The following is a 56,211-nucleotide window of genomic DNA, read 5'->3' as shown; positions in this document are numbered from 1 at the left end:
TACAACTGGGCCACCTTCTATTACCAGGACGGCTCTGTCATTGAAGGTGCGGGCTCTGCCAAGGGCCGCAGCCTGATTGCCAAGACCCTGCAAACCCAAGCCGTCTACGCACGCCTGGACCAGGCCGATGCGCAGGTGCAGGCCTGGATGCGCGCGTCGCAACCCAACTTCTTTCTGCCGTTTGACCGCACCGGTATCAACCCGTTCACCGATCGCTTTCCGGTCACTTTGCGTCTGGAGGGCACCGTGCGCGGCACCGGTGGGCTGCGGCTTACGGGTGCGGACTGCGCCAGCTCGGCTCCGGGTTTGTATGCGGCGGGCGATGCGGCCACGCGGGAACTGATCTGCGGTGCCTTCACGGGTGGCGGCAGCCACAACGCCGCATGGGCGCTGTCGTCCGGCTTCTGGGCCGGTGCGGGGGCTGCCAGTTTTGCGCGCCAACACCGCGTGGCCGACCACCACCTGCTGCTGCAAGCCGGTGGCGTGGGCCTGCGGTCGGCCAAGGGCGTGCGCACCGATGCAGATGCGCTGATCCAGGCCGTGCAGGCCGAGGTGTTCCCGTATGCCCGCAACTGGTTCCGCCATGGCGATGGGCTGCAGGATTCGCTGACGCGCCTGGACACCCTGTGGCAGCAACTGCGCACTGCCGCCCCGGCGGACAAACCACAGGCCGTGCGCACGCGCGAAGCGGCAGCCCTGTTGGTCAATGCGCGCTGGATGTACCGCAGCGCCCTGGCTCGCACCGAGACCCGTGGCATGCACCGCCGTGAAGACCAGCCACAGGCCGACCCCACGCAACGCCACCGCTTGGTGAGCGCGGGCTTGGACGAGGTGGTGGTGCGCCAGGAGCAGGTCGCATGATCGAGTGGATCAGTGCCGAGCGCTGCACGGCCTGCAATATCTGCGTGACCGCCTGCCCCACCAATGTGTTTGACCTGGTGCCTGGGGGCCCACCGCGCATCGCCCGCCAGAACGATTGCCAGACCTGCTTTATGTGTGAGTTGTACTGCCCGGAGGATGCGCTGTTTGTCGCACCCCAGGCCGACGTGTCCATCGCCGTGGATGGCGCGGCCCTGGCGCACTCACCCTTGCTGGGCAGTTACCGCAAAGACGTGGGCTGGGGACGTGGACGGCAACCCACAGCGGCGCAGGACCACAGCTACCAACTGCTCCCCTCCTGATGCGGCTGGGGTGCTGAATTTGGTACAGAAGCTGCTGATAAATCAACATTGATTTGTTGATTTATCAGCTTCTACCAAACGTGCTTCGAAGTTGGGGGTTACTCAAAAACTCAATGAAATCAACGATTTAAAGAGTTTTATCCCATTGCCAGCAGCATGGCACAGGCATTGCAATAAGCAACCTGTCATAACCAGTTCGCAGTGCCATGCAAACCTCGCTCTCCAACGCTCCCGCAGGCCGCGCGGCCACCCTGCACCAGCGCATCCAGCACGAGCTGCGCGAGCGCATTGTGGCGGGCCACTATGCCCCGCAGGCGCAGATGCCGACCGAGAGTGCGCTGATGCGCCAGTACGGTGTGAGCCGCATCACTGTGCGCCATGCGCTGGGTGCACTGGAAAAAGACCAGCTGATTTTCAAGGTGCCGGGCAAGGGCTCATTTGTGACGCAACCCAAACCCTTCCAGCCGCTGGGCCGTTTGCAGGGTTTTGCCGAGGCGATGGGCGCGCAGGGCCACGAACCCTTCAACCGCCTGGTGTCGCTGCAGACCGTAGCCGCTACGCCACAAGTGGCTGTGCGCCTGAAGCTGCCAGAGGGGACGGCAGTGACCGAGATTCGCCGCGTGCGCTATCTGGACCGCCAGCCCGTGTCGCTGGACCTGACCTGGGTGCCGCTGGCCATTGGCACCCGCTTGGCCCAGGAAGACCTGGCCACGCGCGACATCTTTCTGATTCTGGAAAACGACTACGGCCTGCGCCTGGGCCATGCCGATCTTTCCATCGACGCCGTGGCGGCCGATGCGACGACAGCGGCGTTGCTCGATGTGGCAACCGGCAGCCCGCTGCTGCGCATGGACCGCCTGACCCACACCGACGACGGCCGCCCGCTGGACTACGAGCAGCTGTACTGCCGCAGTGACAACTTTCAGTACCGCCTGCGCATTGCGCGCCATGCGGCACACCAACCTGAGAACACTTAACCATGCAAACCATCGAACAATCCGTAGACGTGCTCGTCATCGGCGGCGGCACCGCCGGCCCCATGGCCGCCGTCAAGGCCAAGCAGGCCAACCCCAAACTGAAAGTGCTGCTGCTGGAGAAAGCCAACGTCAAACGCAGCGGCGCCATCTCCATGGGCATGGACGGCCTGAACAACGCCGTCATCCCCGGCCACGCCACGCCCGAACAGTACGTGCGCGAAATCACCATCGCCAACGACGGCATCGTCAACCAGAAGGCGGTGATGGCCTATGCGGCCAACAGCTTCGGCATGATCGAGGAGCTGGACCGCTGGGGTGTGAAGTTCGAGCGCGACGAGACTGGCGACTACGCCGTCAAGAAGGTGCACCACATGGGCAGTTATGTGCTGCCCATGCCCGAGGGGCACGACATCAAGAAGGTGCTCTACAAGCAGCTCAAGCGCACGCGTGTGGAGATTGAGAATCGCCTGGTGGTCACGCGCCTGCTGACGGCCGACGACGGCAGCATTGCCGGCGCTATGGCGTTTGACTGCCGCACGGGCGACTTCCATGTGATCCGCGCCAAGTCCGTGGTGCTGAGCACGGGTGCTGCGGGCCGCCTGGGCCTGCCGGCTTCGGGTTACCTGTTTGGCACGTATGAAAACCCGACCAATGCGGGCGACGGCTACAGCCTGGCCTACCACGCGGGGGCAGAGCTGTCGGGCATCGAGTGCTTCCAGATCAACCCGCTGATCAAGGACTACAACGGCCCGGCCTGTGCCTATGTGACCGGCCCGTTTGGCGGCTACACCGCCAACAGCCAGGGCGAACGCTTCATCGAGTGTGACTACTGGAGCGGCCAGATGATGTGGGAGTTCTACCAGGAGCTGGAAGGTGGAAAGGGTCCGGTGTTCCTCAAGCTGGACCACCTGGCCGAGGAAACCATAACCAGCATCGAGACCATTCTGCACAGCAACGAGCGGCCCAGCCGCGGCCGCTTCCACGAAGGCCGCGGCACCAATTACCGCGAGAAGATGGTGGAGATGCACATCTCCGAAATCGGCCTGTGCAGTGGCCACTCGGCCTCGGGCGTCTGGGTCAACGAACACGCGCAGACCACGGTGCCCGGCCTGCATGCCGCCGGCGACCTGGCCTGCGTGCCGCACAACTACATGCTGGGCGCCTTTGTCTATGGCCGCCTGAGCGGCGAGAGTGCCGCGCACTACTGCGAAGGCCGCGAACTGCCGGCGGTGGATGCCGCACAGGTGGAGGCAGAGCGTGCCCGCGTGTGGGCCCCGCTGCTGCGTGAAAAAGGGCTGCCACCCAACCAGGTGGAGTACAAGCTGCGCCGCATGGTCAACGACTACCTGCAGCCACCCAAGGTGCCCCGCAAGATGGAGATTGGCCTGGAGCGCTTCGAAGGCATACGCCACGACCTGGACCAGCTCAAGGCCAGCAACCCGCACGAGCTCATGCGTGCGATGGAGGTGCACTTCATCCGCGACTGTGCCGAGATGGCTGCGCGTGCCTCGCTGTACCGCACCGAGAGCCGCTGGGGCCTATACCACGCGCGTGTGGACTACCCCGAGCGCAACGACGCCGACTGGTTTGTGCACGCCCAGCTGCAAAAGGACGCCAACGGCAATATGCGCAGCTTCAAGCGCGCCATCGAGCCCTACATCATCCCCATCCACGACGCAGAGAAAGCCGCCTACCAGCACCTGCGCATTGCCACCCCAGCGCCAGAAGCCCTGGCTGCCTGAAAGAGATTCCCATGAGTTACGCCCCCTTGGCCTTTATCCCCCACAGCGTTCCGGTGAGTGTGGACGCCGAAAAATGCATTGCCGACAAGGGCTGCACCGTGTGCGTGGACGTGTGCCCGCTCGACGTGCTGGCCATCGACCTCAGCAAGGGCACGGCCTACATGAAGTTTGACGAATGCTGGTACTGCATGCCCTGCGAAAAAGACTGCCCCACGGGCGCCGTCACTGTCGATATTCCTTACCTGCTGCGCTGAACCATGACCTCTTTTCTGGATATCGACATTCCCGCCGCCCTGGTGCAGCGCCTGCAGAGCGACGATGCGGGCATACGCCGCGTGGCCGTGATGGAGCTGGCCGACCATGAGGAAGAAGCCTGGTTGCCTGCGCTGATCCATGCGCTGCAGGATGTGGATGCCACCGTGCGACTGGAAGCCGCGCAACGCCTGGCCGGCTGGGACGTGGAGGCCGCGGTGCTGGCGCTTGCCGAGGCGCTACTGGATGACACTGAGCCCGTGCGCCTGGCCGCCGCCCAGTCACTCAGCGAGCTCAAAGAGCCCCAAGCCGGTGCGGCGCTGCTGCCCTGGGCCGAACATGCGGACACCTTTGCGCGCGCCGCGGCCTTGCGCGGCCTGCGTGAGCTGCGCTTGCCGCAGGCCGCACCCGCTGCGCTGGCGTCGCTGAAGCATGGCCAGGCCCTGGTGCGGCGCGAGGCCGTGGGCGTGTTGGGCTGGCTCAAGCACGCCGATGCCTTGGTGGTACTGGCCGCACTGGCACAGACCGACGCGGACGCCGAGGTGCGCCGCGCCGCAGTGGGCGCGTTGGGTTTTGCCAGCGGTGCCGCCGTGGCGCAGATCCAGCCCGCCCTGCTGACCACGCTGCGAGACAGCGCCTGGGCCGTGCGCGAAGAGGCCGCCACCACACTGGGCAAGCTGCGTGTGAACGCGGTGCCTGAACTGATCGCGGCGCTGGACGACAGCTACTGGCAGGTGCGCCTGCGTGCAGCGCGTGCCTTGGGGCTGTTGCGCCAGCCAGAGGCCGTGCCAGCCCTGGGCACCTTGATGGCCCATGAGGTGAGCAACCTGCGCAAAGAGGCTGTGATAGCGCTGGGCGACATTGGTGGTGACACCGCACGTGCCCTGCTGGATGCGGCCCTGGCCGACCCGGACCCCGAAGTGCGGAAGCTCGCCCGCTTGGGGCTGGCACGCCAAGGCCAGGCCGCATGAGCTTGTTTCCCAGCGCGGTGCACCTGTCGCCACAGGAGCTGGAGCTGCAATGGGCGGAAGGCCAGCACACGCTGCCTGCGGCCTATCTGCGCCAGCACTGCCACTGCACCCATTGCCGCCGTGAGGGCATCGCCGAGGCGCTGGCGCTCAGCAGCGCAGGCGTCACGCTGACGGACGCCACGCCCGTCGGCCAGTACGGGGTGCAGCTGCATTTCAGTGATGGCCACGACCGTGGCATCTACCCCTGGGTTTATTTGCGCAGCCTAGCCCAGAGTCCTTAAGCCAGGGTGATTTGAGTCTCGTTTTCCAGGAAACCATGCCGCTTGAGCAGCGTGCGCACCGCATTGCGGGTAATGCCCAGCAGCCGGGCCGTGTGCACCTGGTTGTGTCCGCTGCTGTTCCAGGCACTGCGCAGCAGCGCGCCTTCCACATCGTGCAGGGTTGAAGGGCTGCCCTGCGCCAGGTAGTCCGCCAGCGCCACGTCCAGCGCGCTGGTGCTGGGCTGGTGTGCTGAGGCCGGGGCTGCGCCATCGTTGCGGCGATGCAGTCCCTGCAAATCACTGGCGCGCACCGTGTCGGTGGGTGCGGTGATCAGCGCGTAGTGGATGACGTTTTCCAGTTCGCGGATATTGCCGGGCCAGTCATGCGCCAGCAGTGCGGTTTGCGCCTGAGGGCTGAGCTCGGCACCGCTGCGCCCAAGGCGCTGCGCGTACTGCGCCAGAAAATGCCGGGCCAGCGGCAGGATGTCGCCGGGCCGCGCGTGCAGTGGGCGCAAGGGCAGCGTGGCCACACTCAGGCGGTAGTACAGGTCAGCACGAAAGCGCTGTGCAGCCACGGCGGCGCGCAGGTCCACATTGGTGGCCACCACGAGGCGCACGTCCAGTGCAATCGGCGTGCGTGATCCCAGGCGCACCACCTGGCGCTCCTGCAGTACGCGCAGCAGCTTGACCTGCAGGTGCTGCGGCAGGTCGCCTATCTCGTCCAGAAACAGCGTGCCGTGGTTGGCCGCTTCAAACCAGCCTGCACGTGCCTGGTGGGCACCCGTGAAGGCGCCTGCCTCGTGGCCGAACAGCTCGGCGTCGATCATGCTTTCGCTGAACGCGCCGCAGTTCACCGCCACAAACGGACCACGCCGGCCACTGCCCTGGTGCACGCGGCGCGCCAGCAATTCCTTGCCGGTGCCGGTCTCGCCGGTGATGAGCACTGTGGCGTCGCTGGGGGCGATTTGCTCCACGCGCGCCAGCAGTGCCACCGACACCGGGTCTTCAAACACCAGTGCCTTGGCCCGCACCGACAAGGCGTGCGCCTGGGGCAGGGTCAGCAGCTGCGGTGTGCTCACGGGGGGGCAGAATCAGAACGAGGGGATGACCGCGCCCTTGAACTCGGAGAGCACGAACTTGCGCACTTCTTCCGACTGGTAGGCCTTGAGCAGTGTGGCCACCCAGGGCTTGTCCTTGTCCTGCTCACGCACGGCCAGCAGGTTCACATAAGGGCTCTTGGCGTTCTCTTGGGCAATGGCGTCTTTGCCGGGTTGCAGGCCAGCCTGCAGCGCAAAGTTGGTGTTGATGGACGCGGCATCCAGGTCGTCCAGCGAGCGGGCCAGTTGGGCCGCATCCAGCTCCACGAACTTCAGCTTCTTGGGGTTCTCCACCACGTCGAGCACGGTGGCCTTGAGGCCCACATCGGGCTTGAGCTTGATCAGGCCTTTGTCTTGCAGCACCAGCAGCACGCGGCCACCGTTGGTGGGGTCGTTGGGGATGCCGAACTTGGCGCCTTCTTTGAGTTCTCCCAGCGACTTGACCTTCTTGGAGTACAGGCCGATGGGGAAGTTGACGGTGTAGCCCACATTCACCAGCTTGTAGCCACGGTCCTTGATCTGTTGGTCCAGGAAGGGTTTGTTCTGGTAGCTGTTGATGTCCAGGTCACCGGCGGCCAGGGCGGCGTTGGGCTGGATGTAGTCGCTGAACTCCACGATTTGGATCTTCAGGCCGTCTTTCTCGGCGATCTTTTTGACCTGCTCAAAAATCTGGGCGTGCGGGCCAGCGGTGACGCCGACTTTGAGCGGCTTGTCCTGGGCCATGGCAGGCACCAGTGCGGCGGACAGCACCACGGCTGCGATGGATTGCAATGCGAAGCGCTTGTGCATGGAAAACTCCTTGTGTGTGAGAAAAAATAAGTGGTTGGATCAGCGGTGGCTCATGCCACGCACCAGCCGGTCGCCCAGGCTTTGCACCGACTGCACCAGCACGATGAGTACCAGCACCACGGCGGCCATGACCTCGGGCAGAAAGCGCTGGTAGCCATAGCGGATACCCAGGTCGCCCAGGCCACCGCCACCAATGGCGCCGGCCATGGCCGAATAGCCGGTCAGGCTGACGAAGGTGATGGTCAGGCCTGCCACGATGCCGGGCAGGGCCTCGGGGAGCAGCACCTTGAACACGATTTGCGAGGTGCTGGCCCCCAGGGCTTGCGCGGCTTCGATGAGCCCGCTGTCCACCTCGCGCAGCGCGGTCTCCACCAGGCGCGCCACAAACGGGCCCGCGGCCAGTGTGAGTGGCACCACGGCCGCAGCCGTGCCGATGGACGAACCCGTGATGAAGCGCGTGAACGGAATCACCGCCACCAGCAAGATGATGAAAGGTGTGGAGCGCACCGCGTTGATGAGCGTGCCCACGATGCGGTTGGCCGCCGGGTTGTGCAGAATGCCGCCCGTGTCGGTCAGCCGCAGGTACACGCCCAGCGGAATGCCTATGGCCGCACCCAGCGTGCCCGAGACACCGACCATGGCCAGCGTCTCCCAAAACGACTGGACAAACATCTCCAGCAAGGGGCCGGTGAACGTGTCAAACATGGGAAACCTCCTGCACCAGCACACCGGCATTGCGCAGGTGCGCCACGGTGGAGGCCAACTGCTCTTGCGCACCGCGCGCCAGCACGGCCAGCGTGCCAAACGGGCGGCCGCCCACCTCGTCAATCTGCCCGTGCAGCAGGTTCAGGTCCACGCCAAAGCGGCGCACCACCTCGGACAGCAGGGGCTTGTCGGAGTCTTCGCCGGCAAACACCAAGCGCAACAAACTTGCCTGGCTGGCGGGCACGCCACCCAGCAGGGCGCGCACCCGGTCCAGTACCACGGCGGGCAGCTGCTGCGGCACCACGTCGTCCAGCAGGCTGCGCGTGGTCGCGTGCTGCGGGCGGCTGAACACGTCCAGCGTGTCGCCCTGTTCCACAATGCGGCCCGCGTCGATCACGGCCACCTGGTTGGCGATTTGTTTGATCACCTGCATCTGGTGCGTGATCAGCACCACGGTCAGGCCCAGCTCGCGCTGCACCTCGCGCAACAGCGCAAGGATGGCGCGCGTGGTCTCGGGGTCTAGCGCCGAGGTGGCCTCGTCGGACAGCAGCACCTTGGGGCGGCTGGCCAGGGCGCGGGCAATGCCCACGCGTTGTTTTTGTCCACCGCTGATCTGTGCGGGGTAGCGGTCGCGCAGTGCGGCCAGACCCACCAGCTCCAGCAGCGGTTCCACGCGCGCGACGATCTCGGCGCGGCGCAGGCCTTCAGTTTCCAGTGGCAGTGCCACGTTGTCAAACACCGTGCGGGAGGACAGCAGGTTGAAGTGCTGAAACACCATGCCAATGTCGCGGCGTGCGGCGCGCAGCGCCGTGGGGTCGAGCGTGGTGAGTTCGCGCCCGTCTACCCGCACTGTGCCGGCCACGGGCCGGTTCAGCAGGTTGATGGTGCGCACCAGCGAGCTTTTGCCCGCACCGCTGCGGCCAATCACGCCAAAAATCTGCCCGCGTGGCACCGACAGGTTGATGCCGCGCAGCGCCTCCACCGGGCCTTGCGGCCCGGCGTAGGTTTGCACAATGCCTTGAAGTTCAATCACTCAGACACGCCCCAGGTTCAGAGCTTGGCGATGGACACTTCGGTGGACTTCACCAGTGCCACCACATCGGAGCCGACCTTGAGTTGCAGGTCGTCGACCGAGCGGGTGGTGATGACCGAAGTGACGATGCCCCAGGGGGTCTCAACGTCGATTTCGGAGACCACGTCACCGCGGAGGATTTCGCGCACTTTGCCTTTGAATTGGTTGCGTACGTTGATGGCTTGAATGGACATGGGTTACTCCTTGAAAGTCCGTTGGAAAAAAATGAATGAGAGGCCGCCGCGCCGGGCCGCCCCAAGCAAGGCACGGCCCCCTGTGGGGGGCAGCGCAGCACACGAAGTGGCAAGCGTGGGGGTCATATAGCCCAGCGCACGCCGTGGGCGGCGACACCGGCCCAGGTTGCGTCGATGGCGGGTTCCTCGGTCGCGGGCTGTTGCAGCACGCGGTCCAAGATGCGTTTTTCGAGCGCTGCAAACGCGGCGTCGCCACGGCTGCGCGGGCGCGCGAGCGGGATACGCTCGTCCAGCGCAATGTGGCCGTCTTCGATCAGCACCACGCGGTCAGCCAGGGCCACGGCCTCTTGCACGTCGTGGGTGACCAGCAGCGCGGTGAAACCATTGGCTTGCCACAGGCCCTCGATGAGGGCATGCATTTCGATGCGGGTCAGCGCATCCAGCGCGCCCAGGGGTTCGTCCAGCAGCAGCAGGCGGGGGTTGTGCACCAGCGCGCGGGCCAGGGCCACGCGCTGGCGCTGGCCGCCGGACAGGCGCGCAGGCCAGTCGTTCAGGCGGTCGCCCAGACCCACCTGGTTCAGCACCTTTTCCGCACGATGGCGTTCGCTCTTGGGCAGGCCCAGCGCCACGTTGTCCACCACGCGCTTCCAGGGCAGCAGGCGTGCGTCCTGGAACATGATGCGGGTGTCGTCACGCAGGCCGTTTTGTGCCTCGTTGCCAATCAGCAGCTGGCCTTCGCTGGCGCTTTCCAGGCCGGCCACCAGGCGCAAGAGTGTGCTCTTGCCGCAGCCACTGCGGCCCACGATGGCAACAAACTCGCCTGGTGCAATGTTCAGCTGCGCCTGCTTCAGCACCGTGCGTGCGCCGTAGCGCTTGCTCACGCCGCGTACGGCCAGGCCGACGCCGCCGGCGAGGTTGGGGGTGTGGTTAGTAGTCAAATGAGGCTCCAGCCCTTGTGAAATATGCGCGAGCAGCTATTAAATAAATAGCAATCAGCTTTGGTAGCCGGGATGCCAGCGCAGCCAGTAGTGCTCCAGGCCGCGGGCAAACCAGTCGGCCAGCTTGCCCAAGAGCGCGTACAGCAGGATGCCCACGAGCACGATGTCGGTCTGCAGAAATTCGCGCGCGTTCATGGTCAGGTAGCCAATGCCTTCTTGTGCCGAGATGGTCTCGGCCACGATCAGGATCACCCACATCAGCCCCAGCGAAAAGCGCAGGCCCACCAGAATGCTGGACAGCGCGCCAGGCAGGATCACCTGCACATACAGCTGCCAACTGTTCAGGCCGTAGGTGCGCGCCATCTCGATCAGGCCGGGGTCCACATTGCGGATGCCGTGGAAGGTGTTGAGGTAGATCGGGAAGAACACGGCCACCGCGATCAGGAACAGCTTGGCTGCTTCGTCAATGCCAAACCACAGGATGACCAAGGGGATGAGTGCCAGCGCAGGGATGTTGCGCACCATCTGGATGGTGGAGTCCAGCAGCGTCTCGAAAAAGCGCACCGAACCCGTCAGCAGACCCAACAGCAGACCCAGCCCGCCGCCAATGGCCAGGCCGCTGAGCGCGCGCCCGGCGCTGACCTTCACATGGATCCACAGATCACCCGACACGGCCAGCGTCCAGGCGGCCTTGGCCACGTCCACGGGCGCGGGCAACACGCGCACCGACAACCAGCCCAGCGCGACCGACGCCTGCCACAGGGCGATCAGCCCCACGGGCACCAGCCAGGGCAGCAGGCGCTGGCCCACGCCGCGCAGAAAGCGCTGGAGGGCTTCGGCCGGCAGCGGCAGGGCGGGAAACAGCGGCACGCTGCGCGCGCCGCTGGGCTCGATGGCCCCGGGCAGCGGGGTGACTTGCAATTCAGGCGTGGGGTGGCTCATGGAGGGCTCCCGAGATCAGCTCTGCGAGGCGCGCGGCGCGTAGTTGTTGGCAACCACCTCGCCAAACGGACCGGTGATGCGCGGGCCCGCCAGCTTTTCCTGCACCGCCAGCGGCAGCTTGGGGAACACCAGCTCGGCAAAGCGGTAGGCTTCTTCGAGGTGCGGGTAACCGGACAACACAAAGGTGTCCAGACCCAGCGCCGCGTATTCCTGGATGCGCGCGGCTACGTTCTCGGCAGAGCCCACCAGCGCCGTGCCGGCACCGCCGCGCACCAGACCCACACCAGCCCACAGGTTGGGGCTGATTTCCAGGTCGGCACGGGTGCGCTTGCTGCCACCGGCGTGCAGCGCGGCCATGCGGCGTTGGCCCTCGGAGTCCATGCGCTGGAAGGCGGCCTGGGCACGCACCACGGTCTCGTCGTCCAGGTGGCTGATCAGGTCTTCGGCGGCGGCCCACGCTTTCTCTTCGGTTTCGCGCACGATCACATGCAGGCGGATGCCGAACTTCACGGTGCGGCCCCGTTTGGCGGCGCGCTCGCGCACGTCTGCCACTTTCTTGGCCACTTCAGCGGGTGGCTCGCCCCAGGTCAGGTAGGTCTCTACCTGCTCGGCGGCCAGGTCGTGTGCCGCGGCGGAGGAGCCACCGAAGTACACGGCGGGATGTGGCTTCTGGATGGGCGGGTAGAGCAGCTTGGCGCCTTTGACGCTGAGGTGTTTGCCCTCGAAGTCGTAGGACTCGCCGTCGTGGCTGCGCGCCAAAATTTCGCGCCAGATGCGGATGAACTCGGCGCTTTGCTCGTAGCGCGATGCGTGGTCCAGGAACACGCCGTCGCCTTCGAGTTCGATCTGGTCACCACCGGTCACCAGGTTCACCAGCAGGCGCCCACCCGAGAGGCGGTCAAACGTGGCGGCCATGCGCGCAGCCAACGCGGGCTGGTGCAGGCCAGGGCGCACCGCCACCAGAAACTTCAGGCGTGTGGTGACGGACAGCAGGCTGGAGGCCACGACCCAGGGGTCTTCGCACGAGCGGCCGGTAGGAATCAGCACGCCCTCGTAACCCAGGCTGTCAGCGGCCTGCGCCACCTGCTTCAGGTAGTCGAGGTTGACTTGGCGCGCACCTTCGGAGGTGCCGAGATAACGGCTGTCGCCGTGGGTGGGGATAAACCAGAAAATATTCACAAAAAACTCCTACACAGTTCAGGGCTTGCCGGCTTGGGCCAGGCGGGTGCCGCCAGGCGGTGTCCACACGATGTCGGCCACGCGCACGGGCTTGGGGATCAGGCCCAGCTTGTGGAAGGCATCGGCCACACGCTGCTGGTCGGCGGCGATGCTGGCGCTGATGGGGCCCACGGGGGACTTGGGGCGGCGTTGCAAAAACAGGCTCACCACGCCGGCATCCAGTCCGCTGAAGGCCGAGATGAGCTTGATGGTTTCGGGCCGGTGCTCCTGGGCGAAGCGGTCGGCGCGGGTCAGCTCTTCAAACAGCGCCGCAATGGTGTGCGGGTACTGCGTGGCAAAGGGCTTGGAGGCCAGGTAGAACGAGTTGTTGCTCGACAGCGTGCGGCCAGTGGCCAGTGAGCGGGCTTGCAATGCCAGTTCGGTGGCGGAGTAGAACGGGTCCCAGATGGCCCAGGCGTCCACGCTCTTGCGCTCGAACGCGGCGCGCGCATCGGCCGGGGCCAGGTAGATGGGTTGGATGTCGCTCCACTGCAGGCCGGCTTTCTCCACCGCACGCACCAGCAGGTAGTGCGCGCTGGAGCCTTTTTGCAGCGCAATCTTCTTGCCCTTGAGGTCTTCCAGCTTTTGGAGCGGAGAGTCCTTGAGCACCAGGATGGCGGAGCTGTCGGGTTTGGGCGGCTCGGCACCGGCGTAGACCAGGTCCTTGTCGGCGGCTTGCGCAAACACCGGGGGCGAGTCACCGGTCAGGCCGAACTCCAGGCTGCCTACCGACAGCGCTTCGAGCAGCTGCGGGCCGGCGGGAAACTCGATCCACTGCACTTTGGTGCCGGGGAAGCGTTTTTCCAGCACGCCCTGCTGCTTCAAGATCACGAGGTTGACGGCAGACTTTTGGTAGCCGATGCGCAGCAACTCGGGCGCGCTGCCGCTGGGATTTGCTTGTGCCCAGGTGCTGCTGACAGGACCGCTCAGGCCCCAGATGCCGGCGGTGGTGGCCAGCAACTGCAGCAGGCTGCGGCGGCTGACGGGCGGTGTGATGTGGGCCATGGCGGGTCTCCTGCGGGCGGGCTTAGCCCAGGTTCACGGGCGCAGCGTGGCGCAGGTTCAGCGTGCGCGGGATGATCTTGAGTTCAAAGAACTTGTCGGCAATCTCTTGCTGCTCAGACAGGATGTCGCTGGTCACGGGCACGATGCCGTAAGGTGTGCGGCTCAGGTACAGCTCGGTGATGGTTTTGTCCAAGCCCAGCACCTTGGAGAGTTCCACAGCAGCATCGCCCTTGTTCTTGGACACCCACTTTTCGATGGTGTCCACTTCCTGTAGCGCGATCTTCAGCACGTCGGTGTTGTTGGTCGCGTAGTCGCGTGAGGTGAAGTAGTAGCCGCGGTTTTTCACCACGCCCGAGGCGTCGGCCAGGATGCGGGCATTGAGTTGTTTCTGTGCAGCGGCGAGGAACGGATCCCAGATCACCCAGGCGTCGATGGCGGCCTTCTCGAACGCGGCGCGGGCATCGGGCGGCGACAGGAAGGTGGCTTGCACGTCGGTGTATTTCAGGCCGTTCTTCTCCAGCAACTTGGCCAGGAAAAACTGCACGTTGGAGCCCTTGTTGAACGCCACGCGCTTGCCCTTGAGGTCGGCCACGGTCTTGATGGGCGAGTTGTCATGCACCAGCACCGCTTCCAGGTTCTGGCGGGGGTGGGTGGCGCCCACGTACACCAGGGGCGTACCGCCGGCCTGGGCAAAAATGGGCGGGGCTTCGCCCACGTCACCAAAGTCGATGGCGCCTACGTTCAGCGCTTCCAGTTGTACGGGGCCAGCGTTGAATTCGACCCAGCTCACCTTCACACCCAAAGGCGCGAGCTTTTGCTCCAGCGTGCCGCGGGCCTTGAGCAGGTTGAACCAGCCTTTTTGGTGGCCCACGCGCAGCACGCGCTGGCCGCTTTGGGCGAAGGCGCCGGTGCTGGCACCCAGGGCGGTGGCCGCAGCGGCGGAAGCCAGAATCTGGCGGCGGGTGAGAAGGGGCGTTCGTGTCATGGATGTCTCCGGTGTCGGGGGCGCAGGCAAGGCTTCTCCCTTGCCGCATGCGCGGGTTCAAAAAAGAAAAACAAAAAGAAGGCGGACCAAGCCGCCCGGGGTGGGGTGCTTTACACGCTACATCGCACTTGTGAAAACGCGACCGGCGCAAACCGGGTGGCAATCCCCAGGCCGGTTTGCAGCGTCTCGGTGATCAGGGTGTGCACGGCATCGTCCAGGCGCGCGCCAATGTCCGCGGTGACCTGGTAGCTGCCGCCTTCGGACAACGTGACCTGGGCGTCGGTGGCATAGATGCCGGGCAGGATGTGTTTGGCACCGAGTGACTGCAGCACCGGGCGCAGCGAGTAGTCCAGCGCCAGCATGTGGTGCGGGCTGCCGCCGGTGGCCAGGGGCAACACCACTTTGTTTTTAAAACCGTCTTGCGGCAGCAGGTCCAGAAACACCTTGAGCACGCCGCTGTACGCAGCCTTGTAGACCGGGGTGGCCACGACGATCACGTCCGCCCGGGCGACCTGGCCAGTGGCCTGGCTGATGGATGGGTGGCCGAAATCGGCGAGCAGCAGGGCTTGCGGGGACAGGTCCCGCACGCGCAACCGGTCCACCTGCACGCCACGCGCTTCCAACCGTTGGCCCGCTGCTTCCAGCAGGGCCGCGGTGCGCGAGCGCTCCGACGGGCTGCCTGCGATGAGTAGAACGGACATTCTTGTTTTCTCCCTGCCTTGATGTGCTATGAATTTGCTAGCTGTTCGCGCTTTGTTTACGGGGGCTAGGGCTTACTTTTTGGTATAGATCTGGTCGAAGCTGGCGCCATCGGCAAAGTGCGCTGCATCGGCCTTTTCCCAGCCGCCGAAGGCTTCTTCAATGGTGAAGAGCTTCAGGGGTTGGAACTGCTTGGCGTACTTGGCTTTTGCCTTTTCGGAGATCACGGGGCGGTAGAAGTTCTTGCCTGCAATGTCCTGGCCTTCTTCGGAGTACAGGTACTCCAGGTAGGCAGTGGCCACGGCACGGGTGCCCTTCTTGTCCACGTTCTTGTCGACCACGGCGACGGCAGGCTCGGCCAAGATGGACAGCGGGGGGGCGATCACGTCAAACTTGGCGCCGAATTCTTTTTCCAGCAGGTAGGCCTCGTTCTCCCAGGCAATCAGCACATCGCCCTGGGCGCGCTGCGCAAAGGTGATGGTGGAGCCGCGGGCGCCGGTGTCCAGGATTGGCACATTGGCGAACAGTTTGGCAATGAATTCCTTGGCCTTGTCGTCACTGCCGTACTTGCGCTTGGCGAATTCCCAGGCGGCCAGGTAGTTCCAGCGGGCGCCGCCAGAGGTCTTGGGGTTGGGGGTGATGACCTTCACATCGGGGCGAATCAGGTCGTCCCAGTCCTTGATCTTCTTGGGGTTGCCTTCACGCACGGCGAACACGATGGTGGACGCATAGGGCGTGGAGTTGTGGGGCAGGCGTTTTTGCCAGTCTTTGGCGATCCAGCCGCCGTTTTTCACGATGGCATCGGTGTCACCGGCCAGGGCCAAGGTGGCCACATCGGCGTCCAGACCATCAATGATGGAACGGGCTTGTTTGCCAGAGCCACCGTGGCTCTGTTTGATCGTCACGTCCTGGCCGGTCTTGGCCTTCCAGTACTTGGTGAACGCCGCGTTGAATTCGACATACAGCTCGCGTGTCGGGTCGTAGGACACGTTGAGCAAAGTGACCGCTTGCTGGGCCAGGGCGCCTGCGGCGGCGCTGACCAGGGCAACAGCCACGGCAAAGTTCAGGATGTGGCGACGGTGGGCCATGAAACAACTCCAGAGAAGCAACGCAACAGTGCGATGGGGTGGATTCTGGAATCGGGCCGTTAAAACGAGAACTACTGTTTTCTCAGTTCTTAATTACCTAAACATCTAAAAAGTGGTGGTTTTAGGCCGGTTTGGTCCTTGCAGAGCCCCCTCAGTCTCCCTGGCCGACCCCGATACGCCCCTGCAGGTTCAACCCAAACTTCGCCAAAATTTCGCCAAATCAATACGTTATCGCGTGTATATGGGAAAACCCTGACTACTTTTTGCACGCCAATACTGTCAATCGTTCCAAAAGTATCAACCCCCGGAAGGGGCGACTTCTACTATTCAGGCCTGTCGATGCATCGTTGGCATTGGCTGAACACCCGAACTTCCCTTAGGAGACAAAACATGAAACTCAAGGCATCTCTAGCCCTGGCATTTGGCTTGCTGGCCAGCGCCGCATACGCACAGACAGAACTCGTTGTGGCCACCGTGAACAACGGCCACATGATCGAAATGCAGAAGCTCAGCAAGAACTTCGAAACTGCCAACCCCGACATCAAGCTGAAGTGGGTGACGCTGGAAGAAGGCGTGCTGCGCCAACGCGTGACCACTGACATCGCCACCAAGGGCGGCCAGTTCGACGTCATGACCATCGGCATGTACGAAACCCCCATCTGGGGCAAAAAGGGTTGGCTGCAAGAACTCAAGACTGACGCCAAGTACGACGCAGACGACATCCTGCCCGCCATGCGCAACGGCCTGTCTGTAGACGGCAAAATGTTTGCTGTGCCCTTCTACGGTGAAAGCTCCATGCTGATGTACCGCAAGGACTTGGCTGACAAGGCTGGCATCAAGGTGGCTGACAAGCCGACTTGGACCGACATCAAGGCCCTGGCTGCCAAGATCCACGATCCCAAGAACGGCGTGTACGGCATCTGCCTGCGCGGCAAGCCAGGCTGGGGCGACAACATGGCATTCCTGACTACGCTGGTGAACACCAACGGCGGCCAATGGTTCGACATGAACTGGAAACCCCAACTGGAAAGCCAGCCCTGGAAGGATTCCATCAACTTCTACGTGGACCTGCTGAAGAACTATGGCCCTCCCGGTTCGTCGGCCAACAGCTTCAACGAAATCCTGGCTCTGTACAACGAAGGCAAGTGCGGCATGTGGATCGACGCCACCATCGCAGCGTCTTTCATCACCGACCCCAAGCAGTCCAAAGTGGCTGACAAGGTGGCGTTTGCACAGGCTCCTACGGCTGCAACCCCCAAGGGTGCCAACTGGTTGTGGGCATGGGCACTGGCCATTCCATCGGGCTCCAAGAAAGTGGACGCTGCCACGAAGTTTGTGACTTGGGCGACTTCCAAGGAATACATCGAGCTGGTGGCCAAGACCAATGGCTGGGCCCACGTGCCTACCGGTACCCGCAAGAGCACCTACGCCAACCCTGAGTTCCTGAAGGCCGCCAAGTTTGCCGCTGCTGAAAAAGCTGCGATCGACTCGGCCAACCCGAACGACAGCACCTTGCCCAAGAGCCCGTACGTTGGCGTGCAGTTCGCGGCCATCCCTGAGTTCCAGGCCATCGGCGCCACCGTGGGCCAGGAAATGAGCGCGGCACTGGCTGGCAAGAAGTCTGTAGACGATGCCCTCAAAGCCTCTCAAGCCGCGGCTGACCGCGAAATGAAGAAGGCGGGCTACTACAAGTAAACCCTCCTCTCCGGTTGGTGGACTTTCAGGCGCGCGGGGCTCTCCCGCGCGCCCTTTTTCCCGCGAGGTCGTTGTATGAGTCGCTTTATTCCCCGTGCCCTGATGGCACCGGCCGTTGTATCCCTGTTTCTGTGGATGATCGTGCCGCTGGTGATGACCCTGTATTTCTCGGTCATCCATTACAACCTGATGCAGCCCGACAAAGTGGGCTTCGTAGGTCTGGAAAACTACATCTACTTCATGACCGATCCGTCCTTTGGCACGGCCGTCATGAATACGCTGTTGTTGCTGGGCAGTGTGATCCTGATCACCGTGATTGGCGGCACCCTGGTGGCCCTGCTGATCGACGAACCGTTTCTGGGCCGTGGTCTGGTGCGCATCCTGCTGATTTCTCCGTTCTTCGTCATGCCCACGGTCAATGCGCTGCTGTGGAAGCACATGATGATGAACCCGATCTACGGCGTGCTGGCCCAGGTCTGGCATTTCTTTGGCGCCACGCCGGTGGACTGGCTGACCGACTTCCCGTTGTTCAGCGTCATCATCATCGTGTCCTGGCAGTGGTTACCGTTTGCCACGCTGATCTTCATCACCTCGCTGCAGAGCATGAACCGCGAGCAGTTAGAGGCCTCGCGCATGGACGGCGCCAACTACCTGCAACAGCTGCGCTACCTATACCTGCCGCACCTGGCCCGTTCGGTGGCCATCGTGGTGATGATTGAAATGATCTTCTTGCTCAGCGTCTTCGCCGAGATCTACACCACCACCGGTGGCGGCCCGGGCGACGCGAGTACCAACGTGGCCTTCCTGATCTTCAAGCAGGCGCTGCTGAACTTTGATGCCGGTGTGGCCTCTGCGGGCGCCATGTTCGCCGTGGTGCTGGCCAACATCGCTGCGGTCTTCCTGATCCGCATGGTCGGCAAAAACCTGGACAAGTGAGCACCCCCATGACACAACACAAAAGCTTTCCGTGGTTGCACTGGCTGCGCACCTTGAGTGCCTGGGCCGTGACCTTCGTGCTGTTCTTCCCGCTAGGCTGGCTGGTACTCACCGCCTTCAAGACCGAGTTGCAGGCCATCTCGGTGCCGCCCCTTGTGTTCTTCACGCCCACGTTGGAGAACTTCGAGATCGTGCAGGAGCGCAGCGACTACATGTTGTATGCGCAAAACTCCTTCATCACCAGTGTGGCCTCCACCATCCTGGGGCTGGCGCTCGCGTTTCCTGCGGCCTACGCCATGGCCTTCTTCAAGGGCAAGTACACCAAGGACATCCTGATGTGGATGCTCTCCACCAAGATGATGCCCGCCGTGGGTGCCCTGGTGCCTGTGTATGTGATGGCGCAGACCAGCGGCTTGCTGGATACGCGCACCGGCCTGGTCATCGTGTTCACGCTGTCCAACCTGCCCATCATGGTGTGGATGCTGTACTCCTACCTGAAGGAGATCCCGGCCGAGATTCTGGAAGCCTCGCGCATGGACGGTGCCACGCTGTGGCAAGAGTTTCGCCACGTGCTGTTGCCGCTCACCATGGGCGGCCTGGCCTCCACCGGCCTGCTCACGCTGGTGCTGAGCTGGAACGAAGCCTTCTGGTCGCTCAACCTGAGCGCCGCCAAGGCCGGCACGCTGGCCACGCTGATTGCCTCGTACTCCAGCCCCGAGGGCCTGTTCTGGGCCAAGCTGTCTGCCGCGTCCTTCATGGCCATCGGCCCCATCGTGGTGTTCGGCTGGTTCAGCCAAAAACAACTGGTGCAAGGCCTGACCTTCGGCGCCGTCAAGTAAACCAATAACCAAGCGGAGACCTCTCTCATGTCTTACCTCAAACTCAGCGGCGTTGAAAAACTGTTTGGCGAACACCGTGTTATCAAGGGCATCGACCTGGACATCCAGCCCGGCGAATTCGTGGTGTTTGTGGGCCCCTCGGGCTGCGGCAAGTCCACGCTGTTGCGCCTGATCGCGGGCCTGGAAGCCATCGACAGCGGCAGCCTGCACCTGGACGGCCGCGACATCACCCACCTGCCTTCCAGCAAACGCGACCTGGCCATGGTGTTCCAGAGCTACGCCCTCTACCCCCACATGAGCGTGTTCGAGAACATGAGCTTTGCGCTCAAGCTCGCCAATGTGGACCCCGCCATCATCAAGGAAAAGGTAGACCGCGCGGCCAAGATCCTGAACCTCACCGCCTACCTGGAGCGCACGCCCAAAGAGCTGTCCGGCGGCCAGCGCCAGCGTGTGGCCATTGGCCGTGCCATCGTGCGTGCGCCCAAGGTGTTTTTGTTCGACGAGCCACTCTCCAACCTGGACGCGGCACTGCGCGGCCAGACCCGCATTGAGATCGCCAAGCTGCACCGCGACCTGGGCGCCACCACCATCTATGTGACGCACGACCAGGTGGAAGCCATGACTCTGGCCGACCGTGTGGTGGTGCTGCGCGACGGCAACATCGAACAGGTCGGCACCCCGCTGGAGCTGTACGACCGCCCCGCCAACCAGTTTGTGGCGCAATTCATCGGCACCCCGCAGATGAACGTGATCGAGGCCGCCAAGCTGCCCCAAGTCGCCACGGTGGCCGGCTTCGCCGTGCCCGCCCTGGGCGCCATTGGCCTGCGTCCGGAGAACCTCACGTTGGTGGGTGTGGGCCAGGGCCAGGTGCAAGCCAAGGTAGAGCTCATTGAAGCCCTGGGCGCCGAGACCCTGATTTATGTGAGTACCGACAGCGGCGCCCAGTTGGTGTCCCGCCTGAACACGCGCACCGAGCTGCAAGTGGGCTCGGTCGTGGGCGTGCAGATCGACGGCGACTCGGCCCACTTGTTTGATGCCAATGGCCGCGTGGTGGCAGCTGGCAAGCACTGATCCGAACCCCACTGCTGAACGCCATGAACACCCCCACAACAACCCCTTTGCAAGGCCAGGTGGCCGCCGTGACCGGCGCCGCTTCTGGCATCGGTCTGGCCAGCGCGCGCGCGATGGTGGAGGCGGGTGCACGCGTCGTCTTGGTGGACCGCGACGAGGCCGCGCTGGCCAGGGCCTGCGCAGAGCTGGGGCCCCAAGCCCTGCCGCTGGTGCTGGACCTGCTGGACGCCAAGCAGTGCGCCACGCTGCTGGCGCGGGTACTGGCACTTGCCGGCCGGCTCGATGTCTTCCATGCCAACGCAGGTTTGTACGTGGGCGGTGATCTGGTGGATTCCGATCCCGACGCCATCGACCGCATGCTCAACCTGAACGTGAATGTGGTCATGAAGAACGTGCACAACGTGCTGCCCCACATGATTGAGCGCGGCGTGGGCGACATCATCGTCACCAGCTCGCTGGCGGCCCACTTTCCCACCCCGTGGGAGCCGGTGTACGCCTCGTCCAAATGGGCGATCAACTGCTTTGTGCAGACCGTGCGCCGCCAGGTGTTCAAGCATGGCATCCGCGTGGGCTCCATCTCGCCAGGGCCCGTCATCACCTCGCTGCTGGCGGACTGGCCTGCCGAAAAACTGGAAGAGGCCAAGGCCAAAGGCAGTTTGCTGGAGGCGTCTGAGGTGGCCAACGTGGTGCTGTTCATGCTGACGCGCCCCCGCGGCATGACCATCCGGGACGTCGTGATGATGCCCACCCAGTTTGACCTTTGAGTGATTTTGAGAGTTAACCTTTTCCACGCCTGACCATGTATACGATTCTTCACCTCGGACTGGGTTCGTTCCACCGCGCACACCAAGCGCTCTATGTCCACGAATTGCGCCAGCAGGGCGACACGCGCTGGGCCATCACCGGTGGCAACCTGCGTCCGGACATGGCGGACACCATGGCGGCCCTGCAAGCGCAGGGCGGTGCCTACACGCTGGAAACCGTGACGCCCCAGGGTGAGCGCAGCTACACCCGCATCGAGTCCATCCAGAAGGTCATCCCCTACCAGGACGATCTGGCCCCCTTGATTGCTGCCGGTGCCGACCCGGCCACACGCATCATCTCTTTCACGGTGACCGAAGCCGGCTATTACCTGGACGCCAAAAACCAGCTGGACTGGACGGCCTTTGCCGACCTGCGTGCGGACCTGGAAACGGTCAAGCAAGGCGGCGCCGGCCACACCATCTACGGTGGTCTGGTCAGCATCCTGCGCGCGCGCCTGCACAACGGTGCGGGCCCCGTGACGCTGATGAACTGTGACAACCTGCGCCACAACGGCGAGCGCTCGCGTGCGGGCCTGCTGCAGTTCATCGATGCACTGGGCGACGCTGAACTCAAAGCCTGGGTGGAGCAGCACACCAGCAGCCCCAATGCCATGGTGGACCGCATCACCCCGCGCCCCACGCCCGACGTGGCCGAGCGCGTCAAGGCCGCCACCGGCTGGGATGACCGGGCTGCCCTCATGGGCGAGAGCTTCATCCAATGGGTGATCGAAGAAAACTTCATTGCTGGCCGCCCGGAATGGGAGAAGGTGGGCGTGGAAATGGTGGCCTCGGTGGATGCGTTTGAAGAAGCCAAGATCCGCCTGCTCAACGCTACCCACAGCTGCATCGCCTGGGCCGGCACGCTGGTGGGCTACGAGTACATCCACGAAGGCACGCAAGACTCGGTGATCCGCCGCATCGCCTACGACTACGTGACCGACGACACCATCCCCGTGCTGGACACGCCTGAGAACCCCAGCCCGCTGGATCTGCGCAAATACCGCGATGTGGTGCTGGACCGTTTTAGCAACCCCGCCATTTGCGACACCAACCAACGCGTGGCCATGGACGGGTATTCCAAGATTCCTGGCTTCATCGTGCCCACCATCCGCGAACGTCTGGCACGTGGCGAATCCATTGCCAGCGTGGCCATGTTGCCCGCCCTGTTTTTGGCCTACTTGCAGCGCTGGCACAAGGGCGAAATTGCCTACACCTACCAGGACCAGGCCATGGACCCGGCAGCTGCTCACGCTATCTGCGCATCGGCCGACCCGGTGGCTGCGTTTGCCGCTGACCCGGTGCTGTGGGGCCCACTGGCCTCACGCCCGCAGCTGCTCGATGCGCTGCGGGTCGGCCATGCGCGGGTGCAGCTCTTTGTGAAAAACCATTTGGGCTGAATAAAGTCAAAAGCTGGTAATGTGAGATCTTGAATCCATTAGAGGGAAGTTGCCATGGTCGCTACCCATCCATCGCATGCGCAGCCAGGGAGCCAGGCCAATCGCCGCCGGGCCCCTGAGCTGGAGGCAGACTACAACCGCAATCCATCGCTAGGCTACGAGCCGACCGACGAGGTGGGCTTCATCCGTTGCCTGGACCATGGCTACCCCACGCCGTTGGCGCGCTGGCACTGCCACGACGAGTACGAACTGCACCTGATCACCGCCACCTCGGGCAAAGCCTTTGTGGGCGACTGGATCGGTCCCTTTGAGCCTGGCCATTTGGTGCTGTGCGGGCCCCGCCTGCCGCACAACTGGATCTCGCTGGATTTGCCCGACGAAGGCGTGCCCCAGCGCGACCTGGTCATCCAGTTCCGCCATGAGCCATTGGAACAAGCCTGCCACGCCATCCCCGAATTTTCTGAAGTGCTGCCGCTGCTGGAGCGCGCACGCCACGGTATCGAATTCTTTGGCATGGCCGAGACCGCCGCGTCGCACTGGCATGCCGTGAAGTCCTCGCGCGGGCTCAAGCGGGTGGCGGCTTTTTGCGACCTGGCCAGCGACCTGGCGCGCTGCACCGACTACCGCTTGCTCTCCAACGTGCAAATGCGTGGCGTGGAAAACGACGCCGAGCTGGACCAGATCAACACCATCGTGAACCGCATCACCGAGAACCCCTCGCACTCGCAAACCGCGGCTGAGGTGGCCTCCGAGTTGGCCATGAGCGAGAGCCGCTTCTCGCGCTTCTTCCGCCGTGCCACGGGCAACACCTACACCGACTTTGTGAACCGTGTGCGCATCAACCGCGCCTGCCAGCTGCTCATGAGCTCGGACCACTATGTAACGAATATTTGCTACGACGTGGGCTTCAACAACGTGGCCAACTTCAACCGCCGTTTTCTGGAGCTCAAGGGCATGACACCCTCCGAGTTTCGCAAGCAAGCCGAGAGCCGCTTTGGCGGCGCCCCGGCGCATGCAGCCGCTGCCTGACGCGTGAGCCTGGACCCTAGCTGATGGGGTAGGCCTGGCCGCCAGCGTCGGTGAATTGGATCTTGTTCTCCGGCCCTACCGAAAACTCTCCGGCAGCAAACTCCTTGTGCAGCGTGGTTTTGCGTTTGCCAAACGCCAGCTCCACCGCGCCCAGGGTGCCCTGCATCACCTGCACCTTGGCGTTGCGCGTGATGGCCAGCAGCGCATCCAGCTCGGTCTGCTCGACCAGGGACTTGGCCCAGGTTTGTGTGGCCTGCTGCCATGAGGCCTTGACCCGCGGCAGCATGGCCTTGGGGTCCCCCGTTTGGGTCAAGTGCGCCACCAGCTTGGACAGGTTGTCTTCGTTGGCCTTTTCCTTATCGATGCGCTCCTGCAGCGCCTGGTAGCGTTGCTCCAGCTCGGGATTGGCACCCACGTTCACGGTGGTGGTGCCGGACTTGGGTGAGCCCAACGTGGGCACGCGCACCAGCATCATGGCCGCGGTCTTGCCGCCGACCAGCTTGCCCTTCTGCGGTGTTTTCTCCCCAATCACGATGTGGCTGCCTGCCTGCAGTTCGGATTCCAGTGCCATGTCGTGCAGCACGATGGCCGTCTCGGCTTTTACCTTGGCGGACTGGGTAAACCGCGCGGTCACACCCCCACCGCTGACCACCTGGCCCTGCGCAATGATCCCGCCGCCCACCAGCACATTGCCGCCGCTCTCCACCGATCCGCCCTCCACGGTGCCGCCCACCGACACGTCGCCCGTGGCCTGCACCTTCATGCTGTGCATCACATCACCGTCTACCTGCACGCTGCCATCGAAGTAAATATTGCCGGTGGCCAGATTCACCTCCGCCACGCGCAGCACCGGCTCCACCTGCACGCCCTGCGCCACCAGCACGGGCTGCCCCTGAATCGTGGCGCACAGCAGGTAGGGGTCGTCGGGTGACACCGCGGCGCCTGTCAGTCCGTCGGCAAATGGCAGGTCTTTGCCGGGCACCGAGGGCAGAGGGGTGCCGGTGATGGTGTGCCCCTCGCTGCCCCAGCTGGCAGGTGTGCGCCGCATCAGGGGCGCGCCCTGCGTCACCAGGCAGATGCCGCTGAACTCCCGGTAGTCCACCAGGCCCTGCGCGTCGATCTTGGGTGCGCGCACGGACGCGTCCAGCGACAGCGCTTCAAAGATTGCGTCCACCCCATGGATCGGGGCAGTGCCGCGGGCCACCACCACCTGTGCTGCCTGCCCCTGGGTGCAGGCCGCGAGCACGGCGTCGTGGTCCAGCCCATAGCGAATGCCGGCCTCCGCCAGCGCGGCCATCACTTCTTCCAGGGTGGCGTTGCGGCCATCGGCGGAGGGGCTCAGGTCCAGGGCGGCGCTCATCGCGTCCGCAGCCAAATGCACCACGATCCGGGCCTTGTCATCGGCCTGGGTGGTTCCAACGGTGTCCACTGATGTTGTCTCCTCAGAGAGGCTGTGGTGCTCTTCTTAAGGCATTCTGGTTCAGAAGTGGGGAAATGCCAAACCAGCGGGTGCTAGCGCTGCACGGTCAGCGCGTCTTTGCGGTACTCGTCGGGCGTGGTGCCCATGAGTTTTTTGAACATGCTGATGAAGGCCGAAGCGCTGCCATAGCCCAAGTCCAGCGCAATCGTTTCCACGGTCTGGCCGGCTTCCAGCAAGGGCATGGCGCGCACCACGCGCAGCCGCTGGCGCCACTCCGCCAGCGACATGCCCAGGTCGCGCTGGCAGCGGCGCATCAGCGTGCGCTCGGTGGTGTGGGCGGCGTTTGCCAGTTCGGGCAACGAGCGGTTGTCCCCGGGGTTGGCCTCCAGCATGCGCAGCACCGCGCTCAGCAGCGGGTCTTCCGAGGTCGGCAGGTAACTGCCCGCGCGCGGCGCCTGCACCAGCTGGTCCAGCAGCACCTGCAGCAGGCGCGCCTGTTGCGCACTGACCGTAGGGCCGGGCAGCTGCTGGCGCAGGTGTTCCATGAGCGCACGCACCAGCGGGCTCACCGTCAGTGCGCAGGGCGTGGCAGGCAGCAGGTGGCACAGCGCGGGGCCGATATAGAGGGAGCAGTGGTGCGCCTCGTAGCGGTTCAGCCCCACATGCTTGAGGTTGGGCGGCAGCCACACGCCGTACTGCGGTGGTGCCAGGTAGTGGTGGTCGGCCACCTTCACCTCCATCACGCCACTGAACGAATACACAAACTCGCCCCAGGCGTGCTGGTGCAGCGGGTAAATGCCTTCGGCCGGCGCCACTGCGCTGCGAAACATGATGGGCGAGGGCAGGTTGGCGCTGGAAAGCGGAATCTCCAGTTTGGGCTTGAGGATGGGCATGGCGGCGGGGTCGTCGGCGTTTGTCGGCTTCGGCGTATGGCTTGTCTGGTTTTCACTATATCAATGAAAGCCGTCAATTCAATAATCAATGCATGGACACCCGCAAACCCCTCGATTCCCAAGCCATTGGCTGCATGCTGGTGCTGTGCGTGCTGTGGGCCCTCCAGCAAGTGGCCCTCAAAGCCACAGCCGGCGATATTGCCCCCATCTTCCTCATTGCGCTGCGTTCCGGTGCCGCCGCGGCGCTGGTGGCGCTGCTCATGCTGGCGCGCGGCGAGAACTGGGGCTTGCGCGATGGCAACTGGCGCCCAGGCCTGGTGGTGGGCTCGCTGTTTGCGCTGGAGTTTTTGCTGGTGGGCGAGGGCCTGCGCCACACCAGCGCCTCGCACATGGTGGTGTTCTTGTACACCGCACCCATCTTTGCCGCGCTGGGTCTGCACTGGCGCCTGCCGGCTGAGCGCCTGGGGGCTGTGCAGTGGCTGGGCATTGCGATGGCCTTTGGCGGGCTGTCGATTGCCTTCTTCGGCCGCAGCCAGCCGTCGGCGGCGGCACCCGGCAACATGCTGCTGGGCGATGTGCTGGGCCTGATGGGTGGCATGGCCTGGGGCGCCACCACCATGGTGGTGCGCTGCTCGCGCCTCTCCAGCGCGCCCGTCACGCAAACCCTGCTGTACCAACTGGTGTGCGCGTTTGTGCTGTTGCTGGTGGTGGCGCTGTCCACGGGCCAGGCCCACTTCAACCCCATCCCCCGCGTTTGGGCTGCCTTGGCGTTCCACACGCTGGTGGTGTCGTTTGCCAGCTTTCTGGTCTGGTTCTGGTTGCTGCGCCGCTACCTGGCGTCGCGCCTGGGCGTGTTCTCGTTCATGACGCCGCTGTTCGGCATCGTGCTGGGGGCCTGGCTGCTGGACGAACCCATTGAGGCCAGCTTTCTGGTTGGCGCGGTGCCGGTGCTGCTGGGCATCGTGTTGGTCAGTGGCACCAGAAAAGCCCCGCCTGCACCCCGCCTTGCACCAACTTGAAGCAAACGCTCCTCCACATCTCCGCGTAAACCCGTAGAAAACACGGGGTTTGCCGCGAATTTCCGCTGGCACGGTACGTGCTGCAAATGTGACGGAATCGGACAACGGCGTCCACTTCACATCTCCCCCAGGGAGTGCAGAAGTGGACGCCGTTTTTTTTTGCAACGTTGGATTTAAGGAAATCTCTCATGGCTTATTTAGTGCCTTCGGAATTTGTGACCAAGATGGTGGACGCGGGCGAGTCCAAGGTCTTCATGTCCACGCGTGACACGCTGGTGCGGGCCTACATGGCCGGCGCCATCCTGTGTCTGGCTGCCTGGTTTGCCGTCACCATCAACGTGAACACCGGCCAGCCGCTGGCCGGCGCCGTGCTGTTCCCTGTGGGCTTCTGCATCTTGTATTTGCTGGGCTTTGACCTGTTGACGGGTGTGTTCGTGCTGGCGCCCCTGGCGCTCATCGACAAGCGCCCCGGTGTGACCGTGGGCGGCGTGTTGCGCAACTGGGGCTTGGTGTTTGTCGGCAACTTCGGTGGCGCCTTCACTGTTGCCCTGGCCATGGCCATCGTCACCACCTTTGGCTTCTCGACCGAACCCAACGCGGTGGGCAAAGCCATTGGCGTCATCGGTGAGAACCGCACGCTGGGCTACGCACAGTACGGTGCCGCTGGCATGTTGACGCTGTTTGTGCGGGGCATGCTGTGCAACTGGATGGTCTCCACCGGCGTGGTCGGTGCCATGATCTCTACCACCGTCAGTGGCAAGGTCATCGCCATGTGGATGCCTATCATGGTGTTCTTCTACATGACCTTCGAGCACTCCATCGTCAACATGTTCCTATTCCCCTCCGGTCTGCTGCTGGGTGCACACTTCACACTCATGGACTACCTGCTCTGGAACGAAATCCCCACCGTGTTGGGCAACCTGGTGGGCGGCTTGTCGTTCACCGGCCTCACGCTGTACGCCACCCACCTGAAGACCGCCCCCAAGCGCGGTTAAGACGGACAGGTCTTGGCCCACGCACTCCAGATCTCGGCAGGGCAGTACTCGGACAAGGGCCGCAAGGACACCAACCAGGACTTCCATGGTCTGGTCGTTCCCAAGGAGCCCCACCTCAGCTCCAAGGGCATTGCCATGGCCCTGGCCGACGGCATCAGCAGCAGTGCAGTCAGCCAGGTGGCCAGCCAGGCGGCGGTCACCAGCTTTCTGGAGGACTACTACTGCACCTCCGAGGCCTGGTCGGTCAAGACGTCTGCGGAGCGCATCCTCAGCGCCACCAATGCATGGCTGCACGCGCAGACGCAGCAAAGCCCCTACCGCTACGAGCGCGACAAGGGCTACGTCTGCACGCTGAGCGCGCTGGTGCTCAAGTCCACCACGGCCCACCTGTTCCATGTGGGCGACTCCCGCATCTACCGCCTGCGCGCTGGCACGCTGGAGCAGCTCACACAAGACCACCGCGTGTGGGTGGCCAACGGGCAGAGTTACCTGGCCCGCGCTTTGGGCATGGGCGCGCAGCTGGAGCTGGACTACCAGGCCCTGCCGGTGGAAGTGGGCGATGTGTTTGTGCTGGCCACGGATGGCGTGTACGAACACCTGCCGACGCATGTGCTGACCGAGCTGCTGCAGACGCATGCCGCCGACCTGGACCATGCGGCCCACGCGCTGGCGGACGCGGCGCTGCAAAGAGGCAGCCCCGACAACCTCACGGTGCAGATCGTGCGGGTGGACGCGCTACCGCATCAGGCGGTGAACGAGATGGTGCGTGCCCTCTCGGGCCTTCCGTTCCCGCCCATCCTCACGCCGCGGCAAGACTTTGATGGCTTCACCATCGTGCGTGAGCTGCACGGCAGTTTTCGCAGCCACATCTACCTGGCCATCGACCGCGAGACCAACAGTCCCGTGGTGGTCAAAACCCCATCGATCGACCTGCAGACCAGCGCCGCGTATGTGGAGCGCTTTCTGACTGAAGAGTGGGTGGCGCGGCGCATCGACAGCGCGCATGTGCTCAAGCCCTGTCTGCAAACCCGCCAGCGCCACTATGTGTACGTGGTGACCGAGTTCATCGACGGGCAAACTCTGGCGCAGTGGATGACCGACAACCCCAAGCCCACACTGGAAGCCGTGCGCGGCCTGGTGGAGCAAATCGGCAAGGGCCTGCAGGCCTTCCACCGGCTGGAAATGCTGCACCAGGACCTGCGGCCCGACAACATCATGATCGATGGCACCGGCACCGCCAAGATCATCGACTTTGGCTCCACCCGTGTGGCCGGGTTGGCCGAGGCCGCGCCCCTGCCCGGTGGCGAGCAGGATTTGCTGGGCACCGTGCAATACGCCGCGCCCGAGTACTTTCTGGGCGAGAGTGGCACCGCGCGCTCCGACATTTTTTCGCTGGGCGTGCTCACCTACCACCTGCTCACCGGGCGTCTGCCCTATGGCGCCCAGGTCGCGCGGGCCCGCACGCGGTCGGCGCAAAACCAGCTTCAGTACCACTCGGTGCTGGACGACGACCGCGAGATCCCCGCGTGGATCGACAGCGTGCTGCGCAAAGCCGTGCACCCCAACCCCGCCAAGCGCTACGCCGAGCTCTCAGAGTTTCTGTACGACCTGCGCCACCCCAACCAGGAATTTTTGCAACGCACCCGCCCACCCCTCATCGAGCGCAACCCGCTGGTGTTCTGGAAAAGCGTGTCGGTCTTGCTGGCCATTGCGGTCGTGCTGCTGCTGTCGATGGTGTCGGGGCGGCACTAGTTAGGCCTTGCGCGCCAGGCGCTTGCTGCGCGCACGAATGTTGAGCGCTTCCACCCCCAGCGAAAAGGCCATGGCGGCGTAGATGTAGCCCTTGGGTATGTGCTGGTCAAAGGCCTCGGCGGTCAGGGCCATGCCCACCATCACCAAAAAGGCCAGGGCCAGCACCTTCACGGAGGGGTGCTTGTCCACAAACTCACCAATCGGCTTGGCCGCCACCAGCATCACGCCCACCGAGGCAATCACCGCGGCCACCATCACGCTGATCTGGTCCACCATGCCGACGGCGGTGATGACCGAGTCCAGCGAGAACACGATGTCGATGATGGCGATCTGGCCGATGATGGCCCAGAACAGCCGGGTGCCCGCGGCCTTGACGGCAGCCGAGTCGGCGGCAGCGGGGGCGTGCTGGTCGCGCGCTTCCACTTCCACAAAGATTTCGTGCGATGCCTTGTAGAGCAAGAACACACCGCCCAGCAGCAGCACCAGGTCGCGCCCGCTGAAGCCGTGGCTGGCAATCGTGAACAGGTCAGAGGTCAGCCCCATCACCCAGCTCAGCGAGAACAGCAGCAACAGGCGCGAGACCATGGCAAAGCCCAGGCCCAGGCGGCGTGCCTTGTCGCGCAGCTCGGGTGGCAGGCGGCCCACCAGAATCGAGATGAAGATGATGTTGTCGATGCCCAGCACGATCTCCAGGGCCGTGAGCATCCCGAATGCAATCCAGACATTGGGGTCGAGTAAAAAGTCCATGGTCATTTCCTTGTTTCAGTCTGTAACGACAGCGTAATTTAGTTGAATCCAATCTCCACGGGGCCGCGTATTCAGTACAGCCGCGACATTTCGGCTTTTGTTACCAACCCCCAACAGGAGTATTTCCATGGCATCTGCATTCACCACCCGCAAGCTCGCTTCCTTCAGCCTGGCCCTCGTCATGTCCGCCGTGTCCGTGGCCGCCATGGCCGACGTCATGGTGGGCGGCGCGCCCATGCTGGCCTCCAAGGACATCATTGACAACGCCGTCAACTCCAAAGACCACACCACGCTGGTGGCCGCCGTCAAGGCCGCAGGCCTGGTCGAAACCCTGAAAGGCCCCGGCCCCTTCACCGTGTTCGCCCCCACCAATGCAGCTTTCACCGCGCTGCCCGCTGGCACGGTAGAGACCCTGCTGAAGCCTGAGAACAAGGGCACGCTCACCACCATCCTGACCTACCACGTGGTGGCCGGCAAGTGGGACGCTGCGGCACTGACCAAGATGATCATGGACGGCAAGGGCATGGCCACCATCAAGACCGTGAGCGGCGGCACGCTGACCGCCAAGGCCAGCGGTTCCAAAGTGATGCTGACCGATGAAAAAGGTGGCACCGCCACCGTGACCATTGCGGACGTGTACCAGTCCAATGGCGTGATCCACGTGATTGACAAGGTGCTGTTGCCCAAGTAATTCACCCTGACCCGCCTACGCCCCCAGCGCCGGTAATGGCCTGGGGGCGTAGTTGCGTCTGCGTGTCTGCACAATGGGTGCATGCGTACACAGAAACCGATTGCCATTGCCCTGGCCGGCCTGGTGTCCCTGGCGGTCGCCATGGGCATTGGCCGGTTTGCCTTCACGCCGCTGCTGCCCATGATGCTGCACGACGGCGTGATTGACCTGCCTGGCGCCAGCTGGCTGGCCACGGCCAACTACATCGGCTACTGGCTGGGCGCCATGGCCTGCGCACTGCAGCCCTGGGCCTGGTCACGCTGGCCCGCCCTGCGGCCCGTGGTGCATACCAAGGCCATGCGTCTGGGGCTGGCGCTCACCGTGCTGCTGACCCTGGGCATGGCGCTGCACTGGCCCTTGGCCTGGCCGCTGTGGCGCTTGCTGGCCGGCATTGCCAGTGCGCTGGTGTTTGTTTACACCTCGGGCTGGTGCCTGGCGCGGCTGGCGGCGCTGGGTGCGCCGCAGCTGGCAGGCGTGATCTATGTGGGGCCGGGGCTGGGCATTGCGGTGAGCGGCCTGGCCGCCACGGCCATGGTAGCCACAGGGCTCACCGCCGCCACCGGCTGGATGACCATGGCCGCACTGGCCCTGGTGCTCACCACCTTGCTGTGGCCGCAGCTGCAGGGCGTGGTGCCCACGGTCGCGCCGTCCGCGGTGGCGTCAGACGCATCGGGCAACAGCGCCATGACCGTGCTGGCGCTGGCCTATGGGCTGGCCGGGTTTGGTTACATCGTCACGGCCACCTTTTTGCCCGTCATCGCGCGCCAAGCCCTGCCGGACTCTTTGTGGCTGGACCTGTTTTGGCCATTGTTTGGTGTGGGCGTGGGGCTGGGCGCGCTGCTCACCATCCGGCTGCCCACGCAGTGGGACCGGCGCCACCTGCTCATGGCCTGCTACGCGCTGCAGGCCAGTGGCATTTTGCTGGGCGTGTGGTGGCCTAGCCTGTTCGGCTTTGCGCTGGGCAGCTTGCTGATTGGCCTGCCGTTCACCGCCATCACCCTGTTCGCCATGCAAGAGGTGCGGCGCCTGCGCCCGCACGGGGCCTCGGCTTTCATTGGCCTGTTGACCGCGGTGTATGGCCTGGGGCAGATTGCCGGGCCGCCCTGGGTGGCCCTGCTGCTGGCGCACAGCAGCAGCACGGCGCAGGGCTTTGCCCTGTCCCTGGAAACGGCAGCTGCCAGCCTGCTGCTGGGTATTGTTTTGTACTACTGGCTGGTGCAGCGCTACCCGCAGCCGCAGGCTGCCCAGCGCTAAATAGCGCTATCTTTTTTGAGTTTCTGGTCGATAAAATCCTCTGCGCCTTCGCGCTGCCTGCCCAGAACCCACCCACCAGAAAGGTGACGCCTTGTCTCTCTCCAATTACAAAATCTCGACCAAGCTGGTACTGGCCTTCATCCTGGTGTCCCTCATTGGCGCTGCCCTGGGCCTGTTCGCCATCCGCAACATGGGCGTGCTGAACGACGCCGACACCGCCCTCTACGAGAAACAAACCGTGAGTCTCTCGTTGGTCAAAGAGGCGAACGTGCAGCGCTATGCCGCCGTGGTGGCCCTGCGCGACGCCATCATCGCCACCAATATGGAGGGCCGGACCAGTGCGCTCAAACGCATCGAGCTGGGGCGTACCAAGAGCCTGGAGCTCATGAAGGAGGCACGCAGCAAAGCCAGCGACCCCGAAACCCTGGCCGCCTTTGCAAAGGTGGACGAGGCCTGGAAGGCCGACCAGCAGGCACTCGAAGAAATCCTCAAGCTGATCTCCAGCACCGAGATGCAACTCGACTCCCCCGTGCTGCAGTTTTTGGGGGGCAGCGTGGTGCAGCCCAGCATCAAGGTGGGGGTGGCCATGACCGACCTGACCCAGGTGTTTGAGGCCAATGCGCGCCACGTGTCCGACGACAACACCGTGCTGTACGAACGCAGCCGCAACGTGACACTGGGCCTGATCGTGCTGTGCGTGCTGATGGGCGTGGGGCTGGGCATGGTCATCAGCCGCAGCGTCACGGGCCCGCTGGCCCAGGCCATGGAAACCGCCCGCGCGGTGGCCGAAGGCGACCTGTCGCGCCCCATCCATACGCAGGGCAAGGACGAAATCGCCCAGCTGCTGCAAACCCTGTCCTCCATGCAGGACGGCCTGATCAACGTGGTGTCCACCGTGCGCACGGGGTCCGAGTCGGTGGCCACCGCGAGTGCAGAGATCGCCCAGGGCAACCAGGACCTGAGCGCACGCACCGAAAGCCAGGCCAGCGCGCTGGAAGAAACCGCCGCCAGCATGGAAGAGCTGTCGTCCACCGTCAAAGCCAACGCCGACAACGCCCGCCAGGCCAACCAGTTGGCACAAAGCGCCTCCACCGTGGCGATGGAGGGTGGCACCGTGGTGTCGCAGGTGGTGGACACCATGAAGGGCATCAGCGACAGCTCCAAGCGCATTGCCGACATCATCAACGTCATCGATGGCATTGCCTTCCAGACCAACATCCTGGCGCTGAATGCGGCCGTGGAAGCCGCGCGGGCCGGCGAACAAGGCCGCGGCTTTGCCGTGGTGGCGTCTGAGGTGCGCAGCCTGGCGGGCCGCAGTGCCGAGGCCGCCAAGGAAATCAAAACCCTGATCAACGACAGCGTGACCCGTGTGGACCAGGGCACTGCGCTGGTGGACAAGGCGGGCAATACCATGAACGAGGTGGTCACCAGCATCCGCCGCGTGACCGACATCATGGGCGAGATCAGCGCCGCCAGCAGCGAGCAGAGCGCTGGCGTGTCGCAGGTGGGCGAGGCTGTCACCCAGATGGACCAGGCCACCCAGCAAAACGCCGCCTTGGTGGAAGAAATGGCCGCCGCCGCCAGCAGCCTCAGCGGCCAGGCCCGCGAGCTGGTGCACGCGGTGTCGGTGTTCAAGCTGCGCTGACAGGAACACTGCCCGCAACAGTGACATTTACCCAGGTTTTTTGCTATTAAATCAGTAGCTGGTGGCGCAAGTGGTTTGGGGGCTAGAGGGGTGTTTCACCCTAAAATTCCCCCATGACCGACACAACCACCACGACGACCATCGCCACGCACAGTGGCACCTTCCACGCCGACGACGTATTTGGCGTAGGCATTCTGATGGGCGTGTTCCCATCGCACACCCTCATCCGCACCCGCAAGCAAGAGCTGATTGAAACCGCCGACTTTGTGGTCGATGTCGGCGGCACCTGGGACGCCACCAAGGGCCGTTTTGACCACCACCAGCGCGGCTTTGACGGCGCGCGCCCCGCGCGTGAGGTAGACGGCGCCACCGTGCCCGGCGTGGGCTACGCCAGCGCGGGCCTGGTGTGGTCGGCCTTTGGCACGGCCTACGTCAAAGCCTGGGCCGGCACCCACGGCCACACGCTGGACGAGGCCGCCGTGGCCAGCGTGGTCAACTCCATCGACCATTCGCTGGTGCAGTACCTGGACATTGTGGACACCGGCCAGGGCGACGTGTCGCCCGGCATCTTTGGCCTGTCCAGCCTCATCGCCCAACTCAACACCCATTGGCTGGAAGAGCAAGGCCTGAACCACACCGCCAAGGCGCAGCTGCTGGAAACGCGTTTCCGTGAAGCCATTGCCATCACGCGCAAGTTTTTGGACCACGCCATCAGCAAGAAAGTGGCGCAGCTGCGCGCCATGGACACCGTGCGCAACGCGCCGCGCCTGCTGGGCGGCCGTGTGCTGCACCTGCAAGAGGGCGGCATGCCCTGGACGCATGTGGTGGTGAACGAAATGCCCGACGTGATGTTTGTCATCTACCCCGACTCGGACGGCAACCAGTACCAGATCAAGACCGTGCCGGTGGAAGCCGGCTCGTTCACCGCCCGCATGGACCTGCCCGAAAGCTGGGCCGGCCTGCGCGACGCCGAGCTGGCCGCGGTGAGCGGTGTGGCCGACAGCGTGTTTTGCCACCTGAACCTGTTCATCGGTGGCGCGCGCAGCTTTGACGGTGCCCTGAAGCTGGCCGAGCTGGCGCTGGCAGAGCGCACGGCCGCAGCGGTGGGCGCCGCCTGATGGCGGGCACGGCCACCCCCACCGCGCTGCACCAGGTTCGCACCGCCGTACTGGCCAACATCAAACCCGGGCTGGTGCTCTGGAGCGGGCTGGTGCTGCTGCTCATCGCCTACGCCGGGAGCCCGGCCGTGCAAAGCGGGCTCACGCAGTGGGGTGCGTTCAAGCAGGCCTGGGGCTACACGGGGTCGTTCTTCACCTACGCGGCGTTTGCCGTGCTGGTGCCTGAGCTGCTGGCCTGGGCCGTGCTGCGCCAGCCTGTGCCGCACACCATCGTCCGCGACATGGCCTTTTCCTTCGTGGTGTTTGGCTTCATTGGCATGTCGGTGCAGATGCTGTACGCCGTGCAGGTCAGCCTGTTTGGCAGCGGCAACGATGCGGCCACCATCGTCAGAAAGATGCTGTTCGACCAGTTCGTGTATTCGCCGGTCTCCAACTTCTTCATGGTCGCCGTCTTCCTCTGGAAGGACGAAGGCTTCACCACCGCCTCCCTGCGGCGCTTCTTCACCCCCGATTTTCTGATCCAGCGCTTCCTGCCCGTGATGATCGCCGTGTGGTGTGTGTGGGGCCCGGGCGTGCTGGTCATTTACTTCATGCCCACCGCGCTGCAGTTCCCCGTGGCATCGCTGATCCTGAGCTTCTGGATCCTGATTTTCAAGTTCATGCGCAAAAACTAAACCATAGAGAGACAACCATGACCGCCAACACCTTCAACACCCTGCTGGACCAAATGACGCTGGAGGAGCAGATGCTGCTGCTCACCGGTGTGGACCACTGGACCACCGCCCCCATTCCCCGCCTGGGCGTGCCCGCGGTGAAGGTGAGTGACGGCCCGAACGGCGCGCGTGGCGGCATTTTCAAAGACGGCCCCAGCACTGCCTGCTTTCCGGCTGGCATTGCGCTGGCCGCCACCTGGAACCCCGCGCTGATCCAGCAAACCGGCGTGGCGCTGGGCGAAGAAACCAAGATCAAGGGCGCCCGCGTGTTGCTGGCCCCCACGGTGAACCTGCAGCGCACCACGCTCAACGGCCGCAACTTCGAGTGCCATTCGGAAGACCCCTGGTTGTCGTCCGAGATGGCCGTGGCCTATGTGCGTGGCGTACAAAGCACTGGCGTGTCGGCCACCATCAAGCACTTTGTGGGCAACGAGAGCGAGTACCAGCGCATGTCCATGAGCTCGGACATCCCCGAGCGCGCGCTGCGCGAGCTGTACCTGCTGCCGTTTGAGCGCGCCGTCAAAGAGGCCGGTGTGTGGGCCGTGATGACGTCTTACAACCGCATCGACGGCACCTTTGCCGCCGACCACCGCCGCCTGGTGAACGACGTGCTGCGCGAGGAGTGGGGCTTTGACGGCCTGGTGATGACCGACTGGTTTGCCGTGCACGACACCGTGCAGGGCGTGCTGGCCGGTACCGACCTGGAAATGCCCGGCCCCACGCGCGAGCGCGGGCACAAGCTGGTGGACGCCGTGAACGCCGGCCGCCTGCCCGCCCAGGCCGTGCGCGACTGCGCCCGCCGCGTGCTGCTGCTCATGCAACGCGTGGGCAGCTTTGCCGACCCGGTGATTCCGCCCGAGCGCGCCGACGACGTGCCCGCCCACCGCCAGCTCATCCGCACCCTGGGTGCCGAAGGTGCCGTGCTGCTGAAGAACGACAACCACACCCTGCCGCTGGTGGCCGACACGGCCCGCCGCGTGGCGGTGATTGGCCAGCCCGCCGTGGTGCCGCAAATCATGGGCGGGGGCAGTGCCACCGTCAACGCGCACTACCGCGTGGCCCCGCTGGACGCGCTGCGCGCCCAGTGGCCCAACGCCACCTTCACCCACCACGCCGGGGCCGACATCCACCGCTGGGTGCCCGTGCTGAAGACGCCCATGCAGATGGAGTTTTTCAACAGCACCGACCTCAGCGGCCCCGTGGTCTGCACCCAGACGGTGGAAAACACCGAACAGATCTGGGCCGGCCATTTGCCAGATGGCGTGCAGGCGGGCAAGTTCTCGGCCCGTGCCACGCTGCGCTTTGTGGCCACGGCCGCAGGCGAGCACCAGTTCTCGCTCATCAGCGCGGGCCTGAGCCGCGCCTCCATCAACGGCACGCCGGTGATCGACGCCTGGAGCACCTGGAGCCGCGGCGAGCCCTACTTCACCTTTGGCTGCGAGGAAGTGCGCCACACCCGCCACCTGCGGGCCGGCGAGGTGTGCGACCTCACCGTGGAGTACAGCTCTGCGGGCTACGAGGAGGTGAACTTCCGCGCGCTGCGCATAGGCGCCGGCCGCGTGCTGGACGCCACGGACATTGCCGCCGCCGTAGAGGCCGCGCGCAACGCCGATGTGGCCGTGGTGTTTGCCGGCCTGAATGCCGAGTGGGACAACGAGGGCCTGGACCGCACCAGCATCACCCTGCCACACCACCAGAACGCGCTCATCGCCCAAGTGGCTGCGGCCAACCCGCGCACCGTGGTGGTGTTGCAAACCGGCTCGCCGGTGACCACGCCCTGGCTGGCCAGCGTGCCCGCCGTGCTGCAGGCCTGGTACCCCGGCCAGGAGTGCGGCAACGCCATTGCCGATGTGCTGCTGGGCACCGCCGAGCCCGGTGGCCGCCTGCCCCAAACCTGGCCGCTGCGCCTGGAAGACACCGTGGCCTTTGGTGACCCCGCGCAGTACCCCGGCGTGGACGGCCATGTGCGCTATGGCGAAGACGTGTTCATCGGCTACCGCCACTACCAGCAGAAGCAGCTGGCCGTGCAGTTCCCGTTCGGCCACGGCCTCTCGTACACCACGTTTGACTATGGCCCCGTGCGCGGCGTGCCCGCCAGCTTTGGCCCTGGCGACAGCATCACGCTGGAGGTGGACGTGCGCAACACTGGCACGCGCGCCGGCCAGGCCGTGGTGCAGCTGTATGTGAGCGACGCAGAGGCCAGCGTGGCCCGCCCTGGGCGCGAGCTCAAGGCCTTTGCCAAGCTGCACCTGGCTGCAGGCGCCAGCGGCACCGCCAAACTCACGCTGGCCATGCGCGCCTTTGCGTTCTACGACGTACCGCACAAGCGCTGGACCGCCGAGGCCGGCAGCTTTGGCCTGCACCTGGGCACCACGGCGGATGACGCCTTTGCCAACCACACCGTGGTGCTGACGGGCGACTGGCACGGTTAGTTTTGCTCCTAAATCAGGAGCTGTTGGCGCAGTGTTGACGGGGGCTAGCGCCTAGTTTGGCACCAAACCCTGCTGCTGCGCCACAAACCCGTCAAACGCTGCCAGCAGCGGCTGCCAGCGTGCGGCGTTGCCTTCCAGCTGCGCCAGCGCCGCGCAGGTGGCCTCCAGCGTAGACAGCTGCCCGGGCGCATGGGCCTTGCGGATTGCGTAGCGGCCGGTGGGCGCATCGGTCAGGGCCAACCGCGGCAAGCGCTGCAGGGCAGGGCTTTGGTGCAGCATCTTGCGGCTCTTGCGCCAGGTGGCGTCCAGCACCACCAGCCGCAGGCGGGCCGGATCGTGCAGCGCCGCGGGGTCCAGTGACGTAGGCGGCGTGTGGTGTTCGTACGGTGTGGGCGGGTAGAGCAGCAGGGTGGTGTGGGTGTCGGACAGCAGCGCGTGCAGGCTGGCGTCGTCAAACACCTCGCCCACCACCAGGCGGCTGCCGGGCAGGCTTAGGTGCAGCAGGCGCGCGCTGTTCTTGGCGTGGTGTGCCTCCAGCGGGTGCTGGAGGATGAGCACCTCACAGGCCGGCGCGGTGGGCGTGACAAAGCGGCAGATGCAGGTGGTCTGCGGCCGCAGGCAGTGTGGGCAGAGTAGGCGGGGCATCAGGTTCAGTAGTCGGGACGTTCATTGTCCCTTTTCGGTACAACACAGAAAGACCAATATGACAGAGGCAAACACACAACACCCCACTTCGTTGAGTTGGAAACTGGGGCTGAACATGCCCATGCACCGCCGCGTGTTTGCCAGCTTTTTTCTCTATGCGTTTTGCATAGGTGGCTTTTTTCCGCGGCTGGCAGAAATCCAGCGCAGCATGGGTGTGGGGGAGGGCGCGCTGGGGCTGGCCCTGATCGGCGTGGCGGCGGGCACCCTGGTGTCGCTGACCTTTGGCGGGCCCCTGGTCGAGCGGGCCGGGCACCGTCGCGTGTTCCTCTACCTGTTGCCCGTGTTGCCGGTGTTCTACGCGCTGGCCGCCGTGGCCAGTTCGCCGGCCTGGATGTTTGTCAGCCTGTTCCCGGCCGGCCTGATGCTGGGGGCGATTGAAGTGGCCGTCAACCTGGAAGCCGACCGGGCCGAGCACGCCACGGGCCGCCGCATCATGAACCGCTCCCACGCGTTCTGGAGCATTGGCTTTTTCAGCGCCGCTGCGCTGGGCTCGCTGATGGCCTACCTGGAGGTGTCGCCGCTGGCTCACCTGCTGGTGGTGGTGCTGATCTCGTGTGTGTTGACCACCGCGCTGCTGGGTAAGTTTGAGGTGGCCCCGCAGCGCGAAGCGGACCAGCAGCATGCGGATGTTCCAGCCCCCAAGTTCTCGGTGCCCAGCGGCGCCATCTTGTTGCTGGTGCTGGTCACCCTGCCGGCCATGGTGCTGGAGGGTGCGGGCTTTGACTGGTCTGCCATCTACATGCGCGACATCTTCAACGCCACGCCCTTCATGGGTGGGGTGGCCGTGGCCACCGGGGCAGCGGCGCAGGCATTCACCCGCTATGTGGCGGATCGGTTTGTCGAGCGGCACAGCCCCGTGCTGGTGGCGCGCTGCCTGTTGAGCGTGCTGGCCGTGGGCTGTGTGCTGGTGTACCTGGCGTTAAATCCCGCGCTCTCGTTGCTGGGCTTTGCGCTCATGGGTGTGGGCAGCAGTGCCATCTTCCCGCTGGCCATGTCTGCCGCCGCGCAGCGCACCGACCGGCCATCGAATGTGAACGTGGCGGCCCTGGCGCAAACCGCGTTCGTGTCCTTCCTGCTGGCGCCGCCTTTGCTGGGCTTTGTGGCGCAACACTTTGGCATTCAATGGGCGTTTGGGGTCGCCTTGCCACTGGTCGTCCTGAGCCTGAGTGTGTCGTCCGCCATCGGCGCTTCGGGCAAGCACAAGGATTAGCCCACCACCAAGCGGCCATACTGCCGCGGCGAGCTGCCCATCACGCGTTTGAACGCGGTGCCAAAGGCGCTCTCGGACTCGTACCCCAGCGACAGCGCAATGGCCGACAGCGGCTCTGGGGTGCGCGCCAGCCGGTCGGCGGCCAGCAGCATGCGCCAGCGCGTCAGGTAGTCCATTGCCGACACGCCCACCGTGGTCTTGAACTTGTGTGCAAAAGCCGAGCGCGACATGCAAGCCTGCTGCGCCAGGTCTTGCAGGCTCCAGCTGCGGGCAGGGTCGGCATGCATGGCGCGCAGGGCCGCGCCGATCTGCTTGTCCGCCAGCGCAAACAACCAGCCCACGCCACCCTCCATGCCACGGACCATGTGCACGCGCAGGGCCTGCACCAGCATCATGTGGGCCAGGTGCTGCGCCATCAGATAGCTACCCGCTTGCTCCGCATGCAGCTCCTGCATCATGCGTTCGATGGACCAGCGCAGCGCCGCCTGCTCCTGCGTCTTGCGGATGTGCACGATGGGCGGCAACATGCCCAGCAGCATGTCCGCATGCTGGCCGGCCAGCGTGAAGCGGCTGCCCACCAAAAACACCGAGCCACCGCCATTCCATCGCACCACGCCGCCCGCCTGGGCGGGCGGAAACACGGTGGTCGAATCCATCGGTGCCAGCGCAAGGTCGCTGGCCAAGCGAAAAGGCCGCCCACTGGGCAGCAGAAAGCAGTCCCCGGCCTTCAGTTGCACGGGCTCGGCCACGCCCTCGACCGCCAACCAGCATTCGCCCGACGCCACCGCATAGCACTTGATGCCCACGTTGCCGGTGAAGGCAATCGACCAATCGCCCCCCGCATCAAAACCTGCGGACACATGGCTGCGCGGTTGCAGCAACGACAAAACATCAGAAAGAGGATCCATAGAGATAGACAGCGCCTGAAAAGTGCGTTGGACGATTGCAATGGAAAACAAGACTTTGCAGCATAGACCGTATTGGCCCCAGTGCCTACATTTCTCCCATGGCGACGACCAAGGGGGTCGCCGCCCGGTTCAATCAGGAGAAATCGCCATGCGTGTTTTTGTGACCGGTGCCACCGGCTTTATCGGGTCTGCCATTGTTCAAGAATTGTTGGGTGCAGGACACCAGGTGCTGGGGCTGGCGCGTTCAGACGCGGGCGCTGCGTCGCTCAAGGCTGCCGGTGCCGACGTGCACCGGGGTGACCTTGAAGACTTGGACAGTCTGCGCAGCGGCGCTGCGCAGGCAGATGGCGTCATCCACACCGCCTTCAACCACGACTTCTCTCAGTTCAAGGCCAACTGCGAAGCCGACCGCAGGGTTATCGAGGCCTTGGGCTCTGCATTGGTAGGAAGCCAACGCCCCCTGGTCATCACCTCGGGCACGGCGCTGTTGCCATCGGGCCGTCTGGGGATGGAGAGCGATGCCCTTGTCGCAGACGCTGCGGCCATCCCCCGCGTGGCGTCTGAAGAGGCCGCCGCGGCGCTGACGGCGCGCGGTGTACATGTCTGCGTCGTGCGCTTGCCCCCTTCCGTGCATGGGGCGGGTGACCACGGCTTTGTGCCGCTGCTGATCGGCATGGCACGCGGCCAAGGCGCTTCTGCCTATGTGGGCGAGGGCCAAAACCATTGGCCCGCCGTGCACCGCTTGGATGCCGCGCAGCTGTACCGCCTGGTGCTGGAGAAGGGCGTGGCAGGTGCCCGCTACCACGGTGCCGCAGAAGCGGGCGTGCCATTCAAAGACATTGCCGCCGCTATCGGCCGTGGTCTGAACCTGCCGCTGGTCGCCAAGACCCCAGAGCAAGCGGCCGAGCACTTTGGCTGGTTCGCCCACTTTGCAACCATCGACAACCGCGTATCGAGCCAGCACACGCGCGAGGTGCTGGGCTGGGCGCCAGCACGGCCAGGCCTGCTGGAGGATTTGGATGGGCCAGGGTACTTTGAAGTCTGAGGGGCGTAGGTAAAAATAGAATCTGCTTAGCGTTCCCCATCCCAGGAGTTCACCATGGCAGTACCCGAGAAAGTCAAAGGCCCCGCGTCGTATTTCCCTTCCATCGAGAAGACCTACGGCCACCCCATGGACCACTGGTTTGCGCTGGTGCACCAGCAGCAGGGCAAGAAGCACATGGAGATCGTCAACTGGCTCAAGGCCGAACACGGCATGGGCCATGGCCACGCCAACGCCGTCGTCGCGCATTGCCTGGCAGCCGCCAAGTGAGCGCGCCCATCGCGCCTGCAGAGGCGGCACGCCTCAAAGCCCTGCCCAAGGCCGAAGTCCACCTGCACCTGGAAGGCTGCTTTGAAGCCGCGCTGATCGCGCAGTGGGCCAAGACCGAAGGCGTGGCCTTGCCCCGTCCGCAAGAGGATTTGTTCAAGTTCTCGGGCCTGGCGGACTTTCTGGGCTTCCTGGATCTGGCCTGCAGCCTGGCCCGCACGCAAGACCGCCTGGTGGAGCTGAGCTACGGCCTCAGCCAGCGGCTGGCCGCCAACGGCACCGGCTATGCCGACGTCATCTTCAACCCCACGCACTGGCACGCCTGGCACGGCCGCCTGGGCCCCATGCTCGATGCCATCCACGCGGGCTTTACCGCAGCGGAGCAAGACGGCCTGCTCGGCGTGGGCCTGTGCGTCAGCCTGCTGCGCACGCAGTCGGCAGACGAGGCCATCGAACTGGTGGACACCTTAACCACCCTGCGTCACCCGCGCGTGGTGGCACTGTCGGTAGACGGCAACGAAGCCACCGCCGGCCGCACCGGCCCCCGGTTTGCAGAGGCCTTTCGCAAGGCGGGCAGTGTCGGCCTGCGCCGCACCGTGCATGCGGGCGAATCCAGTGGCCCCGAAGGCGTGTGGGACGCGGTGGAGCTACTGGGCGCCGACCGCATCGACCACGGCGTGCGCGCCATCGAAGACCCAGCGCTGGTGCAGATGCTGGCGGACCGGCAGATTCCGCTGGGCGTGTGCCCCACGTCGAATCTGGTGCTGGGCGTGTATCCGTCTATCGAGGCGCATCCCATCGAACGGCTGCGGCTGGCGGGTGTGCGTGTCTCCGTCAACACCGATGACCCGGCGCTGCTGGGGGCGAGTTTGGTGGGGGAGTACGCGCTGTGTCGGCAGGCGTTTGGGTGGACGGATGAAGTGACACGGGCGGTGGCGCGGACTTCTATAGAGGCTAGTTTTGCGGATGAGGATGTGAAGGCGGGGTTGCTGGAGAAGTTGAAGAGCTGGTGAGATTGGTCGAGGCTTCTGGTCGCACATTAGGGGTGCCCAGTCCACAGCGCAAGCCCTCCCCAGTTGGTCTTTGTGCCGTTTGTTCCTCCTCGCGTGAACTGCGCGAGATGCCGTGTCCCACGCATGGATCAACATTCGACGTCCGTTAAGTCATGTTTCCTCAGCGAGCATTTCCTCGATTGCTTTTACGGTTGCTTCAACTCGTGTTCGTGTCTCAGGAGACAAGTTGGCCATCTTGATCGCTTCTTTCTCAACTGCGAGCGCAAAGTGAAAAGCCAATACCGGTTTTGATCTCCCAGCAGTTTTCAAAAAATCTGTAACTGAGGTCGCAATTGCGGTGGAGTCATCCTCAAGGACGTATTTCTTGAAATCCTCAATCGAAAAGGTGTCTTCAATTCCAGTTCCATGGGGTAGTTTGAGAAGTTTCTTCTTTGCAATCTCTTCTACATCTCCAAAGTGCTCCTTCTTAAGATTTTTGAAAACTTCTCGACCTTGTTTGTCATCATCAATTGCCACAACGAAGTCCAGTCCCCAGCCTCTGAACATATTGGCCAGTACTTCAATCTTGTTTACTCCCGTAGCAGCAATAAAGTGCGCAACCCTTTTTGAGCCTGTCAGTTTCCAAAATGCTGTCAGGTAGTAGTACCCGCTCATCTCTTCCAACAGGACGTTGTTTTTCTTTTTGACGACTTGATGTTGAGAAAGATCTGCGCCCATAGCTGCTAGCACAGGGGAGAGGGTGTCGGTGGTGGCCGCACCCAATCTGTGCGCGTCAATAATTGTGGTCGGGCTATCTTCAAGGTCCCCATCCCTTTGTACGGCATGAACCCGGAATAGCTTTGAGTACTCAATCATCTGCGGACTGTGCGTTGTGTAAACGACAGTCGATGTGTCTTTCCCCAATTTGTTGATTAACTTTAGTACGTCGCCTTGCGCCTTGGAATGAAGATTAGCACCAGGTTCATCCAATAAAAAAACTCGCTTGTTCCCGGTTTTTTCCGAGGCCTTTAGTTGCAGGTAGAAGGAAACGAACCATCGAACTCCTTGGCTCCGTTGTTTGGGGTAAAGCTGAGTGTTGCCATCGCAAATCCAAAATACCAGATGTGCTTTACCCGCTTTATTGGCCGTGGTGGCAGGGTAGTTATCAATGTCACATTTCAGCGAAAGCTTTCCTTCCTTGCCGATTGTTTGACTCCAAAATGCATTGAAATCCTGGCTAACCCGAGAGTTAGCCTTATTTAGTTTGTTTTCGCGTGCGCGTTTATCGTCCTTCAATAGTTCAGGCAAATTCACGTCCGCGATTGCAAGAAAATTCGCCGCAGCCCTAGCCCCCGGTCCTGTCGGCTCACCCTTGTCATCAATATCAACGGTGTTTGGCAGGCGCCCCGTTTCTTCGTTAAATGGGACAGCTATTGGAATGGCGGCCCAGATGACATCTGCAATGAGCTGAGAAGACAGTGGTGGGTCTTCCTCCTCCTCCTCTTCCTCTTCCTCTTCGCTAATCGCCGTTGCAGTTTCAACAACTGGGACTTGCGGTGGCACAAATTTTTCCTTCGCTTGATTTTCTTCTAGCAACGATTTGAGTAAGTCATCGTGACAATCTGCTTCCGCTTCGTATGTAAAACCTGATGCGGTCGCGGTGCGCCTCCATGAGATGCTGATTTCGATGATGCTGGATTTCAGCTTCACATACGTTGAAATAATCTCTGACTCTTCTAAGGAAAGCTCTGAAAAACCACCAATGATCTCTGTTGCGTTGATTTCAACGCGAAGATTCACGTGGGGAAGTGGTGCGCTTGTTCTGAAATCATCAACTGTTGGTGTCGCGTTTGAGAGTCCGCAATGCAAAGCATCCAGTACGGATGTCTTTCCACTTTCATTCTGGCCGACTAAAACGGTGATTCCGTCAGCAGAAAAGGGAATCCAATCCGAATGCGCGATCGAGCGGAAATTCGTTATTTGAAAAGCCAATAGTTTCATATGGTTCTCTTTAGTTGTTTCGCATCCCTATGAGATAGGCGTAGTTTGACCCTGCCTATCCCAGAAACAATTCTACTGGGCAGTTTTCAAGAGACCTCATTCCGAGGAGCTCGCATTCGATCAATTAGGACTAGCTTCTACAAAATAAAAAAGCTCCTGATTTGCTATCAAATCAGGAGCTGTGTGCGCAATGAATACGGGAGGCTAGAGGCCAATAGCCCTCATATCTCTCCCCCGATGGCCAGTCAAACCACCCCAGCCCTCTCCAACATCGCATGCAGCAACACATTGCACCCCGCGGTGATGTGCTCCGGCTTGGCGTCTTCAATCTCGTTGTGGCTGATGCCGTCTTTGCAGGGGATGAAGATCATGCCGGCGGGGGCCAGCTTGGCCATGTAGACGGCGTCGTGGCCAGCGCCTGAGACGGCGGGCATGTTGGAGTAGCCCAGCTTCTTGGCGGCGCGGCCCACGGCGTCTACGCAGTTCTCGTGGAAGGCGATGGCGTTGTAGCTGGACACCATTTCGATCTTCACGTCCACGCCGTGCTCCTGGCCCACCTTGGCGGCAAAAGCTTTCACCTCGTCGGCCATCTGGTCCACCAGCGCGTCGGTGGCGTTGCGAAGGTCGATGCTGAACTTCACGCGGCCGGGGATGACGTTGCGGCTGTTGGGGAACACCTGGACCATGCCCACGGTGCCACGGCCGTGCGGCGGGTGGCGGTGTGCCGCGGCCACCACGTCTTGCATGATGCGGGTGGCAGCCAGCAGCGCGTCCTTGCGTAGCGCCATGGGTGTGGGGCCGGCGTGGGCTTCCATGCCGGTCACGGTGCAATCAAACCAGCGGATGCCCAGCACGCCGCTGACCACGCCAATGGTCACGTCGTTGTCTTCCAGCACGGGGCCTTGTTCGATGTGCGTTTCAAAGTACGCGCCAATCGGATGGTCGCCGGGCTCTTGCGTGCCGATGTAGCCAATGCGTTCCAGCTCGCCTTTCACGCTCTTGCCTTCAGTGTCCGTGGCCGCATACGCATGCTCCAGCGTGAAGGCCTTGGCGAACACGCCCGAGCCCATCATCACCGGCACAAAGCGGCTGCCTTCTTCGTTGGTCCAGAAGGCCACTTCGATGGGCGCTTCGGTCTCAATGCCCAGGTCGTTCAGCGTGCGCACCACTTCAATGCCGGCCAGCACGCCGTAGTTGCCGTCGAACTTGCCGCCCGTGGGCTGGGTGTCGATGTGGCTGCCGGTCATGATGGGGGGCAGGCTGTTGTTGCGCCCGGCGCGGCGCATGAAGCCGTTGCCGATCTTGTCGATGGTGATGGTCATGCCGGCGTCCTTGGCCCAGCCAAGGACCAGGTCACGGCCCTGTTTGTCCAGGTCGGTCAGCGTCAGGCGGCACACGCCGCCCTTGGGTGTGGCGCCAATTTTGGCCAGCTCCATCAGCGAAGCCCAGAGGCGCTCGCCGTTGATGCGGACTTTGTCGATGTCGGTGGCAGTTGCGGTGGTCATGGTGGTGTCCTCAGGCTTGGCGTTTGACGGCGGTGGGGGCCAGCGTGTCGGCCCGCAGCTTGTTGGCGGCAAAGTTGTCGTTGAAGGCGGGGCGCTTGATGTAGCGGCCCTTGCCCTTCACAGCGCGCAGGTCGCCCTGCACGAACACCAGCTCACCCTGGCTCACGGTGTGGCTGGGGATGCCCTTGACGGTGCGGCCTTCAAAGATATTGAAGTCGCCCTTGCTGTGCTGCGTCTTGGCCGACAGGGTTTTGGTGCCTGCGGGGTCCCACACCACCAGGTCGGCATCGGCGCCCACGGACACACTGCCCTTTTGCGGGTAGATGTTGAACAGCTTGGCGGTGTTGGTGGACGTGACGGCCACAAACTCCGACGGCGTCAGGCGGCCGGTGTTCACGCCTTCGTCCCAGATCACGGCCAGGCGCTCTTCCACGCCGCCGCAGCCGTTGGGGATCTTGGAGAAATCGTCTTTGCCCGCGGCCTTTTGCGCGGCGCAGAAGGTGCAGTGGTCGGTAGCCGTGGTGTGCAGGTTGCCGCTTTGCAGGCCGCGCCACAAGAATTCGCTATTGCCCTTGGGGCGGAAGGGCGGGCTCATCACGTGGGCGGCAGCGGTCGCAAAGTCGGGGTGGCGGTAGACGCTGTCGTCCAGCACCAGGTGGCCCGCCAGCACCTCGCCATACACGCGCTGGCCGCGTGCGCGGGCGCGGGCAATCGCCTCGGCCGCTTCCACACAGCTCACGTGCACCACGTAGATCGGCACGTTCAGCACATCGGCAATGGCGATGGCGCGGTTGGCGGCTTCGGCTTCCACCATGGGCGGGCGGGACAGCGGGTGGCCTTCGGGGCCTTTGATGCCCATCTCGGCCACGGTTTTCTGCAGCAGGTAGACTAGCTCGCCGTTCTCAGCATGCACGGTGGGCATGGCGCCCAGCTCCAGCGAACGCTTGAAGCTGTTCACCAGCGTTTCGTCGTCGCACATGATGGCGTTCTTGTAGGCCATGAAGTGCTTGAAGCTGTTGATGCCTTCTTCCTTCACCAGCGTGCCCATGTCCTGGCGCACCTGCTCGCTCCACCAGGTGATGGCGACGTGGAAGGAATAGTCCGACGCGGACTTCTCGGCCCAGCCGCGCCACTTGCGGTAGGCGTCCAGGATGTTTTCTTGCGGGTCAGGGATGACGAAGTCGATGATGGTGGTGTTGCCACCGGCCAGGCCCGCAGCCGTGCCGGTGTAGAAGTCGTCCATGGTGGTGGTACCCATGAACGGCAGCTGCATGTGGGTGTGCGGGTCAATGCCGCCGGGCATGACGTACTGGCCGCCCGCGTCCACGGTGGTGGCGCCAGCTGGGGCCGTCAGGTTTTCGCCCACGGCGACGATCTTGCCGTCTTGCGTCAACACATCGGCCCGGAAAGACCGGTCGGCGTTCACTACCGTGCCGCCTTTGATCAGAATGCTCGTCATAAATGCTCCTAAATTAGTAGCTGTTTGCGCAATGGATACGGGGGCTGGAGGTCGATTTGATGCCTAAACCCTGGCTCAGGCAGCCTGGCGTATGGGGTTGTTGGGGTGGGTGGTCCAGTCCGCATGTTTATCGCTCACTTGCAGGCCGGTGCGCAAGTCTTTTTCGCCAGCCGGCACATCGCGCAGGGTGATGGTGTCTGGCACGGGGCACACGGTCACGCACAGGTTGCAGCCCACGCATTCGTCTTCCTTCACCTCGAAGTGGCGCTTGCCGTCTTTCATGAAGGTGATGGCCTGGTGGCTGGTGTCTTCGCAGGCAATGTGGCAGCGGCCGCACTGGATGCAACTGTCCTGGTTGATCACGGCCTTGGTGATGTGGTTCAGGTTCAGGTAGCGCCAGTCGCTCACGGTGGGCACGGCCTTGCCGACGATCTGGTCCACGCTGGTGAAGCCCATCTCGTCCATGTAGTTGGACAGGCCGTCGCTCATCTCCTGCACGATCTTGAAGCCGTAGACCATGGCGGCGGTACACACCTGCACGGTGCCACTGCCCAGCGCGATGAAGTCCAGCGCGTCGCGCCAGTTGCCAATGCCGCCGATGCCGCTGATGGGGATACCGGCCGTCTGCGGGTCACGCGCAATCTCGGCCACCATGTTCAGCGCAATGGGCTTCACGGCCGGGCCGCAGTAGCCGCCGTGGCTGCCCTTGCCGCCGGTGGAGGGCGACATGGTCAGTGTGTAGGGGTCCACGCCCATGATGGAGTTGATGGTGTTGATGAGCGACACCGCGTCGGCCCCACCTTTTTTGGCGGCGCGGGCGGGGTTGCGGATGTCGGTGATGTTGGGCGTGAGCTTCACGATGACGGGCAGCTTGCTGTACTGCTTGCACCACTCCGTCACCATCTGGATGTACTCGGGCACCTGGCCCACGGCGGCGCCCATGCCGCGCTCGCTCATGCCATGCGGGCAGCCAAAGTTCAGCTCGATGCCGTCAGCCCCCGTGTCTTCCACGCGCGGCAGAATAGCCTTCCAGCTTTTCTCTTCACACGGCACCATCAGCGAGACGATCATGGCGCGGTCGGCCCAGTTGCGTTTCACCTCGGTGATCTCGCGCAGGTTCAGTTCCAAATCGCGGTCGGTGATCAGCTCGATGTTGTTAAAGCCCATGAGGCGGCGGTCCGGCGAGAGCAGGGCGCCGTAGCGCGGGCCGTTGACGTTGACGACCGGGGGGCCGGCTTCGCCCAGCGTCTTCCAGACCACGCCGCCCCAGCCGGCTTCAAACGCGCGGTTGACGTTGTAGGCCTTGTCGGTGGGCGGGGCGGATGCGAGCCAGAAGGGGTTGGGGCTTTTGATGCCGGCGAAAGTGGTTGCGAGATTGGCCATGGTGGGACTCCGGTGTTCTTGAAGATGGCCGCTCAGGCCGAGATGTAGGCGTGGATGGCTTTGGCGGAGCGCTGGCCGTGCTCCACGGCTTCCACGGTCAGGTCCAGCCCGCCGGCACGGCAGTCGCCGCCGGCCCACACGCCCTTCAGGTTGGTGGTGCCCGCGTCATCGGTGGCGATCTTTCCGCCGTTCAGCGTCAGGCCGCTCTCAGTCAGCACGGGGTTGCCCAGCTTCTGGCCAATGGCTTTGAGCACGGTGTCGGCCTCAAAGGTGATCTCGCGGCCCGTGGGCTGCAGCTTGCCGCCCACCAGGGCCTGGTCGGCAAAGCGCACGCCAGCCACATGGCCGTCGCGGCCCACAATTTCTACGGGTGAGAGCCATTGGTGCAGCACCACGCCATTGGTCTGCGCCCAGTCTTGCTCGGCCTGCGATGCACCCATGGCATCGCGCCCGCGGCGGTACACCATGTGCACCACCTTGGCACCCAGCAGCTTGCTTTGCACCGCGGCGTCCACCGCGGTCATGCCGCCACCAATCACCACCACGCGGCGGCCCACGGGCAGCGTGGCTTTGTCTTCGGTCTGGCGCAGTGTGGCAATGAAGTCCACCGCATCTTGCACGCCGTCCAGGTCTTCGCCGGGCACGCCAAGCTGGTGCGTGGTGGCCAGGCCCATGCCCAAGAATACGGCGGCGTAGTCCTTGCGCAGCGCTTCCAGCTGCGCCACGGTTTCCAGCTTCCAGCCGGTCTGGATGGTGATGCCGCCAATGTCCAGCAGCCACTGCACTTCGCGCTGGGCAAAGTCGCCAGGCGTCTTGTAGCTGGCCAGGCCGTATTCGTTCAAGCCCCCAGCCTTGGGCTTGGCGTCAAACACCACCACGTCATGGCCCTCACGCGCCAGCGTGTAGGCACAGGCCAGGCCTGCGGGGCCAGCGCCCACCACGGCTACTTTTTTGCCGGTGGCTGGGGCGCGGGTAAAGATCTGCGGCTTGTCGCTCTCCATCAGTGCGTCCACGGCGTGGCGCTGCAGGCGGCCAATGGCGACCGGGCGGTCTTCCTGCGTGTTGCGCACGCAGACCGCCTCGCACAGGTTCTCGGTGGGGCAGACGCGGGCGCACATGCCGCCCAAGGGGTTGCTCTCCAGAATCGCCTTGGCCGAGCCGCGCAGGTTGCCATCGGCAATGCGCTTGATGAAGGAAGGCACATCAATGCTGGTGGGGCAGGCCGTGGCGCAGGGCGCGTCATAGCAATACAGGCAGCGCTCAGCTTCCAGCAGGGCCTGGGTATTGGTAAAGCGCGGGGTGGCGTCGGCAAAGCGCTGGACGTATTCCTCAGTGCTGAGGCGGCCTGCACGCACGTCGGTGAAGGATGAAGAGGGGGTGGACACGCTGGCAACTCCTTAAAAAACTGACCGTTTGGTCAAGTCATGGGTTGCATGCTAGCAATCCACGTGCCACGCTGTAACTAGGGTTTGCCCGCAACCCCGGCACCGGAGGGGTGCGGCCCGTCAGGTCGCTCAGGCCAAAAAGTCGGCCACGGCCTGCATCACCTGGGCATCGCGCAGCAGCCGGGTGTGGCCCAGGCCGTCGGTGGCTAGCAGCCGGGCGCCGCGAATGGCCTCGGCAAAGGCGGCACCGTCGGCAAAGTGGTTGATGCGGTCGCCGTGGTCATGCACCACCAGGGTGGGCTGGGTCACGCCGGGGCCGCTAGCCTGCGGTTCAAACTGGGCCATGAGCATGCCCTCGCGTGACTCAATACGGCGCTGCAGGGCGGCGCGCATGGCTTCGTGCAGGCCAAACACCTGGGCAAACAGGCGGGTGTATTCGCGTGGCGAGGCCGGTGGCGCCAGCAGCACCACGCGCTGGGTGGGCAGCCCCCGCGCCGCGGCAAATGCCAGTGCGTTGGCCGCCAGCGAATGCGCCACCACGCCGTGCACGGCCTGCCCCTGCTGGGCCAGGCGGGCCAGGGTGTATTCAATGGCACGGGCAAACTGCGGCAGGTTGCTCACCCGGCCTGCGCTCTTGCCGTGGGCGGGTAAATCCAGCAGCACGGGGCGCAGACCCTGGGCCATCAGGGCCTGCGCCAGCGGCAGCATTTGGCCCGCATGGCCGCCCCAACCATGCACCAACAGCACGCACGCGCCTTCAGCTGGTGCGTCTTTGGCGGGTGTGGGGTGGTGCAAGGTCAGGCTGGCCTGCTCAAACGCCCAGCGCTCCTGCGTCCAGGCGCCGGGCCAGGGGCGGTCGCGGCGCAGCCAGCGCGGCGGCAGCGGTGTGCCAAACAGGCGGTAGGCCAGGCGCAGGCCCAGGGCCGGCCAGAGCCGCTGGGATGTGCCCATGGCCAGGCGCAGCACGCGGGTGGCGGGGTTGCTGGCGTAAAAGTCAGAGGTGGCTTGCAGGGCCGTGGTGGTGGTAGCAGTCGACATGGTGGGCTCCATTTCGGGTCAGTAATGAATCCAGTCCGCATTGCTGCGGGGCAATCCGTCAAACAGCCTGCACAGGCGCAGGCCAAGGTAGAGCACCGCGGCGATGGCGGCAACAAACAGGGCAAAGATCAGCATGGGATTTCCTTTCTTCGCACGATTGTGCGAAATTGACTCGGACCAAGGGAACGGGTGGGCATAGTGAAAACCTCAGGTGCGGTAGCTGGCCAGGATGCGCTGCCAGGTGGCCTCGGCGCGCTGGGCGGCATGGGGGTCGCGCAGAAAGCGGACGTCGTGCAGCAGAACCATGATGGTGCCGTTGAGTTCGGACACCAGCTGGCCGGGGTCGGTGTCCGGGCGCAGGTGGCCGGCGTCGACGGCCTGCAGTACGCTGCGCCGCAGCGCTGCGCGCCAGCGGATCACCTCTTGCAGCAGCGTCTCGCGCAGCTCGCCCTCGCGGTCGTCCAGCTCAAAGGCGCCCGCGGTGTAGAGGCAACCCGTCTCTACCTCCACTTTGTGCACGCGGGAAATCCAGCGCTGCGCAATGCTGTCCAGCCGCGGCAAGCCCTTGGGCGCCTGCATGGCGGGCACAAACACATCGGCCAGAAAGCGGCGGCCGTACTCTTCGATGACGGCCTTTTGCAGCGCCTCGCGCGAACCCACACGGGAGAACACGCCGCTCTTGGACAAGCCCGTGCGGTCCGCCACGACCTGCAGGTTGATCGCCTCCAGGCTTTCGTCCGCGGCCAGACGCAGCGCCGCGTCCACGATGGCGGCACGGGTCAGTTCACTTTTGTGGGTCTTGGCGTCCATGTGGCGAATATTAGCACGGGTGTGCGAAATATGCCAAATGCCAAGTTTCTCGGCTTGGCGGTGACACGCCACTGTCACACCTTTGTCATGCGACGCGACGACAGTGCGTCTTTTTGCCCCATGGGGACGTCTACATGCTGCTGCGCTCACTCACCACCCTTGCCATCGCCCTCAGCCTGACGGCCTGCGCCACGGCCCCCGGCGCCAGCCGCTCCAGCTACACCTTTGGTCTGTGGGGCGATATGCCCTACAAAAAGGCGGGCGACGACGCCAAGCTGCCGGCCGTGCTGGCCAGCATCAATGCCTCGGACGTGGCGTTTTCTGTCTACGACGGTGACATCAAAGATGGCAGCTCCAAATGCACCGATGACATCTACACCGATGCATTGGCGATGTTTGGCAGTATGAAAAAGCCTGTGGTTTATGTGCCCGGTGACAACGAATGGACCGACTGCCACCGCAGCAACAACGGCGGCTATGACGCGCTGGAGCGCCTGGGCCACCTGCGCCGGGTGATGTTCCCCAGCACTGCCAGCCTGGGCCAGACCACCATGCCGCTGGAGCACCAGGGCAGGCAGGGTGAAAAGTACGTGGAGAACACCCGCTTTAGCCAAGGCCCCGTGGTGTTTGCAGGGCTGAACGTGCCGGGCAGCAACAACAACGTGATCCTGAGCGAGAAAGAGTGCCTCAGCAAGAGCGCGCGCAACGCTACCCAGTGCGATGCCGCCAATGCCGAATACCTCGAGCGCGACTCCGCCAATGTGCTGTGGTTGCAACAAACCTTCGAGCAAGCCAAGGCCAAGGGCGCGTTGGGCGTGGTGCTGGTCATCCAGGCCGACCCCGGGTTCGACTTGCCAGAGACCGAGGACGTGGATGAAAGCCAACTGCCCCAGTACAGCGGCTACCGCAACTTCATGGCGCACATCGTGAAGCAGACCGAGGGCTTTGCCGGTCAGGTCCTGCTGGTGCATGGCGACACCCACTTCTACAAGGTGGACAAGCCGCTGTATTCCCCCACCAAGCTCTTGCCCAACCTGACCCGCTTGCAAACATTCGGTAGCCCCAGCCTGCATTGGGTCAAGGTGACGGTGGATGCGAACGCCGAGCAGCTGTTCCAGATCCAGCCGGTCATCGTGCGCCAGCCCTGAGCGCTGGCTAGCTCTGGCTCGCGTGCTGCAGCCAGGCGCTGAAGCTCTGCAAGGCGGGTTTGTCGTCGCTGCCTTCGGGCAACACCAGGTAGTAGTGGCGCGCGCCGGGCAGCGACGCGGCGTGGGCCAGCACCAGTTCGCCACGTGCCAGCTCGGTCTCTATCAACAAGCGCGGCACCAGCGCCACTCCCATGCCCTGGGCGGCGGCGGCGGTGGTCATGGAAAACTGCTCGTAGCGTGGACCGGAGAGGGCCAGCGGCGCATCCACCCCCTGCGCGGCAAACCAGGCCTGCCAGCTGTCAGGCCGGGTGCTTTGCTGCAGCAGGGGCAGTGCCGCCAGCGCGCGGGCGCCCAGGCTCTTGCGGCCGCCCAGCAGCGCAGGGCTGCAGACAGCCACCACTTCTTCCACCATCAGCGGCACCCCGCGCGCGCCAGCCCAGTGCTGCACCTGGGCCTCGGTGCCCGCAAAGATGGCCGCGTCAAACGGGGTATCGGCAAACAGGAAAGGACGGGTGCGGGTTTCGATGTGCACCGTGGTGTCCGGGTGCAGCGTGTTGAAGGCCTGCAGGCGCGGGATCAACCAGCGCGCTGCAAACGTGGGCACGCTGGCCAGCTGCACCGTGCCGCCCCGCCCCTGGGTGGACATGAGGTCTAGCGTGTCCTGCTCCAGGCCGCGCAGGCGCAGCGCCACCTGCTGGGCGTAGCGTGCGCCGGCCGTGGTCAGCGCCACGCCATGGCGCGTGCGGCGAAACAGCGGCGTGCCCACCAGCTCCTCCAGCGCGGTGATCTGGCGCGACACGGCGCTTTGCGTAAGCGCCAGCTCTTGCGCGGCGCGGGTAAAGCTTTCGTGGCGGGCGGCTGCGTCAAAGCACAGCAGGGCCTGTGTGGCGGGGATTTTGCGGCGCATGGGCAGGCGTCAGGGTGCGTGGGTCGGGTGCAGTGCTGCGGCGTCGCGCACGTGGTGCGCCGCCGCGCGGGCGGCGGTCAGGCGTGCATCGTCCAGCGTGGCAATGAGCAGAGTAGCCTGCCGGTCCGCCTGAGCCACGACCTGGCCATCGGGCGCGGCCAGCAGGCTCAGGCCGCCGTAGCGCACATCGCCCTCGGCACCTATGTAATTGGCATAGGCCACATACAGCTGGTTCTCATACGCGCGCACGGGCACCAGGGACTGGGCCACAAAGTCGAACTCCGGCATATTGGCCGTGGGCACCACGATCAGGTCGGCTCCGGCGAGTGCCAGGCGGCGCGTGGTCTCGGGAAACTCCACGTCGTAGCAAATCAGCAGGCCAATGGTCCAACCCTGCAGCGCAAAAGTGGCGGCGCCCGGTGTGCCGGCTGCAAACTGGCCCCGGTCCAACGCGCCAAACAAATAGGTCTTGCGGTAGTTCAGGCAGCGCTGGCCTTGCGCGCTGATCCACTGCGCGGTGTTGAACACCGCGCCGCCCGCGTCCCGCTCTGGGTAGCCATAGACCACGGCTACGCCATGGCGTTGTGCGCTGGCGGACACGGCCTGGGCCCAGGCGCCGTCGGATGGCTGGGCCAACTGCTGCACTGCCGTCGCCCCGATGGCGTAGCCGGTGACAAACATCTCGGGGCACACCAGCACTTGCGCGCCGGCTGCGGCGGCTTGTTCCGCGGCCCGGTCCAGGCGCAGCAGGTTCCCCTCCACGTCGAGCGGCGCGGGTGCGCATTGCAACAGGGCCAGGGTCAGGGGCGTGCGCATGGCGTTCAGTCCGGCAGGGCCATGGGGCCCAG

General features: G+C 64.0%; 55 protein-coding genes (2 of these 55 running past the window's edge). 28 read left to right on the top strand and 27 right to left on the bottom strand.

Annotated features, from left to right (window positions below; genetic code table 11):
* From AC097R_RS01015 to AC097R_RS00985, 7 genes are all read left to right on the top strand, one after another.
* On the top strand, positions 1–861 hold the 3' portion of the coding sequence (locus AC097R_RS01015) for an FAD-binding protein (protein ID WP_479595737.1). It extends 735 nt beyond the left edge of the window; 861 of the gene's 1,596 nt are visible here — the last part of the coding sequence; its start codon lies beyond the left edge, outside the window; its stop codon occupies positions 859–861.
* Entirely contained in the window at positions 858–1,181 is a 324-nt protein-coding gene (locus AC097R_RS01010; protein ID WP_479595736.1) for a 4Fe-4S binding protein, read from the top strand. The genes AC097R_RS01015 and AC097R_RS01010 overlap by 4 nt, the downstream gene beginning before the upstream one ends.
* A gap of 206 nt (positions 1,182–1,387) precedes the next feature.
* Positions 1,388–2,158: a GntR family transcriptional regulator gene (locus AC097R_RS01005; RefSeq protein WP_479595735.1), complete on the top strand. Its 771-nt coding sequence runs from the start codon at positions 1,388–1,390 to the stop codon at positions 2,156–2,158.
* Between the two features lie 2 nt (positions 2,159–2,160).
* Positions 2,161–3,900 (top strand): fumarate reductase/succinate dehydrogenase flavoprotein subunit, encoded by a 1,740-nt coding sequence (locus AC097R_RS01000; RefSeq protein ID WP_479595734.1) that lies wholly within the window; start codon positions 2,161–2,163, stop codon positions 3,898–3,900.
* An 11-nt stretch (positions 3,901–3,911) separates the two neighbouring features.
* Positions 3,912–4,154 carry a 4Fe-4S dicluster domain-containing protein gene (locus tag AC097R_RS00995; RefSeq protein ID WP_479595733.1) on the top strand — a complete coding sequence of 81 codons (243 nt, stop codon included), beginning with the start codon at positions 3,912–3,914 and terminating at the stop codon, positions 4,152–4,154.
* Positions 4,155–4,157: 3 nt separating this feature from the next.
* Complete coding sequence (locus AC097R_RS00990; protein ID WP_479595732.1) at positions 4,158–5,123, top strand: HEAT repeat domain-containing protein; 966 nt, start codon at positions 4,158–4,160, stop codon at positions 5,121–5,123.
* Positions 5,120–5,404, top strand: a complete 285-nt coding sequence (locus tag AC097R_RS00985) for a gamma-butyrobetaine hydroxylase-like domain-containing protein (RefSeq protein ID WP_479595731.1) — start codon at positions 5,120–5,122, stop codon at positions 5,402–5,404. The genes AC097R_RS00990 and AC097R_RS00985 overlap by 4 nt, the downstream gene beginning before the upstream one ends.
* Here the strand turns inward: AC097R_RS00985 and AC097R_RS00980 are convergent.
* The 12 genes from AC097R_RS00980 to AC097R_RS00925 all read right to left on the bottom strand — a co-directional run bounded on the left by AC097R_RS00980 (position 5,401) and on the right by AC097R_RS00925 (position 16,115).
* Positions 5,401–6,462: a sigma-54 interaction domain-containing protein gene (locus tag AC097R_RS00980; RefSeq protein WP_479595730.1), complete on the bottom strand. Its 1,062-nt coding sequence runs from the start codon at positions 6,460–6,462 to the stop codon at positions 5,401–5,403. The two genes, AC097R_RS00985 and AC097R_RS00980, sit on opposite strands and share 4 nt — an antisense overlap.
* 12 nt (positions 6,463–6,474) lie before the next feature.
* Positions 6,475–7,269 carry a MetQ/NlpA family ABC transporter substrate-binding protein gene (locus tag AC097R_RS00975; protein WP_479595729.1) on the bottom strand — a complete coding sequence of 265 codons (795 nt, stop codon included), beginning with the start codon at positions 7,267–7,269 and terminating at the stop codon, positions 6,475–6,477.
* Positions 7,270–7,308: 39 nt separating this feature from the next.
* Positions 7,309–7,974 (bottom strand): methionine ABC transporter permease, encoded by a 666-nt coding sequence (locus AC097R_RS00970; protein ID WP_479595728.1) that lies wholly within the window; start codon positions 7,972–7,974, stop codon positions 7,309–7,311.
* On the bottom strand, positions 7,967–9,007 hold the full coding sequence (locus AC097R_RS00965; RefSeq protein WP_479595727.1) for a methionine ABC transporter ATP-binding protein: 1,041 nt from the start codon (positions 9,005–9,007) through the stop codon (positions 7,967–7,969). The genes AC097R_RS00970 and AC097R_RS00965 overlap by 8 nt, the downstream gene beginning before the upstream one ends.
* Positions 9,008–9,024: 17 nt before the next feature.
* Positions 9,025–9,240 (bottom strand): TOBE domain-containing protein, encoded by a 216-nt coding sequence (locus AC097R_RS00960; RefSeq protein ID WP_479595726.1) that lies wholly within the window; start codon positions 9,238–9,240, stop codon positions 9,025–9,027.
* Positions 9,241–9,362: 122 nt separating this feature from the next.
* Positions 9,363–10,178 carry an ATP-binding cassette domain-containing protein gene (locus AC097R_RS00955; RefSeq protein WP_479595725.1) on the bottom strand — a complete coding sequence of 272 codons (816 nt, stop codon included), beginning with the start codon at positions 10,176–10,178 and terminating at the stop codon, positions 9,363–9,365.
* Positions 10,179–10,232: 54 nt separating this feature from the next.
* A complete protein-coding gene (gene ssuC, locus AC097R_RS00950; RefSeq protein WP_479595724.1) occupies positions 10,233–11,120 on the bottom strand; it encodes an aliphatic sulfonate ABC transporter permease SsuC in 888 nt (295 codons plus the stop codon).
* Positions 11,121–11,135: 15 nt separating this feature from the next.
* On the bottom strand, positions 11,136–12,299 hold the full coding sequence (gene ssuD, locus AC097R_RS00945; RefSeq protein WP_479595723.1) for an FMNH2-dependent alkanesulfonate monooxygenase: 1,164 nt from the start codon (positions 12,297–12,299) through the stop codon (positions 11,136–11,138).
* Positions 12,300–12,317: 18 nt separating this feature from the next.
* On the bottom strand, positions 12,318–13,343 hold the full coding sequence (locus AC097R_RS00940) for a sulfonate ABC transporter substrate-binding protein (protein WP_479595722.1): 1,026 nt from the start codon (positions 13,341–13,343) through the stop codon (positions 12,318–12,320).
* Positions 13,344–13,365: 22 nt separating this feature from the next.
* Positions 13,366–14,328, bottom strand: a complete 963-nt coding sequence (locus AC097R_RS00935; RefSeq protein ID WP_479595721.1) for a sulfonate ABC transporter substrate-binding protein — start codon at positions 14,326–14,328, stop codon at positions 13,366–13,368.
* Positions 14,329–14,438: 110 nt separating this feature from the next.
* Positions 14,439–15,029 carry an NADPH-dependent FMN reductase gene (gene ssuE, locus AC097R_RS00930; protein ID WP_479595720.1) on the bottom strand — a complete coding sequence of 197 codons (591 nt, stop codon included), beginning with the start codon at positions 15,027–15,029 and terminating at the stop codon, positions 14,439–14,441.
* 72 nt (positions 15,030–15,101) lie between these two features.
* On the bottom strand, positions 15,102–16,115 hold the full coding sequence (locus tag AC097R_RS00925; RefSeq protein ID WP_479595719.1) for a sulfate ABC transporter substrate-binding protein: 1,014 nt from the start codon (positions 16,113–16,115) through the stop codon (positions 15,102–15,104).
* Between the two features lie 390 nt (positions 16,116–16,505).
* On the opposite strand from AC097R_RS00925, the gene AC097R_RS00920 reads away from it, so the two are divergent.
* The 7 genes from AC097R_RS00920 (at position 16,506) to AC097R_RS00890 (ending at position 23,885) form a co-directional block, all read left to right on the top strand.
* Positions 16,506–17,810, top strand: coding sequence for an ABC transporter substrate-binding protein (locus AC097R_RS00920; RefSeq protein ID WP_479595718.1), 1,305 nt, complete (start codon positions 16,506–16,508; stop codon positions 17,808–17,810).
* A gap of 75 nt (positions 17,811–17,885) precedes the next feature.
* Positions 17,886–18,746, top strand: coding sequence for a carbohydrate ABC transporter permease (locus tag AC097R_RS00915; protein ID WP_479595717.1), 861 nt, complete (start codon positions 17,886–17,888; stop codon positions 18,744–18,746).
* Between the two features lie 8 nt (positions 18,747–18,754).
* Positions 18,755–19,585 (top strand): carbohydrate ABC transporter permease, encoded by an 831-nt coding sequence (locus AC097R_RS00910; RefSeq protein ID WP_479595716.1) that lies wholly within the window; start codon positions 18,755–18,757, stop codon positions 19,583–19,585.
* A gap of 27 nt (positions 19,586–19,612) precedes the next feature.
* Positions 19,613–20,656: an ABC transporter ATP-binding protein gene (locus tag AC097R_RS00905; protein WP_479595715.1), complete on the top strand. Its 1,044-nt coding sequence runs from the start codon at positions 19,613–19,615 to the stop codon at positions 20,654–20,656.
* Positions 20,657–20,679: 23 nt separating this feature from the next.
* Complete coding sequence (locus AC097R_RS00900) at positions 20,680–21,420, top strand: SDR family oxidoreductase (protein WP_479595714.1); 741 nt, start codon at positions 20,680–20,682, stop codon at positions 21,418–21,420.
* Between the two features lie 35 nt (positions 21,421–21,455).
* Positions 21,456–22,856, top strand: coding sequence for a D-arabinitol 4-dehydrogenase (gene dalD, locus AC097R_RS00895; protein WP_479595713.1), 1,401 nt, complete (start codon positions 21,456–21,458; stop codon positions 22,854–22,856).
* Between the two features lie 54 nt (positions 22,857–22,910).
* Entirely contained in the window at positions 22,911–23,885 is a 975-nt protein-coding gene (locus AC097R_RS00890) for an AraC family transcriptional regulator (protein ID WP_479595712.1), read from the top strand.
* A gap of 16 nt (positions 23,886–23,901) precedes the next feature.
* Here AC097R_RS00890 and AC097R_RS00885 read toward each other — a convergent pair whose 3' ends face one another.
* Both AC097R_RS00885 and AC097R_RS00880 read right to left on the bottom strand, forming a co-directional pair.
* The gene (locus AC097R_RS00885; protein ID WP_479595711.1) at positions 23,902–25,314 is read right to left on the bottom strand and encodes a DUF342 domain-containing protein; all 1,413 of its coding nucleotides are present in this window, start codon (positions 25,312–25,314) and stop codon (positions 23,902–23,904) included.
* Between the two features lie 83 nt (positions 25,315–25,397).
* Complete coding sequence (locus AC097R_RS00880; protein ID WP_479595710.1) at positions 25,398–26,198, bottom strand: AraC family ligand binding domain-containing protein; 801 nt, start codon at positions 26,196–26,198, stop codon at positions 25,398–25,400.
* Between the two features lie 92 nt (positions 26,199–26,290).
* Between AC097R_RS00880 and AC097R_RS00875 the strand changes: the two genes are divergently transcribed.
* The 3 genes from AC097R_RS00875 to AC097R_RS00865 all read left to right on the top strand — a co-directional run bounded on the left by AC097R_RS00875 (position 26,291) and on the right by AC097R_RS00865 (position 29,964).
* Positions 26,291–27,217: a DMT family transporter gene (locus AC097R_RS00875; protein ID WP_479595709.1), complete on the top strand. Its 927-nt coding sequence runs from the start codon at positions 26,291–26,293 to the stop codon at positions 27,215–27,217.
* A gap of 188 nt (positions 27,218–27,405) precedes the next feature.
* Positions 27,406–28,212, top strand: a complete 807-nt coding sequence (locus AC097R_RS00870) for a formate/nitrite transporter family protein (protein WP_479595708.1) — start codon at positions 27,406–27,408, stop codon at positions 28,210–28,212.
* Between the two features lie 12 nt (positions 28,213–28,224).
* Positions 28,225–29,964, top strand: a complete 1,740-nt coding sequence (locus tag AC097R_RS00865; protein ID WP_479595707.1) for a bifunctional protein-serine/threonine kinase/phosphatase — start codon at positions 28,225–28,227, stop codon at positions 29,962–29,964.
* Here AC097R_RS00865 and AC097R_RS00860 read toward each other — a convergent pair whose 3' ends face one another.
* On the bottom strand, positions 29,965–30,711 hold the full coding sequence (locus AC097R_RS00860) for a TerC family protein (RefSeq protein ID WP_479595706.1): 747 nt from the start codon (positions 30,709–30,711) through the stop codon (positions 29,965–29,967).
* Positions 30,712–30,838: 127 nt separating this feature from the next.
* Here AC097R_RS00860 and AC097R_RS00855 point away from each other — a divergent pair, with 127 nt between their 5' ends.
* The 6 genes from AC097R_RS00855 (at position 30,839) to AC097R_RS00830 (ending at position 38,603) form a co-directional block, all read left to right on the top strand.
* On the top strand, positions 30,839–31,402 hold the full coding sequence (locus AC097R_RS00855; protein WP_479595705.1) for a fasciclin domain-containing protein: 564 nt from the start codon (positions 30,839–30,841) through the stop codon (positions 31,400–31,402).
* A gap of 81 nt (positions 31,403–31,483) precedes the next feature.
* A complete protein-coding gene (locus AC097R_RS00850) occupies positions 31,484–32,695 on the top strand; it encodes a YbfB/YjiJ family MFS transporter (RefSeq protein WP_479595704.1) in 1,212 nt (403 codons plus the stop codon).
* Between the two features lie 91 nt (positions 32,696–32,786).
* A complete protein-coding gene (locus AC097R_RS00845; RefSeq protein ID WP_479595703.1) occupies positions 32,787–34,340 on the top strand; it encodes a methyl-accepting chemotaxis protein in 1,554 nt (517 codons plus the stop codon).
* A gap of 113 nt (positions 34,341–34,453) precedes the next feature.
* Positions 34,454–35,458, top strand: a complete 1,005-nt coding sequence (locus AC097R_RS00840) for an MYG1 family protein (protein ID WP_479595702.1) — start codon at positions 34,454–34,456, stop codon at positions 35,456–35,458.
* A complete protein-coding gene (locus AC097R_RS00835; RefSeq protein ID WP_479595701.1) occupies positions 35,458–36,132 on the top strand; it encodes a hypothetical protein in 675 nt (224 codons plus the stop codon). Before AC097R_RS00840 ends, AC097R_RS00835 begins: the two co-directional genes overlap by 1 nt.
* A 17-nt stretch (positions 36,133–36,149) precedes the next feature.
* Complete coding sequence (locus AC097R_RS00830) at positions 36,150–38,603, top strand: glycoside hydrolase family 3 C-terminal domain-containing protein (RefSeq protein WP_479595699.1); 2,454 nt, start codon at positions 36,150–36,152, stop codon at positions 38,601–38,603.
* Between the two features lie 51 nt (positions 38,604–38,654).
* On the opposite strand, the gene AC097R_RS00825 is transcribed toward AC097R_RS00830, so the two are convergent.
* Positions 38,655–39,248, bottom strand: coding sequence for a tRNA-uridine aminocarboxypropyltransferase (locus AC097R_RS00825; protein ID WP_479595697.1), 594 nt, complete (start codon positions 39,246–39,248; stop codon positions 38,655–38,657).
* A gap of 58 nt (positions 39,249–39,306) precedes the next feature.
* On the opposite strand from AC097R_RS00825, the gene AC097R_RS00820 reads away from it, so the two are divergent.
* Positions 39,307–40,518, top strand: coding sequence for an MFS transporter (locus AC097R_RS00820; RefSeq protein WP_479595695.1), 1,212 nt, complete (start codon positions 39,307–39,309; stop codon positions 40,516–40,518).
* Here the strand turns inward: AC097R_RS00820 and AC097R_RS00815 are convergent.
* Entirely contained in the window at positions 40,515–41,426 is a 912-nt protein-coding gene (locus AC097R_RS00815; RefSeq protein WP_479595693.1) for an AraC family transcriptional regulator, read from the bottom strand. The two genes, AC097R_RS00820 and AC097R_RS00815, sit on opposite strands and share 4 nt — an antisense overlap.
* 148 nt (positions 41,427–41,574) lie before the next feature.
* Between AC097R_RS00815 and AC097R_RS00810 the strand changes: the two genes are divergently transcribed.
* From AC097R_RS00810 to add, 3 genes are read left to right on the top strand one after another with little or no spacing between them, the layout of a single operon-like run.
* On the top strand, positions 41,575–42,471 hold the full coding sequence (locus tag AC097R_RS00810; RefSeq protein WP_479595692.1) for an SDR family oxidoreductase: 897 nt from the start codon (positions 41,575–41,577) through the stop codon (positions 42,469–42,471).
* A gap of 54 nt (positions 42,472–42,525) precedes the next feature.
* Positions 42,526–42,738, top strand: coding sequence for a DUF4287 domain-containing protein (locus AC097R_RS00805; protein WP_479595690.1), 213 nt, complete (start codon positions 42,526–42,528; stop codon positions 42,736–42,738).
* A complete protein-coding gene (add, locus tag AC097R_RS00800) occupies positions 42,735–43,748 on the top strand; it encodes an adenosine deaminase (protein WP_479595689.1) in 1,014 nt (337 codons plus the stop codon). Before AC097R_RS00805 ends, add begins: the two co-directional genes overlap by 4 nt.
* Before the next feature lie 150 nt (positions 43,749–43,898).
* Here the strand turns inward: add and AC097R_RS00795 are convergent, their stop codons facing one another.
* The 7 genes from AC097R_RS00795 to AC097R_RS00765 all read right to left on the bottom strand — a co-directional run bounded on the left by AC097R_RS00795 (position 43,899) and on the right by AC097R_RS00765 (position 53,308).
* Positions 43,899–45,728, bottom strand: coding sequence for an ATP-dependent nuclease (locus AC097R_RS00795; protein ID WP_479595687.1), 1,830 nt, complete (start codon positions 45,726–45,728; stop codon positions 43,899–43,901).
* A 245-nt stretch (positions 45,729–45,973) separates the two neighbouring features.
* Entirely contained in the window at positions 45,974–47,233 is a 1,260-nt protein-coding gene (locus tag AC097R_RS00790; protein WP_479595685.1) for a Zn-dependent hydrolase, read from the bottom strand.
* 10 nt (positions 47,234–47,243) lie between these two features.
* Entirely contained in the window at positions 47,244–48,692 is a 1,449-nt protein-coding gene (gene hydA, locus AC097R_RS00785) for a dihydropyrimidinase (protein ID WP_479595683.1), read from the bottom strand.
* Between the two features lie 75 nt (positions 48,693–48,767).
* The gene (preA, locus tag AC097R_RS00780) at positions 48,768–50,075 is read right to left on the bottom strand and encodes an NAD-dependent dihydropyrimidine dehydrogenase subunit PreA (protein WP_479595681.1); all 1,308 of its coding nucleotides are present in this window, start codon (positions 50,073–50,075) and stop codon (positions 48,768–48,770) included.
* Between the two features lie 32 nt (positions 50,076–50,107).
* Positions 50,108–51,460, bottom strand: coding sequence for an NAD(P)-dependent oxidoreductase (locus AC097R_RS00775; RefSeq protein WP_479595679.1), 1,353 nt, complete (start codon positions 51,458–51,460; stop codon positions 50,108–50,110).
* 129 nt (positions 51,461–51,589) lie between these two features.
* Positions 51,590–52,498: an alpha/beta hydrolase gene (locus tag AC097R_RS00770; protein WP_479595677.1), complete on the bottom strand. Its 909-nt coding sequence runs from the start codon at positions 52,496–52,498 to the stop codon at positions 51,590–51,592.
* A gap of 207 nt (positions 52,499–52,705) precedes the next feature.
* The gene (locus AC097R_RS00765; protein ID WP_479595675.1) at positions 52,706–53,308 is read right to left on the bottom strand and encodes a TetR/AcrR family transcriptional regulator; all 603 of its coding nucleotides are present in this window, start codon (positions 53,306–53,308) and stop codon (positions 52,706–52,708) included.
* Positions 53,309–53,442: 134 nt separating this feature from the next.
* Between AC097R_RS00765 and AC097R_RS00760 the strand changes: the two genes are divergently transcribed.
* Positions 53,443–54,456 carry a hypothetical protein gene (locus AC097R_RS00760; RefSeq protein WP_479595674.1) on the top strand — a complete coding sequence of 338 codons (1,014 nt, stop codon included), beginning with the start codon at positions 53,443–53,445 and terminating at the stop codon, positions 54,454–54,456.
* Between the two features lie 7 nt (positions 54,457–54,463).
* Here the strand turns inward: AC097R_RS00760 and AC097R_RS00755 are convergent, their stop codons facing one another.
* The 3 genes in view from AC097R_RS00755 to AC097R_RS00745 are tightly spaced (at most 9 nt apart) and all read right to left on the bottom strand, a layout consistent with a single transcriptional unit that may run on beyond the window.
* Positions 54,464–55,363 carry a LysR substrate-binding domain-containing protein gene (locus AC097R_RS00755; RefSeq protein ID WP_479595673.1) on the bottom strand — a complete coding sequence of 300 codons (900 nt, stop codon included), beginning with the start codon at positions 55,361–55,363 and terminating at the stop codon, positions 54,464–54,466.
* A gap of 9 nt (positions 55,364–55,372) precedes the next feature.
* Complete coding sequence (locus AC097R_RS00750; protein ID WP_479595672.1) at positions 55,373–56,179, bottom strand: carbon-nitrogen hydrolase family protein; 807 nt, start codon at positions 56,177–56,179, stop codon at positions 55,373–55,375.
* Between the two features lie 5 nt (positions 56,180–56,184).
* Positions 56,185–56,211 carry the 3' end of a flavin monoamine oxidase family protein gene (locus AC097R_RS00745; protein WP_479595670.1) on the bottom strand. The gene runs 1,659 nt beyond the window's last position, so the window shows 27 of its 1,686 coding nt (coding positions 1,660–1,686); the start codon falls outside the window, past its right edge — the gene reads right to left on this strand; the stop codon is at positions 56,185–56,187.

Source organism: Rhodoferax sp. ZS1R25, assembly GCF_056521335.1.
Note: the sequence above shows the minus strand (reverse complement) of the source record. Positions and strands in the feature narration are given on the sequence as shown.

What these genes read in the sequence shown, in the direction of transcription:
- AC097R_RS00765 (WP_479595675.1), bottom strand. Translation starts at nt 53,308, where the DNA reads ATGGACGCCAAGACCCACAAAAGTGAACTGACCCGTGCCGCCATCGTG.
- AC097R_RS00850 (WP_479595704.1), top strand. Translation starts at nt 31,484, where the DNA reads ATGCGTACACAGAAACCGATTGCCATTGCCCTGGCCGGCCTGGTGTCC.
- AC097R_RS00910 (WP_479595716.1), top strand. Translation starts at nt 18,755, where the DNA reads ATGACACAACACAAAAGCTTTCCGTGGTTGCACTGGCTGCGCACCTTG.
- AC097R_RS00915 (WP_479595717.1), top strand. Translation starts at nt 17,886, where the DNA reads ATGAGTCGCTTTATTCCCCGTGCCCTGATGGCACCGGCCGTTGTATCC.
- AC097R_RS00940 (WP_479595722.1), bottom strand. Translation starts at nt 13,343, where the DNA reads ATGGCCCACATCACACCGCCCGTCAGCCGCCGCAGCCTGCTGCAGTTG.
- AC097R_RS00890 (WP_479595712.1), top strand. Translation starts at nt 22,911, where the DNA reads ATGGTCGCTACCCATCCATCGCATGCGCAGCCAGGGAGCCAGGCCAAT.
- AC097R_RS00830 (WP_479595699.1), top strand. Translation starts at nt 36,150, where the DNA reads ATGACCGCCAACACCTTCAACACCCTGCTGGACCAAATGACGCTGGAG.
- AC097R_RS00855 (WP_479595705.1), top strand. Translation starts at nt 30,839, where the DNA reads ATGGCATCTGCATTCACCACCCGCAAGCTCGCTTCCTTCAGCCTGGCC.
- AC097R_RS00835 (WP_479595701.1), top strand. Translation starts at nt 35,458, where the DNA reads ATGGCGGGCACGGCCACCCCCACCGCGCTGCACCAGGTTCGCACCGCC.
- AC097R_RS00815 (WP_479595693.1), bottom strand. Translation starts at nt 41,426, where the DNA reads ATGGATCCTCTTTCTGATGTTTTGTCGTTGCTGCAACCGCGCAGCCAT.
- AC097R_RS00820 (WP_479595695.1), top strand. Translation starts at nt 39,307, where the DNA reads ATGACAGAGGCAAACACACAACACCCCACTTCGTTGAGTTGGAAACTG.
- AC097R_RS00795 (WP_479595687.1), bottom strand. Translation starts at nt 45,728, where the DNA reads ATGAAACTATTGGCTTTTCAAATAACGAATTTCCGCTCGATCGCGCAT.
- AC097R_RS00760 (WP_479595674.1), top strand. Translation starts at nt 53,443, where the DNA reads ATGCTGCTGCGCTCACTCACCACCCTTGCCATCGCCCTCAGCCTGACG.
- AC097R_RS00870 (WP_479595708.1), top strand. Translation starts at nt 27,406, where the DNA reads ATGGCTTATTTAGTGCCTTCGGAATTTGTGACCAAGATGGTGGACGCG.
- AC097R_RS00840 (WP_479595702.1), top strand. Translation starts at nt 34,454, where the DNA reads ATGACCGACACAACCACCACGACGACCATCGCCACGCACAGTGGCACC.
- AC097R_RS00900 (WP_479595714.1), top strand. Translation starts at nt 20,680, where the DNA reads ATGAACACCCCCACAACAACCCCTTTGCAAGGCCAGGTGGCCGCCGTG.
- AC097R_RS00755 (WP_479595673.1), bottom strand. Translation starts at nt 55,363, where the DNA reads ATGCGCCGCAAAATCCCCGCCACACAGGCCCTGCTGTGCTTTGACGCA.
- AC097R_RS01000 (WP_479595734.1), top strand. Translation starts at nt 2,161, where the DNA reads ATGCAAACCATCGAACAATCCGTAGACGTGCTCGTCATCGGCGGCGGC.
- AC097R_RS00880 (WP_479595710.1), bottom strand. Translation starts at nt 26,198, where the DNA reads ATGCCCATCCTCAAGCCCAAACTGGAGATTCCGCTTTCCAGCGCCAAC.
- AC097R_RS00875 (WP_479595709.1), top strand. Translation starts at nt 26,291, where the DNA reads ATGGACACCCGCAAACCCCTCGATTCCCAAGCCATTGGCTGCATGCTG.
- ssuC (WP_479595724.1), bottom strand. Translation starts at nt 11,120, where the DNA reads ATGAGCCACCCCACGCCTGAATTGCAAGTCACCCCGCTGCCCGGGGCC.
- AC097R_RS00905 (WP_479595715.1), top strand. Translation starts at nt 19,613, where the DNA reads ATGTCTTACCTCAAACTCAGCGGCGTTGAAAAACTGTTTGGCGAACAC.
- AC097R_RS00860 (WP_479595706.1), bottom strand. Translation starts at nt 30,711, where the DNA reads ATGGACTTTTTACTCGACCCCAATGTCTGGATTGCATTCGGGATGCTC.
- AC097R_RS00770 (WP_479595677.1), bottom strand. Translation starts at nt 52,498, where the DNA reads ATGTCGACTGCTACCACCACCACGGCCCTGCAAGCCACCTCTGACTTT.
- AC097R_RS00825 (WP_479595697.1), bottom strand. Translation starts at nt 39,248, where the DNA reads ATGCCCCGCCTACTCTGCCCACACTGCCTGCGGCCGCAGACCACCTGC.
- AC097R_RS00970 (WP_479595728.1), bottom strand. Translation starts at nt 7,974, where the DNA reads ATGTTTGACACGTTCACCGGCCCCTTGCTGGAGATGTTTGTCCAGTCG.
- AC097R_RS00810 (WP_479595692.1), top strand. Translation starts at nt 41,575, where the DNA reads ATGCGTGTTTTTGTGACCGGTGCCACCGGCTTTATCGGGTCTGCCATT.
- dalD (WP_479595713.1), top strand. Translation starts at nt 21,456, where the DNA reads ATGTATACGATTCTTCACCTCGGACTGGGTTCGTTCCACCGCGCACAC.
- AC097R_RS00975 (WP_479595729.1), bottom strand. Translation starts at nt 7,269, where the DNA reads ATGCACAAGCGCTTCGCATTGCAATCCATCGCAGCCGTGGTGCTGTCC.
- preA (WP_479595681.1), bottom strand. Translation starts at nt 50,075, where the DNA reads ATGGCCAATCTCGCAACCACTTTCGCCGGCATCAAAAGCCCCAACCCC.
- AC097R_RS00935 (WP_479595721.1), bottom strand. Translation starts at nt 14,328, where the DNA reads ATGACACGAACGCCCCTTCTCACCCGCCGCCAGATTCTGGCTTCCGCC.
- AC097R_RS00750 (WP_479595672.1), bottom strand. Translation starts at nt 56,179, where the DNA reads ATGCGCACGCCCCTGACCCTGGCCCTGTTGCAATGCGCACCCGCGCCG.
- ssuE (WP_479595720.1), bottom strand. Translation starts at nt 15,029, where the DNA reads ATGTCCGTTCTACTCATCGCAGGCAGCCCGTCGGAGCGCTCGCGCACC.
- AC097R_RS00960 (WP_479595726.1), bottom strand. Translation starts at nt 9,240, where the DNA reads ATGTCCATTCAAGCCATCAACGTACGCAACCAATTCAAAGGCAAAGTG.
- AC097R_RS01005 (WP_479595735.1), top strand. Translation starts at nt 1,388, where the DNA reads ATGCAAACCTCGCTCTCCAACGCTCCCGCAGGCCGCGCGGCCACCCTG.
- AC097R_RS00985 (WP_479595731.1), top strand. Translation starts at nt 5,120, where the DNA reads ATGAGCTTGTTTCCCAGCGCGGTGCACCTGTCGCCACAGGAGCTGGAG.
- AC097R_RS00925 (WP_479595719.1), bottom strand. Translation starts at nt 16,115, where the DNA reads ATGGCCCACCGTCGCCACATCCTGAACTTTGCCGTGGCTGTTGCCCTG.
- AC097R_RS00920 (WP_479595718.1), top strand. Translation starts at nt 16,506, where the DNA reads ATGAAACTCAAGGCATCTCTAGCCCTGGCATTTGGCTTGCTGGCCAGC.
- AC097R_RS00990 (WP_479595732.1), top strand. Translation starts at nt 4,158, where the DNA reads ATGACCTCTTTTCTGGATATCGACATTCCCGCCGCCCTGGTGCAGCGC.
- AC097R_RS00805 (WP_479595690.1), top strand. Translation starts at nt 42,526, where the DNA reads ATGGCAGTACCCGAGAAAGTCAAAGGCCCCGCGTCGTATTTCCCTTCC.
- hydA (WP_479595683.1), bottom strand. Translation starts at nt 48,692, where the DNA reads ATGACGAGCATTCTGATCAAAGGCGGCACGGTAGTGAACGCCGACCGG.
- AC097R_RS00790 (WP_479595685.1), bottom strand. Translation starts at nt 47,233, where the DNA reads ATGACCACCGCAACTGCCACCGACATCGACAAAGTCCGCATCAACGGC.
- AC097R_RS00995 (WP_479595733.1), top strand. Translation starts at nt 3,912, where the DNA reads ATGAGTTACGCCCCCTTGGCCTTTATCCCCCACAGCGTTCCGGTGAGT.
- AC097R_RS01010 (WP_479595736.1), top strand. Translation starts at nt 858, where the DNA reads ATGATCGAGTGGATCAGTGCCGAGCGCTGCACGGCCTGCAATATCTGC.